This is a genomic window from Rhodococcus sp. NJ-530 (assembly GCF_003860625.1).
GTDB lineage: Bacteria > Actinomycetota > Actinomycetes > Mycobacteriales > Mycobacteriaceae > Rhodococcus_F > Rhodococcus_F qingshengii.
Genome location: NZ_CP034152.1, coordinates 5519492 through 5576774 on the forward strand (window position 1 = coordinate 5519492; position 57283 = coordinate 5576774).

Annotated in this window: 53 protein-coding genes and 3 pseudogenes; 25 read left to right on the top strand and 31 right to left on the bottom strand. The window is 61.7% G+C overall.

From position 1 onward, the window contains the following. Window positions 1-53 precede the first annotated feature (53 nt). Both EHW12_RS25690 and EHW12_RS35930 read left to right on the top strand, forming a co-directional pair. Window positions 54-1034, top strand: a pseudogene (locus tag EHW12_RS25690) (aldehyde dehydrogenase family protein); the annotation flags it as partial. A gap of 94 nt (window positions 1035-1128) precedes the next feature. Further along, on the top strand, window positions 1129-1485 hold the full coding sequence (locus EHW12_RS35930) for an aldehyde dehydrogenase family protein (RefSeq protein WP_277426204.1): 357 nt from the start codon (window positions 1129-1131) through the stop codon (window positions 1483-1485). A gap of 36 nt (window positions 1486-1521) precedes the next feature. On the opposite strand, the gene EHW12_RS25695 is transcribed toward EHW12_RS35930, so the two are convergent. The 9 genes and pseudogenes from EHW12_RS25695 to EHW12_RS25735 form a co-directional block, all read right to left on the bottom strand. Continuing rightward, a complete protein-coding gene (locus tag EHW12_RS25695) occupies window positions 1522-3444 on the bottom strand; it encodes an SEC-C domain-containing protein (protein ID WP_241199045.1) in 1923 nt (640 codons plus the stop codon). A 35-nt stretch (window positions 3445-3479) separates the two neighbouring features. Beyond that, a complete protein-coding gene (locus EHW12_RS25700) occupies window positions 3480-5372 on the bottom strand; it encodes an SEC-C domain-containing protein (protein WP_125052050.1) in 1893 nt (630 codons plus the stop codon). 18 nt (window positions 5373-5390) lie between these two features. After that, window positions 5391-6068: a GAP family protein gene (locus EHW12_RS25705; RefSeq protein ID WP_047272160.1), complete on the bottom strand. Its 678-nt coding sequence runs from the start codon at window positions 6066-6068 to the stop codon at window positions 5391-5393. Between the two features lie 50 nt (window positions 6069-6118). Continuing rightward, complete coding sequence (locus EHW12_RS25710; RefSeq protein WP_082654831.1) at window positions 6119-7681, bottom strand: acetolactate synthase large subunit; 1563 nt, start codon at window positions 7679-7681, stop codon at window positions 6119-6121. A gap of 141 nt (window positions 7682-7822) precedes the next feature. Next, a complete protein-coding gene (locus tag EHW12_RS25715) occupies window positions 7823-9397 on the bottom strand; it encodes a polyamine aminopropyltransferase (RefSeq protein WP_064074246.1) in 1575 nt (524 codons plus the stop codon). Continuing rightward, window positions 9397-9867: a DUF350 domain-containing protein gene (locus EHW12_RS25720; protein ID WP_003939942.1), complete on the bottom strand. Its 471-nt coding sequence runs from the start codon at window positions 9865-9867 to the stop codon at window positions 9397-9399. The genes EHW12_RS25715 and EHW12_RS25720 overlap by 1 nt, the downstream gene beginning before the upstream one ends. Window positions 9868-9896: 29 nt before the next feature. Next, entirely contained in the window at window positions 9897-10274 is a 378-nt protein-coding gene (locus EHW12_RS25725; protein ID WP_050793959.1) for a DUF4247 domain-containing protein, read from the bottom strand. Window positions 10275-10300: 26 nt separating this feature from the next. Continuing rightward, the gene (locus tag EHW12_RS25730; protein WP_125052052.1) at window positions 10301-10801 is read right to left on the bottom strand and encodes a DUF2617 family protein; all 501 of its coding nucleotides are present in this window, start codon (window positions 10799-10801) and stop codon (window positions 10301-10303) included. A 4-nt stretch (window positions 10802-10805) separates the two neighbouring features. After that, window positions 10806-11429: pseudogene (locus tag EHW12_RS25735) on the bottom strand (DUF4178 domain-containing protein); the annotation flags it as partial. Between the two features lie 171 nt (window positions 11430-11600). On the opposite strand from EHW12_RS25735, the gene EHW12_RS25740 reads away from it, so the two are divergent. Both EHW12_RS25740 and EHW12_RS25745 read left to right on the top strand, forming a co-directional pair. After that, window positions 11601-12914 (top strand): DUF3533 domain-containing protein, encoded by a 1314-nt coding sequence (locus tag EHW12_RS25740; RefSeq protein WP_007729572.1) that lies wholly within the window; start codon window positions 11601-11603, stop codon window positions 12912-12914. A gap of 99 nt (window positions 12915-13013) precedes the next feature. Further along, window positions 13014-14390: an NAD-dependent succinate-semialdehyde dehydrogenase gene (locus EHW12_RS25745; protein ID WP_125052054.1), complete on the top strand. Its 1377-nt coding sequence runs from the start codon at window positions 13014-13016 to the stop codon at window positions 14388-14390. Between the two features lie 99 nt (window positions 14391-14489). Here the strand turns inward: EHW12_RS25745 and EHW12_RS25750 are convergent, their stop codons facing one another. Then, a complete protein-coding gene (locus tag EHW12_RS25750; RefSeq protein ID WP_030537212.1) occupies window positions 14490-14768 on the bottom strand; it encodes a hypothetical protein in 279 nt (92 codons plus the stop codon). A gap of 49 nt (window positions 14769-14817) precedes the next feature. Between EHW12_RS25750 and EHW12_RS25755 the strand changes: the two genes are divergently transcribed. Next, window positions 14818-15261: a hypothetical protein gene (locus tag EHW12_RS25755; RefSeq protein WP_125052056.1), complete on the top strand. Its 444-nt coding sequence runs from the start codon at window positions 14818-14820 to the stop codon at window positions 15259-15261. Window positions 15262-15265: 4 nt separating this feature from the next. Here the strand turns inward: EHW12_RS25755 and EHW12_RS25760 are convergent, their stop codons facing one another. Next, a complete protein-coding gene (locus tag EHW12_RS25760) occupies window positions 15266-16099 on the bottom strand; it encodes an alpha/beta hydrolase (RefSeq protein ID WP_042923958.1) in 834 nt (277 codons plus the stop codon). A 74-nt stretch (window positions 16100-16173) separates the two neighbouring features. On the opposite strand from EHW12_RS25760, the gene EHW12_RS25765 reads away from it, so the two are divergent. The 5 genes and pseudogenes from EHW12_RS25765 (at window position 16174) to EHW12_RS25785 (ending at window position 22067) form a co-directional block, all read left to right on the top strand. Continuing rightward, window positions 16174-16653, top strand: coding sequence for a MarR family transcriptional regulator (locus EHW12_RS25765; RefSeq protein ID WP_125052058.1), 480 nt, complete (start codon window positions 16174-16176; stop codon window positions 16651-16653). Further along, a complete protein-coding gene (locus EHW12_RS25770; protein ID WP_042448601.1) occupies window positions 16650-17282 on the top strand; it encodes an allophanate hydrolase subunit 1 in 633 nt (210 codons plus the stop codon). The genes EHW12_RS25765 and EHW12_RS25770 overlap by 4 nt, the downstream gene beginning before the upstream one ends. Further along, window positions 17279-18142 (top strand): annotated as a pseudogene (locus tag EHW12_RS25775) (biotin-dependent carboxyltransferase family protein). Before EHW12_RS25770 ends, EHW12_RS25775 begins: the two are co-directional and overlap by 4 nt. 46 nt (window positions 18143-18188) lie before the next feature. After that, window positions 18189-19739: a bifunctional 3'-5' exonuclease/DNA polymerase gene (locus EHW12_RS25780; RefSeq protein WP_125052061.1), complete on the top strand. Its 1551-nt coding sequence runs from the start codon at window positions 18189-18191 to the stop codon at window positions 19737-19739. Window positions 19740-19841: 102 nt separating this feature from the next. Then, a complete protein-coding gene (locus tag EHW12_RS25785; RefSeq protein ID WP_050654594.1) occupies window positions 19842-22067 on the top strand; it encodes an MMPL family transporter in 2226 nt (741 codons plus the stop codon). A gap of 4 nt (window positions 22068-22071) precedes the next feature. Here the strand turns inward: EHW12_RS25785 and EHW12_RS25790 are convergent, their stop codons facing one another. From EHW12_RS25790 to EHW12_RS25805, 4 genes are read right to left on the bottom strand one after another with little or no spacing between them, the layout of a single operon-like run. Continuing rightward, window positions 22072-22917 (bottom strand): AlkA N-terminal domain-containing protein, encoded by an 846-nt coding sequence (locus tag EHW12_RS25790; protein ID WP_099698108.1) that lies wholly within the window; start codon window positions 22915-22917, stop codon window positions 22072-22074. Continuing rightward, window positions 22914-23513, bottom strand: coding sequence for a methylated-DNA--[protein]-cysteine S-methyltransferase (locus EHW12_RS25795; protein WP_007729599.1), 600 nt, complete (start codon window positions 23511-23513; stop codon window positions 22914-22916). The genes EHW12_RS25790 and EHW12_RS25795 overlap by 4 nt, the downstream gene beginning before the upstream one ends. Further along, window positions 23510-24064 (bottom strand): sigma-70 family RNA polymerase sigma factor, encoded by a 555-nt coding sequence (locus tag EHW12_RS25800; protein WP_080961251.1) that lies wholly within the window; start codon window positions 24062-24064, stop codon window positions 23510-23512. The genes EHW12_RS25795 and EHW12_RS25800 overlap by 4 nt, the downstream gene beginning before the upstream one ends. Further along, a complete protein-coding gene (locus EHW12_RS25805; RefSeq protein ID WP_003940613.1) occupies window positions 24051-24551 on the bottom strand; it encodes a methylated-DNA--[protein]-cysteine S-methyltransferase in 501 nt (166 codons plus the stop codon). The genes EHW12_RS25800 and EHW12_RS25805 overlap by 14 nt, the downstream gene beginning before the upstream one ends. A 144-nt stretch (window positions 24552-24695) precedes the next feature. Between EHW12_RS25805 and EHW12_RS25810 the strand changes: the two genes are divergently transcribed. After that, on the top strand, window positions 24696-25241 hold the full coding sequence (locus tag EHW12_RS25810; protein ID WP_007729604.1) for a hypothetical protein: 546 nt from the start codon (window positions 24696-24698) through the stop codon (window positions 25239-25241). Window positions 25242-25245: 4 nt separating this feature from the next. Here EHW12_RS25810 and EHW12_RS25815 read toward each other — a convergent pair whose 3' ends face one another. From EHW12_RS25815 to EHW12_RS25830, 4 genes are all read right to left on the bottom strand, one after another. Next, window positions 25246-25983, bottom strand: coding sequence for an SDR family oxidoreductase (locus EHW12_RS25815; protein WP_030537223.1), 738 nt, complete (start codon window positions 25981-25983; stop codon window positions 25246-25248). Beyond that, window positions 25980-27005, bottom strand: coding sequence for a phosphotransferase family protein (locus tag EHW12_RS25820; RefSeq protein WP_007729609.1), 1026 nt, complete (start codon window positions 27003-27005; stop codon window positions 25980-25982). Before EHW12_RS25820 ends, EHW12_RS25815 begins: the two co-directional genes overlap by 4 nt. Then, window positions 27002-28213 carry an acyl-CoA dehydrogenase family protein gene (locus EHW12_RS25825; RefSeq protein ID WP_003940162.1) on the bottom strand — a complete coding sequence of 404 codons (1212 nt, stop codon included), beginning with the start codon at window positions 28211-28213 and terminating at the stop codon, window positions 27002-27004. Before EHW12_RS25825 ends, EHW12_RS25820 begins: the two co-directional genes overlap by 4 nt. 75 nt (window positions 28214-28288) lie before the next feature. Next, on the bottom strand, window positions 28289-30067 hold the full coding sequence (locus EHW12_RS25830; protein ID WP_007729612.1) for an ABC transporter ATP-binding protein: 1779 nt from the start codon (window positions 30065-30067) through the stop codon (window positions 28289-28291). Between the two features lie 95 nt (window positions 30068-30162). Here EHW12_RS25830 and EHW12_RS25835 point away from each other — a divergent pair, with 95 nt between their 5' ends. Further along, window positions 30163-30750 carry a TetR/AcrR family transcriptional regulator gene (locus EHW12_RS25835; protein WP_030537226.1) on the top strand — a complete coding sequence of 196 codons (588 nt, stop codon included), beginning with the start codon at window positions 30163-30165 and terminating at the stop codon, window positions 30748-30750. On the opposite strand, the gene EHW12_RS25840 is transcribed toward EHW12_RS25835, so the two are convergent. Then, entirely contained in the window at window positions 30685-32220 is a 1536-nt protein-coding gene (locus EHW12_RS25840; RefSeq protein ID WP_064443687.1) for a LuxR family transcriptional regulator, read from the bottom strand. The two genes, EHW12_RS25835 and EHW12_RS25840, sit on opposite strands and share 66 nt — an antisense overlap. A gap of 171 nt (window positions 32221-32391) precedes the next feature. Here EHW12_RS25840 and EHW12_RS25845 point away from each other — a divergent pair, with 171 nt between their 5' ends. From EHW12_RS25845 to EHW12_RS25870, 6 genes are all read left to right on the top strand, one after another. Further along, window positions 32392-32766, top strand: coding sequence for a PLDc N-terminal domain-containing protein (locus EHW12_RS25845; protein ID WP_007729621.1), 375 nt, complete (start codon window positions 32392-32394; stop codon window positions 32764-32766). Next, window positions 32763-33200 (top strand): DUF6325 family protein, encoded by a 438-nt coding sequence (locus EHW12_RS25850; RefSeq protein WP_007729624.1) that lies wholly within the window; start codon window positions 32763-32765, stop codon window positions 33198-33200. The genes EHW12_RS25845 and EHW12_RS25850 overlap by 4 nt, the downstream gene beginning before the upstream one ends. Before the next feature lies 1 nt (window position 33201). After that, window positions 33202-33510, top strand: a complete 309-nt coding sequence (locus EHW12_RS25855) for an SHOCT domain-containing protein (protein ID WP_007729626.1) — start codon at window positions 33202-33204, stop codon at window positions 33508-33510. Window positions 33511-33575: 65 nt separating this feature from the next. After that, window positions 33576-34553, top strand: coding sequence for a DUF1214 domain-containing protein (locus EHW12_RS25860; protein ID WP_030537231.1), 978 nt, complete (start codon window positions 33576-33578; stop codon window positions 34551-34553). Window positions 34554-34580: 27 nt separating this feature from the next. Continuing rightward, on the top strand, window positions 34581-34892 hold the full coding sequence (locus EHW12_RS25865) for a hypothetical protein (protein WP_241199046.1): 312 nt from the start codon (window positions 34581-34583) through the stop codon (window positions 34890-34892). A 139-nt stretch (window positions 34893-35031) separates the two neighbouring features. After that, window positions 35032-35853, top strand: coding sequence for a tyrosine-protein phosphatase (locus EHW12_RS25870; RefSeq protein ID WP_003939715.1), 822 nt, complete (start codon window positions 35032-35034; stop codon window positions 35851-35853). Here the strand turns inward: EHW12_RS25870 and EHW12_RS25875 are convergent. Beyond that, window positions 35840-36817, bottom strand: a complete 978-nt coding sequence (locus EHW12_RS25875; RefSeq protein WP_238592627.1) for a DMT family transporter — start codon at window positions 36815-36817, stop codon at window positions 35840-35842. The genes EHW12_RS25870 and EHW12_RS25875 overlap by 14 nt on opposite strands. 34 nt (window positions 36818-36851) lie before the next feature. Between EHW12_RS25875 and EHW12_RS25880 the strand changes: the two genes are divergently transcribed. Beyond that, complete coding sequence (locus tag EHW12_RS25880; protein ID WP_042923936.1) at window positions 36852-37430, top strand: TetR/AcrR family transcriptional regulator; 579 nt, start codon at window positions 36852-36854, stop codon at window positions 37428-37430. Window positions 37431-37557: 127 nt separating this feature from the next. Here the strand turns inward: EHW12_RS25880 and EHW12_RS25885 are convergent, their stop codons facing one another. Then, complete coding sequence (locus EHW12_RS25885; protein ID WP_042924016.1) at window positions 37558-38451, bottom strand: LysR family transcriptional regulator; 894 nt, start codon at window positions 38449-38451, stop codon at window positions 37558-37560. 114 nt (window positions 38452-38565) lie between these two features. On the opposite strand from EHW12_RS25885, the gene EHW12_RS25890 reads away from it, so the two are divergent. Beyond that, window positions 38566-40056, top strand: coding sequence for a CoA-acylating methylmalonate-semialdehyde dehydrogenase (locus EHW12_RS25890; protein WP_054188408.1), 1491 nt, complete (start codon window positions 38566-38568; stop codon window positions 40054-40056). A 63-nt stretch (window positions 40057-40119) separates the two neighbouring features. Further along, window positions 40120-41283 carry an iron-containing alcohol dehydrogenase gene (locus EHW12_RS25895; RefSeq protein ID WP_042923934.1) on the top strand — a complete coding sequence of 388 codons (1164 nt, stop codon included), beginning with the start codon at window positions 40120-40122 and terminating at the stop codon, window positions 41281-41283. Between the two features lie 29 nt (window positions 41284-41312). Here the strand turns inward: EHW12_RS25895 and EHW12_RS25900 are convergent, their stop codons facing one another. Together EHW12_RS25900 and EHW12_RS25905 are read right to left on the bottom strand one after the other, a co-directional pair. Further along, the gene (locus tag EHW12_RS25900; protein WP_081377525.1) at window positions 41313-42359 is read right to left on the bottom strand and encodes a LacI family DNA-binding transcriptional regulator; all 1047 of its coding nucleotides are present in this window, start codon (window positions 42357-42359) and stop codon (window positions 41313-41315) included. 924 nt (window positions 42360-43283) lie between these two features. Further along, window positions 43284-44825 carry a PucR family transcriptional regulator gene (locus EHW12_RS25905; protein WP_042923930.1) on the bottom strand — a complete coding sequence of 514 codons (1542 nt, stop codon included), beginning with the start codon at window positions 44823-44825 and terminating at the stop codon, window positions 43284-43286. Window positions 44826-45171: 346 nt separating this feature from the next. On the opposite strand from EHW12_RS25905, the gene EHW12_RS25910 reads away from it, so the two are divergent. The 3 genes from EHW12_RS25910 to EHW12_RS25920 are packed head-to-tail and all read left to right on the top strand — an operon-like array spanning window position 45172 to window position 48081. Further along, entirely contained in the window at window positions 45172-46251 is a 1080-nt protein-coding gene (locus tag EHW12_RS25910) for an ABC transporter permease (RefSeq protein WP_021331893.1), read from the top strand. A gap of 48 nt (window positions 46252-46299) precedes the next feature. Then, window positions 46300-47268 carry a sugar ABC transporter substrate-binding protein gene (locus tag EHW12_RS25915; protein ID WP_054188412.1) on the top strand — a complete coding sequence of 323 codons (969 nt, stop codon included), beginning with the start codon at window positions 46300-46302 and terminating at the stop codon, window positions 47266-47268. Between the two features lie 33 nt (window positions 47269-47301). Further along, window positions 47302-48081, top strand: coding sequence for an ATP-binding cassette domain-containing protein (locus EHW12_RS25920; RefSeq protein ID WP_019745466.1), 780 nt, complete (start codon window positions 47302-47304; stop codon window positions 48079-48081). On the opposite strand, the gene EHW12_RS34745 is transcribed toward EHW12_RS25920, so the two are convergent. The 7 genes from EHW12_RS34745 to hisD all read right to left on the bottom strand — a co-directional run bounded on the left by EHW12_RS34745 (window position 48074) and on the right by hisD (window position 55744). Then, complete coding sequence (locus tag EHW12_RS34745) at window positions 48074-48226, bottom strand: hypothetical protein (RefSeq protein WP_164490599.1); 153 nt, start codon at window positions 48224-48226, stop codon at window positions 48074-48076. The genes EHW12_RS25920 and EHW12_RS34745 overlap by 8 nt on opposite strands. A 125-nt stretch (window positions 48227-48351) precedes the next feature. Further along, on the bottom strand, window positions 48352-48492 hold the full coding sequence (locus EHW12_RS34750; protein ID WP_156778931.1) for a hypothetical protein: 141 nt from the start codon (window positions 48490-48492) through the stop codon (window positions 48352-48354). A gap of 50 nt (window positions 48493-48542) precedes the next feature. Then, window positions 48543-49379, bottom strand: a complete 837-nt coding sequence (locus EHW12_RS25925) for a sugar phosphate isomerase/epimerase family protein (protein WP_054188413.1) — start codon at window positions 49377-49379, stop codon at window positions 48543-48545. A gap of 31 nt (window positions 49380-49410) precedes the next feature. After that, window positions 49411-51210, bottom strand: coding sequence for a thiamine pyrophosphate-binding protein (locus EHW12_RS25930; protein ID WP_054188483.1), 1800 nt, complete (start codon window positions 51208-51210; stop codon window positions 49411-49413). A gap of 41 nt (window positions 51211-51251) precedes the next feature. Continuing rightward, complete coding sequence (locus tag EHW12_RS25935; protein WP_241199047.1) at window positions 51252-52838, bottom strand: GMC family oxidoreductase; 1587 nt, start codon at window positions 52836-52838, stop codon at window positions 51252-51254. A gap of 153 nt (window positions 52839-52991) precedes the next feature. Then, the gene (locus EHW12_RS25940; protein WP_042923920.1) at window positions 52992-54425 is read right to left on the bottom strand and encodes an aspartate ammonia-lyase; all 1434 of its coding nucleotides are present in this window, start codon (window positions 54423-54425) and stop codon (window positions 52992-52994) included. Then, complete coding sequence (gene hisD / locus EHW12_RS25945; RefSeq protein ID WP_042923916.1) at window positions 54422-55744, bottom strand: histidinol dehydrogenase; 1323 nt, start codon at window positions 55742-55744, stop codon at window positions 54422-54424. The genes EHW12_RS25940 and hisD overlap by 4 nt, the downstream gene beginning before the upstream one ends. Window positions 55745-56105: 361 nt before the next feature. On the opposite strand from hisD, the gene EHW12_RS25950 reads away from it, so the two are divergent. Continuing rightward, entirely contained in the window at window positions 56106-57125 is a 1020-nt protein-coding gene (locus tag EHW12_RS25950) for a Gfo/Idh/MocA family oxidoreductase (RefSeq protein WP_125052063.1), read from the top strand. Window positions 57126-57283 lie beyond the last annotated feature (158 nt).

Here is a 57283-nt window from a genome sequence, read left to right on the forward strand (position 1 = left end):
TCGCACCGCGTCGATACGGTCCGGTCAATACTTCGCCACTACGAGGAGTGCCCATGAGCACCGATGCCGCCGTCACCACTGATCTCGAAGAGATTCTGCGCGCTCAGCAGGAAGCAACTCGAGCCGCTGGTCTTCCGTCCGCGCAGACACGACGCGAGCGCATTCAACGCGTCGTCGATCTCCTGGTGGCAAACCACAAGGATCTGACCGAGGCGATCAACGAAGACTTCGGCGGCCGAATCCCGGCCTACTCGGTGATGAATGACGTTCTCGGGTCGATGGTTTCACTCAAGCACGTTCGTGATTCGCTCGAAGAGTGGATGATTCGCTCACCGAGAGCTACCGGAGCGATGCAGGACCAGTTGGGTGCCACGGCGTACGTGTCGTACCAGCCGAAGGGTTCGATCGGCATCATCGGAACCTGGAATGCTCCCCTGTTCACTCTCCTGAGCCCGCTCGCCTGCGCCCTCGGAGCAGGAAATCGCGCCGTTCTCAAACCGTCGGAGATCGTGCCCAATACTGCGGCCGTCCTGGCCGAGGCGGCGCGTCGAACTCTCGACCCCGTGGAGGTCGCGGTGGTGACCGGCGGCCCGGAAGTCGCTGATCGGCTGACGTCCCTGCCTTTCGACCACCTCGTCTTCACCGGCAGCACGACCGTCGGAAAGCTGGTCATGGCCAATGCTGCGAAGAACCTGGTGCCGGTCACCCTCGAACTCGGCGGCAAGTCACCGAGCGTCTTGAGCCGCAGTGCCGATATCAGCTCTGCTGCTTCGCGTTTGGCTATCGCGAAGTCCACCAACGCCGGTCAACTCTGTGTCTCTCCCGATCTGATCTACGTTCCGCGCGAGAACACGGAAGCATTCATCGACGCGTTCACCGACCAGTTCACGGGACTGTTTCCCACGATTGCCGACAACAAAGACATGGTCTCGATAGTCAGCGATCGTCACCTCGCACGCATCGAGGGGTACATCGCGGACGCCGAAGAACGTGGGGCACGAATCATCACCGTTCCCGACGAAGAACTCTCCGCAGACACTCGTCGTCGCCCACTGCGAATCGTGGTCGACCCTCCGACCGACGCGCAGATCATGAAGGAGGGAGATCTTCGGGCCGGCCGTCGTCGTCTTGCCGTACGACCAACTCGACAACGTCGTCGCCGACATCAATTCACGACCGAAACCGTTGGCGCTGTACTACTTCGGAACCGATCTGGACGAGAAGGAATCCGTACTCGAACGGACCGTCTCGGGCGGCGTCACCATCAACGACGCGATGTCTCACCCCGGGCTGAGCGACGCACCCTTCGGCGGCGTCGGAGCTTCGGGCATCGGGCACTACCACGGCCGTGAGGGTTTCCTCGAGTTCAGTCACGCGCGAACGGTATTCGAAGCAGCGCAGCATGACCCACGCGGTGAATGGGGAATGCTCCCGCCGTACGGTGAGGGTTTCGAGCAGATGATGTTGGCTCAGGTAACGCCCTAGGGCCTCCGGCCCCGTGCGCCTTTTTGGTAGTTCGCGCTACCGGAAAGGCGCACCGGCAAGGCCGCGACTGAGGAACTCCACCAGCTGACCCGGCTCGGTGTCCTCAGACTCGATCAGTTGGATCAACTCCTTCTTGTCTTCTACCGCAAGCGGTTCGATGCCACCGAACGTGCGCATCGTGGACCCGGCCGGAAGAACACGAGCACACACGAGTGTGCCTGGCTCGAGGTTCAGCGAGCCCCACTCGTCCGTGACCTTCACCAGATGCCCGTTGCGGACGTCGCTGAGGGTCACCAACTGTCCCGGCTCCGTCGAGGCGACCTTGTACACCGAGCGCGGAATCGACAACCACTGATCGGCCAGTTCGCGTTCGTCGGCAGGCAGCAGTTCTCCGCGGCGCTCGACAAAAGCTGCGAAAATACCCGCATCGAACAAGGCAGCGTCGACGGCCAAACCACCTTCGACGGCCAGCGTCAGTGCTTCTTCGCTGTTGAACTGCTCTGCACGGATGAGCGCAAGATCGAACACGGCGTCGAAGTACTCCGGCGTGCGCGAGAACAACTGAGCCTTGACGTAGAGCCAGCTGGCCCGGTCGTCGAACGTCACCTCGGACTTACCGAGATGGCAAACCTTGAACTTTCGACCGGAACCGCACCAGCACTTGTCATTTCGTCCGAGTTCGGGGTGCTCGGCCGGGGCGTAGCGCTGAAGAACCTCGTGCAGAACCTCGGACTCGCCACCCTCGATTCGGCCCAGCAAAGCCAGCGCGCGCGTCACATCGCTTCGATCGGCGGCCAGTAGCGCCAGATCGAAGATCGCGGGAGTCCAGTCGGGATCGAGATCGTGCGCTGATTCGTACGACGCCTCAGCGGCCAGGATCTTGCCGAGACGATCCGAAGCCTTGCCCGCCAGCCAGTGCGCTGCCGGCTTGACACGACGCGACCCTTTCTCGGCGAGAGCAGTTGCAACAGAATGCAATACGGAATCATGATCGTCGAGTTCGGACAACAGCTCCAACGCTGCCGCAGCCGCGGGCGGCTCGGCGAGGCCGGCGAAGGCCTGCGGATCCTCCTTGATCTGCTTGCGCGCCCAGTCCGAGACATCCTCGACGCCTTCGGCTTTCGCGGCCATGACCACATCGACGAAGGCGATCACCGACGCGGCTTCTTCGGGGTGCAGATTCTCGCGGACCTCGAGCATGCGGGCCCGGTTCGCCAGGTGGTATGCCTCGAAATCGAATCCGTCGACCGCAACGTAGTCACCGTCGCGGACGTAACCTGACGCCTCGAGCATCTCGCCCAGCGGGGCGGTCGGCTGACGGAACAGCGACGGCTCGTCGAGCATCAACTGCCAGACAATGGCATCGAGGGTGTCAGCACCGATGTCGGCAAGGACCGTCGCCAGGTGCTCGCCGAATCCGGGTGCGGGATCCAGTACCTCGGGGATGGTGCAGAGCGTCAGCTCACGGTCAGCGACGAACAGTCCGATCAAATCGCCCGCAGAACATTCGGCGAGAGTATCGGTGTCGAGGAGAAAACCCTCGTCGTGTGGGAACTCCGGATCTTCGATCCCACGATCAGCCAACAGGTCGTCGTCTATCCCGCGGTGCACGACGCTGATGCCATGAATCTCGTCGTCGTCACGATCGAGGAACACCCGCAGCATCATCAGATCGGGGTTCGCGTCGAGAACGCCGGACTTTATTTCGGCTTCGGTGAGCCGATGGGTCAGCACTCGATGCTCGAACAACGTGTCGAGTGCGGCGTACCGCTCCTCACTCAAGTAGCCGAGCAGTGGGTCCTCGACGTACTCTACGAATTCGGTCATGTCCTCGGCTGTACCGTGGCCGGCATCGGCCAACAGGGTGCCCCAGTCCGCCGCTGTCTGCGGGCCGTGCTCACGCAACAACTCCATCGCGGCTTCGGCGATCAAGTCATTGGCATCCATCGGTTCGTTCACCTATCCAACTTTAACGGGGTCGACTCGATACATCGTCACCGGTCATCGGTCGAGTGATCGGCGCCTCCACGCAACTCGCGCACCAGTTCTTCGGCCTCGAGATCTTCGGAAGCGAGAACTTCGAGTACCCTCGCAGCCTGCGATTCCGTTGCCATGACCACAACACCCACCGCAAACGCGCCAGTGGGGGCCGTCAGGACCCGAGCACTGATCACATCACCTGGCTTGCCTTCGACCGAGTGAGCAACCGTGACGGTCTCCTTGGACCCACGATCGAGCAGCACGACGCCGGTGTCGGACGTTTCGATCACCTCGTACACCGACCTCCGGATTCCGAGCCACTGTGCGGCTGTCACAACTTCCGCCTCCGGAAGTAGTTCGCTGCGTCTGGCCAAGAATTCGGCAAAGATTCCACCCTCGAACAGAGCGACGTCCAGTGCCGATCCGTCGAAGATCGTGGCCGCGATCAGTTCGTCCTCGGAGAGATTTTCGTTTTCGAGATCGTCGAGCCCGGTCACGATGTCGACGAATTCGGAGGCAAACGCAAACAGGCATGCCTTCTTGTACAGCCATCGACCGTCCGCCTTGACAGATTCATCGGCCTTTCCGAGGTGGCAGACCTTGTACTTGCGGCCGGAACCGCACCAACACTTGTCGTTTCGACCGAGTTCCGGGTGATCGGATGGCACGAAGTCCTGCAGTACGGCGTAGAGATTCTCTTCGGTTCCGCCGTCGATCCGCCCGAGCAGTGACAGCGCCCGGGTCGCGTCGCCCCGGTCCGACGCGAACTGAGCCAGCTCGAACAAGGCCGGACCCCAACCGGATTCGGCAAGGAGCGCTTTCTCGTAGTGCGCCTCCGCTTCGAGGACGCGCCCCAGCCGATCGACGGCCTTACCGGCGAGCCAATGAGCCGCCGCCCTGACCGACCGTGGCCCTCGCTCGGCCAGTTCGGAGGCAAGCGCTTCGAGGATTGCGTCGGTCACCGGGTCCTGATTCCGAAATCCGAGATCGAACACGGCCACTGCAGCACCCGGATCTGCCAGTGAGACAAAAGAGTCCGGAGCAGCGCTCACATGACGGTGGGCCCAGTCCGCGATATCGAAGTCGGCGATGACCGCGTCGGTGTATCCGCGGTCCGCCAGATCGACAAACGCAACGGCAGAGACTGCCTCGTCGTGGGTCAGGTCGTAGGTACTGGCCACCAAGGCTGTCCGAATCTGCAGGTCGTAGGCGTCGAAGTCGAATCCCCGCCGAGCCAGTAGCTCACGCTCGTGCTCGTAACCTGCCACCTCGAAGATCTCACCCAGCGGCGCAACAGGAACCGTGAAGAGTGACGGATCCTCGATCAGGAGTTGCCAGCACACAGAATCCAGGGCCTCGACTCCGTCCTCCTCGAAGAGTTCGCCGAGCGCCGGAGCAAGATCGGGTTCGTCCTCGATCTCGACCAGACGAAACGCAAGTGTTCCGTCTTCGACAGCCAAGCCGACGAGATCACCGTCGGCGCACTCGCCGAGGGTTCCGGCCGGAAGTACCACAACTCGTCGACTCCGGAAGGGAGCAGCTCCGCGTTCGGAGGCTGCTTCTTCCGCCAGGGCCACCCGGATCGCCCCGTCGTCGTCGCCGAATGCCAAGATCGGTTCCAGGTCGGGGCTCGCGTCAAGGATGTCCGACGCAATTTCGACTTCGCTGAGCCGGTGAGTGAACACGAGCCCTTCGAGGACCGTGTCGAGAGCGACGTACTTTCCGTTGGGCAGGTACCCGAGCATCGGTTCGGACAGGTACTCGAGTACATCGGCCAACTCGGTCGCAGTTCCGTACTCCTCGAGATGGGTCGCCCACTCTTCGAGACTCAGCGGGCCTTGCTCGCGCAGAACAGCCAAAGCAGCGGAGGCAATGGAACCGGCAGCGTCGTCGTCGAAATCAGTCACCCGCCAATGGTAGGCGACCTATTGCAGCCCACTGAGCCCCTCGCCCAGCACGGTCGCACCGAGGATCGTCAGGATGACCGTCATCATCACCGCGTTGTTGGCGGTCATCCATGCCTTCGCGGACGCGAGGATCTCGTCGGCACGCTTGCCGGAGAACACCTTCACCAGGATCGGCAACGCGATGCCGACGCTCGCGATGACCGTGAAGATCACCGCGGCAACAATCTGTTGGGCAACGACATTCGTGGCGACCGCGATAGTGGCCGCACCGGATACCGCCAGCGCTGCATTCTTGGGATTGACCGCCGCGGACAAGAACGCCAACCCGAACGCCTTCCGCGGAGTCAACCCGTCGACGCTCTTCATCCACTTCGGAACTGTCGGCTCACTCCCGTTTCGCGGACGCGCGCGCCACTGCTTGTATGCCAAGCCGAACAGGACAAGACCCAACACGATTCGTACGACGCTCGACCACACGGAAGTCTGCGACGACTCCGACTCCGCAAACGAATAGTCCGCGATCACGATGGTCACCGCGACGACTGCCGAGATTCCGAGGACCCACCCGAGTAGAAAAGATGCCGCCCCTCGATGTGCTCCAGCGGTGATCATGACGAGCACGATCACCGCCATGGGCATCGAGACGAAAAGCAGGCCGAGGGCAATCGGAAGAGACAAACCGATCGCAGCTAGCACCGAAAACCTCCAGTTGAATGCATGATCGACGATCGATTCGAGCGTCGAAATCACGACGTCGGAGGCAGCATGACCTCGATGAGATGCGGGCCGGGTTCCGCCAGCGCTGCGGCAAACTGTTCGGCCAACTCCTCCGCTGTGTTCGCCCGCGACGCGGGCACTCCCAACCCCTCGGAGATCTTGACGTAGTCCATGTTCGGAGATGACAGATCCAACATCGACTGTGCGACGACGCCGCCACCTTCTGCGCCGACTCGTTGCAGTTCGCCACGCAGGATGGCGTATGCGCGATTGTTGAGCAGAATCGTCGTGACGTTCAACTGCTCTCGCGCCTGCGTCCACAACGCCGTGATGGTGTACATCGCGCTTCCGTCGGCTTCGAGATTGATCACCGGTCGCTCCGGCGCTGCCACAGCGGCGCCCGTCGCCACCGGGATGCCCTGGCCGATGGCACCTCCGGTGAGCGTGAGCACGTCGTGGCGCGGCGCTCCGGCAAGGGCAATCGGGATCGCCCAACCGGAAGTCGCCGCCTCGTCGGAGATGATGGCGTCGTCTGGCAGCAGGGCGCCGATCACGTCGGCCCAATTTCGAACGTCCAGAGGCCCGCTCGGCAGCGCCGGCCGATTCGCTTCCTGCACAACAGGTTCGACTCCCGGTGCCACGAGTTCGGCCACTGCCTCCAGTGCACCGGCAACATCGTCGCCGACGCTTGCCAGCGTTGTCACCGCAGCACCCTCCGGTGCCAGATCGCTCGGTTTTCCGGGATACGCAAAGAACGAGACCGGCGAAACCGCTCCGGCCAGAACCAGCTGAGTTGTTCCGCGAAGTTGTTCGGTGGCGTGCTCGGCGAAGTATCCCAAGCGCTCGAATGACGGTAGCCCCGCACCTCGTTGAAGCCTGGCTGGAAAAGTCTCGATCAGAATCTGGGCACCGGTCGCGACCGCAATTCGGGAAGCGGCGCGCAGCCCAGCTTCGGAACAGGCTGCGCCGCCCAGCAGTAGCGTGGCGCGACCCTCGGCATTGAGCGCGCCCACCACCGAGTCGATCTGTGTTGCAGAAACTTCCGCCCGCGGCGGTATGTCCCGAGGACCCGCAAGAACTCCACCTTCGCCCCACGAGACGTCGGCAGGGAGGACAAGTGTGGCAATGTGCCCGGGCGGATTCATCGAGGCGGCAACGGCGTCGGCCGCGTCGCTACCGACGGTCGCGGTGGATTCGGAACGTCGACTCCACCCCTCCAACCATTCGGTCAGCGCATCGATGTTCGATTCGAGAGGAGCGTCGAAACCGTGGTGGTAGGTCGCGTGGTCCCCGACGATGTTCACGATCGGTGTGTGGGCGCGGCGCGCGTTGTGAAGGTTCGCCAGTCCGTTCGCCATACCGGGGCCCAGATGGAGCAGCGTCGCGGCAGGCTTTCCGGCGATCCGTGCGTAGCCGTCCGCGGCACCGGTCACGGCGCCCTCGAACAAGCCGAGTACCGCACGCATCTGCGGAACGGAATCGAGTGCGGCGACAAAATGCATCTCGGACGTTCCTGGATTGCCGAAGCACACCTCGACGCCCGAGTCGACCAGGCTTTGGATGAGCGACTGTGCACCGTTCATTTCGATCACCTCTTCTTCATGAAAAGCTGCGAATGCTTCCTGCGCTTCATCGTGAGCAACCGAACTCCCGGTGCGTGCTCCTCGATCCGAACAGTCATCCGTACCTCCGTCGTGGCCGAGAGTCTCGATTCAAGCTACTCGGTCGGGAGTTCAGCGTTCGTAGCCCTTGCGCATATCGTCGACGATGCGTGGCCGGTCGAGCGTCGAGGGTTCCAACTCCCGCCTCGGGCGATCGCGAGGAAACACCGAGGCCGACGCCAGCGTCGGCTCGTCGAGGAACCGTAGTTCCGGCACATCAGCGGGCAGACGAAGCTCGGGCGGCGTGGAACCTCTTTGCGCGAGCACATATCCCCAGTCACCGAAGCTCGGCACGAAAACGTGATAGGGCGAGACGCTCAGTCCGACAGCCGATACCGTCGACACCGTTCTCCAGTACGCATCCGGTGTCGAGTACGGGCTGCCGGACTGGACGACCATCAGCCCGCCCGGATTCATCGCGGCAGCGGCAAGTCCGTAGAACTCCATCGAATACAAGCGGCCAAGTGCGGGGGTGTCAGGATCCGGGAGGTCGACGATCACCGCATCGAAACCCGGTTCCGGACGCTCTCGCAGCCACCGAAACGCGTCGTCGAGTACGACGTCAACCCGTGGATCCTCGAGCGCTCCCTCGTTCAGATCACGAAGACGCGTGTTGGCCAACTCGATGACTGCCGGATCGAGTTCCACTTGAACGATCTGCTCGACGCTGTTCATTCGCAGCACTTCCCGTGCAGCGAGGCCGTCACCGCCGCCCAGAATCAGCACGCGCCGGGGGTCGTTCACCAGGGCCGGATACACCAGCGACTCCGTGTACCGATGCTCGTCGACACTGGAGAACTGCAGGTCTCCGTCGAGGAACAGGCGCACGTCGTTCCCCCGCTCGGTGACGACGATTTCCTGGTACACCGATCGCTCGGCGGCCACCACGGGATCGGTGTAGAGCCGCTGCCTCGACGTGGTCTCGATGTCCGACGCTGCGATCAGCAACCATCCGATCAAACTTGCTGCCAACAGCATTGCGACGACGGCGATCGATCGTGCGCGCAGGCTGAGCTGCCACCGAAGGAGTATCAGCGCGACCACTGCCGCAGCCACGAGATTGATCATGCCGGTGAGTGCGGCACCGCGAATCATTCCCGCCCACGGCAACAGTACGAACGGCCACAGCAGACCACCGATCAATGCGCCGAGGTAGTCGGCGGCATTGAGGTTGGCCAGTACCTTTCCGGTGCTCTGTGCGTCGTTGTCGCTGCGACCGGACTGCAAGAGCGTCATCAGCAGAGGCACTTCGGCACCGACGAGGATGCCGATCAGCGCGGTCGCCGCCACCAGAACTGCTGCGCTGGAACCGAAGAACGTGAAGGTCACGTACAGCGTGACGGCACTGAATCCGCCGATCAGCCCGAGCAGTATCTCGACCGTCACGAACGAAACGGCAGCGTGTCCCAGCAGAGGTTTGGCGGCCAGCGCTCCGATACCCAGAGCCGCAACAAATCCCGCGACGATCAACGACGTCTGGGTGATGCCGCCGCCGGTCAGACTCACGCTGAGTGTCAACAGGGCCAGCTCGTAGATCAGGCCACACGCAGCGCACGCCGCAACAGCCGCAAGGAGAAGGACGCGTGCGCGCGGGCCGAGCATCGTCGAACGCTCGTCAACTGTCACATCGGGATCAGCGGCAACCATCAGGTGAGCGCTGCGGCGTTCACCAAACCGATGGACAGCAAGCTCACACCCACAGCCCACGCGGCGCCACACATCTTCGGATCCTGCACCAGCGCAACCAACTTGCCGGGAAGGAATGCGTTCATCAATCGCAGCGCGATCGCTTGCAACACGATCGCGAACAGTCCGTACACCGCGGAGTCGGCGAGTCCCTGAGCAAAGCCGTCCGAACTGGTCAGGATTGCCGTCACCACGATGATCGCCAGCGCAAGATGATTGGAGGCCAACAGAATCGCAGCGTTCGGGTTCTTGTCGACGTAAACCTGGTGGCGGAGATTTCCGGGTGTCATGAGGTCGAGGACCAGGAATCCCGTCGCCAGAACCGCTGCACCGACGACGAAGTAGGCGAGGGTGCCGAGAACGCCCCCGACGAGCAATGCCGGATCCACCGTCCCGATCTCGACGGAAGTGGATGCAAAGATGTTCGTCACGCCGTTCTCCTTCTCATTGAGCATTACCGTCATTTGGCACTACCCGAGCCGCCGCTGCCACTGCTTCCACCCGCCGGGGATCCCGGGTTGAAGCCCGGTCCCAGGTACGCGTATCCGCCGCTGCGATACGTGCCGTCGATGTCCTCCACCTTGATGGTGCTGCCACCGCCCGAAGCCGAACTGACAGTGACGATGTCGTCGTCGTAGCGCAGGTATTCGTTGCCGCCGTCAGCACTTCGCGCCGCTGGTTCGTCCGCGTCGACAATCCGTGAGACGGTCGTGCCCACTGGATCTTTCGACGAGTACAACACGACGTCGCCATCCTGGGACGTCTTGGAATAGTTGTCCGCGATGAAGTCTTTGGCTCCACCACCGCACGCCGACAAGACAATTGCGGCCGCCAGCATCACCGGAGCCAACCACGTCCGCCCCCTCACGGGCGCCACCTGCTGCGTGTCTTCACGATCACTCCTGTCCCCTCCCCCGGGTACAAATGCCAACTCTGCCAACTCCACCCCTGGCGGTCTCGCACGCCATACAACGCGGTCAACGCTGTGTCGTCACCGGGAAAGGATCCGCAGATCCAACCGTCGTGGCCGGCGGACTCTTTCAACGACGCAGCTTCCGAGTCGAATTCGACCCGGTCCATCACCAGTGAGGAAGACTCGAACCGGTAGTTTTGCGTGGACTCCACTGCGGGCAGTGGTTCACCGCCGACTGCAAGAGCATCGCACGAAACCTGTTCGGTCAGTTTCTTTCCCGACGCCCAGGCCGTCACCACGTGCGAAGCCCCCAGCACTCCGAGGGTCAGCGTCGCGTCGGAAGTTCCGATCACCAACTCGGCGAGGGTCGGTGGCGCAGGAGCTCCCAGTACCAACCCCAGTGCCGAGGCATCCACGTCGGTCGGCTCCACGTCGAGTAGATACAGGCTCATTCCGGGGGCCCGAGTGGATGACAGTGAGTTCGCTGCGAGTGACCGCCCGTCCCGTGGAAACCTCCCACGACTGTCCGCGCGCCCACTTCTCGAATGCAATCAGGCCGGTCTTGTCTGCGGTCGCATAGTCCGCGTATTCCATCGAGCCGGAAGGGGCCGTACCCGTCGTACCCTCGGCCGTGAACTTCGCCGTTCCACTTTCGATCTTGCGGTGAACCTTGTCGTCGAGAATGACGTCGCCGTTCGGGACCAGGTTGGTTCCTTCTCGACGCATCCAGAGAGTCATCTCCAATTCGCCCTCGTCGTCCTCGACCGTCAGCCAACGACGACCGGTCGAACCGTCGAGAAGGTGCTCACGCCAGATGTACCCCTCTTCGTCGAGCGTGATGGTCCCTCGAACAACATGGTCGATACCCGCGTACGTGATGATGTCGCCGACCCCGATCTTGTGGGGGTCGTACACCTCGGGATAGTCGGCGAGCGGGTCGACGCGAGCATTCGGCTTGCCCTGGCGTCCACGCAGGATCACAAACACGACGGCAGCGATCACTACGAGTATCAGGACAACTATCAGCACGTTGGTCAACGGTTTCTCCGAAATCGTCTCGGCAGGGTTGCCGCGGGCCATACCCTACCGATCCGTTCTCAGCCTTTTCGGATGAGACTGCCGGCAATCCGGCCTGTCGCCGACCGGACAGGTCTCCAGCGCCGCGGGCAGATCGAAAGACTGCCCCGGCGCACCTTTGCGTTTACGCTCAGCCCGAGGAACTCCGCGCGAACGAAAGCCGGTCGACTGACGATGAGCAAGAACACGGAGCCGTCTGCCCGCACCGTCATGCACACACCACGATTCTGGTTGACACCATTGATAGTGGTCACCCTCTTGATGTCTGCGCTGGCAGCGTTGTACATGGGCGGGATACTCGACCCCAAGAAACACCTGGACCAGTTCCCGATCGCCCTGGTCAACCAGGACGAGGGCGACACCCTCCCCGGTGGCGACCCCGCCGACCGCAAGAACTTCGGAAACGACATCGTCGCCGGCCTCGAAAGCGGAATCGACCACCAGAAGATCGACCTGCAGCAGATCGGTATCGCCGAAGCCCAATCGCGGTTGAACTCCGGCACGCTGTACGGCGCGATCGTGATTCCCAGTGATTTCACGAAGAGGACGATCATCCTGGCGGAGGCCAGCGTCGTCGCCGGTGACGTAGAGCAACCGATCATCACGATCTACACCAATCCTCGCGCCGGTTCCGTCTCGGCATCGCTGGTCCAGTCGATCGGAACCACAGCCCTCGCCTCGGTCAACAAGAACATGGGCGAGCAACTCACCGCCCTTGTCACCGCGCAGTTGGAAGCGGGAGGCACCGGAACCCAGATCTCCGGAGCGAGCCGCCTGCTGCTCGAAAACCCGGTGAACGTACTCACGGTTGCCCACGATCCGCTTCCCGACGGAACCGGATTCGGTTTGGTGGCATTCTATTTCGCGCTGCTGTTGGTCCTTGCGGGATTCACCGGAGCAACCGTGGTCAATTCCTTGGTGGACGGCATGCTCGGATACGCGCCTACCGAATTCGGTCCACTCTTCGTTCAGAACGACGTTGTGGGTATCAACAGGTTTCGAACGCTGCTCGTCAAATGGGCATTCATGATCGTGTTGTCCGGCATAGTCTCCGCGTTGTTCCAGTGGATCAGTCGCGCCCTCGGAATGCCGGTCACTCACGGGCTTGCATTGTGGGAGTACGGCGCGCTGGTCATCACAGCGGTGGGCATCACGGCGATGTCGGTGATGGCCGCGTTCGGCTCGTTGGGCATGTTGATCAACCTGTTCGTGTTCGTCATTCTCGCGCTGCCCTCGTCCGGTGGCACCATCCCCCTCGAAGCCAGCCCCAGGTTGTATGCCTGGCTGGCGCAATTCGAGCCGATGCACCAGATCTACATGGGCACGCGATCGATCCTGTTCTTCGGCGCACGCGGTGAGGCAGGCCTGCTGCATGCCGTCTGGATGACGTTGGTGGGGCTACTGATCGGCGTCGTACTCGGCATCGTGACCACCCGTTTCTACGACCGCAAGGGCTACGAGCGCACCCATCGTCCCAAGGTGGCGTGACATGGTACCCAGCCGGGATTTGATCGAAACCTGTTGAGCCGATTCAATGTGATTGCGCGTTTCGGGAATCTTCGAGCCCCTTCCGCACGTTGTACAACTATGGCTAATTACAAAACAGTCAATCCCGCGACAGGTGAAACCGTCAGGGAATTCGATACTTTGGATGACGCCGGAGTTGAAGCCGCACTTGCGAACACGCATCGCGGCTACTTGACCTGGCGCAACAGTGCGCCACAGCAGCGTGCGGCAGTCCTGAGCACGACCGCCGAACTGTACACAGAGCGCGCAGACGAACTGGCCCGAATGATCTCCTTGGAGATGGGTAAGCCGGTCCGCGAGGCCAAGGGCGAAGTACAACTCTCGGCCGCGATCTATCAGTGGTATGCAGACCACGGTCCGGCACTGCTCGAGGAAGAACGACTCGACGTTCCCGGGGCCGAGGAGTCGGTTGTGTACCGGCGACCGATCGGCGCTCTCATCGGCGTCATGCCGTGGAACTTCCCGTACTACCAAGTCGCCCGCTTCGCGGCACCGAATCTGATGCTCGGTAACACGATCATTCTCAAGCACGCATCGAACTGTCCGCAGTCGGCGCTGCTGATGGAAGAGATTCTGCGACAAGCCGGATTGCCGGACGACGCCTACGTCAACGTCTTCGCGACCAACGAGCAGATCGCGGACATGATCGCCGATCCCCGAGTTCAAGGTGTGTCACTGACCGGCAGCGAACGCGCCGGAACCAGCGTCGCCGAAACTGCCGGACGCAATCTCAAGAAGGTCGTCCTCGAACTCGGCGGATCAGACGTGTTCATCGTCCTCGATTCCGACGACATGGATGCCACCGTCAAGTCCGCAACCAAGGCACGTCTGTCCAATGCCGGCCAGGCCTGCAACGCGGCCAAGCGTTTCATCGTCACCGAAGATTTCTACGACGACTTCACCAACAAGTTGGCGACGTCCTTCGAATCCGTCACTGCCGGTGACCCGTTGGACGAATCCACAGTCTTGGGTCCGCTCTCTTCGCAGAGCGCGGCAGACACTCTGATCGAGCAGATCGACGACGCTGTGTCCAAGGGTGCCACGCTGCTGACCGGTGGAAAGAAGATCGACGGCCCGGGCGCCTACGTTCAACCGACATTGCTCGCAGACGTGACACCGGACATGCGGGCCTACAGCGAAGAACTGTTCGGACCTGCCGGAGTCGTCTACAAGGTCAAGTCGGCCAGCGAGGCTGTGGAACTTGCCAATTCGTCGGTCTACGGCCTGAGCGGATCCGTCTGGAGCAGCGATCTCGATTCCGCCCGGTCGGTCGCCGCAGATCTCGACGTGGGAATGGCGTTCGTCAACGAGCACGGAACGACGTTGCCCGGTCTGCCCTTCGGCGGAGTCAAGCGCTCCGGAGTCGGCCGCGAGCTGGGTCCGTGGGGAATGGACGAGTTCGTCAACAAGAAGCTGCTCCGCGTCTCGAAGAAGTAGTTCGGAGCAAAAGTAGCGCAATACAAAGGAAGGCCCTGATCTCTGTTGAGGTCGGGGCCTTTCCTCATATCCCACGAACCAGCAAGAGCAATGCCCTGGTCACTCGCTTGCCGGAGTGACACTCCCACGAGTGAGGCTCCACCCGAACCTCGTCGCGATGACAGCTGACAGCCAGCCCAACAGCGCACCCACCAGTGGAGCAGCGATCGCGGTGTAGATCGCCTCGTTGGAAACACCAACCGACACGGCGGAGTCACCGACGAAGGCGAAATCGGTTCGGGAGGCGAAGGACGCCCACTCGATCAGGCCGGAGACAACAATAATCAGGAACCCCAGCAGGAAGCCGAAGCCGGCCAGCAGAACGTGAAGTGCGCGCATCCGGTCAGTCTGCCTGTAACACCCACCCAGATAAAACCGACCTGCTGGTATGACACTTTCACGAATCGCTCGAACTACCGTAGTCGCCGCTGCCCTCTGCGCGAGTGCAGCCATCTGTTTCGCGACGTCAGCTTCCGCGGACGTAGTCGACGTCACGATCCTTCCGGGTCTCAGCAGCGGGCCGACGACGTCGTACGGAGCGGGCTGCACGTATCTGGTGGTTGCCAGGACAGCAGCGTTGAACGAGCCGAACGTCTCGATTGTCGACATGAACCGAGCGTCGACCATGTTCCCGCAGGAACTGATCTGGGACACCGTCAATCCCTACTTCACCTTGCCGGTCGTACTCGGCCACGCCGTCACGCTGTGGACTCCGACTGCACCGGGCGAACACTCTCTGATGGCCTACCAGACGTCCGCGGGCGGGCCGGTCACAACGGTCGATGTCAATCCGGCGACACCGATCGGTCCGGGGTGCGTCGTCGCACCCTGATCCGCTAGCCCTCCAAGAAGTCGACGAGCACCCGGTTGATTTCATCGGCGGGAACCATCGGAATGCTGTGATGCGAAGAATCTTTCAGCACCTCGACACGCGCTGCGGGAACCCTCTCCCGCACTGACTTCGACACGATTTCCGCATCATGCACCCGTCCGTCTTGTGCGAGGACCACCAGCAACTCGACATCCAGTGCGCTCAAGGCCTCCTTCGACGGACGTCGAGGCACTACGAGATCGGGTCGCGGTAGATCCGAAGTGCCCACTTCCACAAGAGACAGCCAGTCGGAGTCGATACTCAACTCGCCTGTCTCCCATTCCAACAGTCGCCGTCGGCGCGCTCGCGACGGGGAGAGCAACAGCGGAAGCGCACGCAGAAGGTAGCCCGCCTTCATGCCGGAGAAACTCGAATTAGGGTCGAGCAGAACAAGTTTGCCGAGACGATCAGGTCGATGCAGCGCAAAGGCCAACGCAATCATCGCGCCGTAGGAATGTCCGATCACATCGACGGTGTCGACCCCGGTGCAATCGACTATCGAGTCCATCCACTCGATCAGATCGTCGACGGACTTCATCCGATCACCATTCGGAATGCTGAGTCCGGCATCACCCAGCGTGTCGACGGCAAAAACACGCCGGGATTTCGACAGCGCCCCAACATTGTCGAACCACACCGTCGAAGTGGCACCTCCCCCGGGCAGAAGGATCAACGGCCGCGAGTCTGCAGGTCCACAGACGTTCACGTGAGTGCTACCGAACCGCCCCGCGAGATCCACACCCAGCGGTTTCTGCGGCCATTTGGTCAGTACTGCGTCGTATGCGCGATTGAAGTCCATCCCCCACCCCCATTTCTCTCGATTATCGAGATAGTAGACAATCAAGAGACAACACACCAGGGCTGGAGGCATCCTTGAGCGTCGGAGATGCAGAAGACGAAGCGATGGCGATCGTCCACTCGCTTCGCGCACTGACCGTCGACTTGAACGTGGCGGTTTCCGGCTTTGCGAACAAGTACAAAATTCACTCCACCGACGTGCGCGCGTTGATCTGCCTTCTCGATGCCGAGCGCTCGAACACATCGGCGACGCCAGGTTGGTTGGGCTCACAGCTCGGGATCAACTCGGCGTCGATGACTGCACTGGTCGACCGGATGGTCAAAGCGGGGCACGTAGCTCGGGAGCGAGATTCAGCGGACCGCAGGCGGGTGCTCTTGCAGGTCACACCAACCGCAGTCGCACTCGGCGAGAGTTACTTCGGCCCACTCATTTCACGGGCGGTGAGCACCCTCGGCAATTACACCGCGGCCGAGCGAGCCACCATCGCGAGTTTCATCGTGGCGATGCGAGCGGACGTGGAGCGGACTCGAGTCGATAGGGAGCCCTCCCGGTGACTCGCATACTTCCCGCGGGAGAACGCGCATTGCTCGTGGACTTCGATTCCGATGCCGAGGTTCTCGCGTTCACCGAAGCACTGACGCGTAACACCCCGGTCGGGGTCGAAGACTTCCTCCCCGCAGCTCGCACGGTCCTGGTCACGTGCACCCCGGCGGCAGATCTCACGTACGTCCGGAAGTGCTTGAACGATCTCGAGCAGACCGATTCTGCGGCGACCACAGACGAGCATTCCGAGACGGATGCACTCACCATCGCCGTCAGGTACGACGGGCCCGACCTCGACGACGTCGCACAGTCACTTGGTATGAGCCGATCCGAGGTGGTTGCGGCCCACACCGGGGCAATGTGGCGTTGCGCCTTCATCGGATTCGCGCCCGGCTTCGCCTACCTGACTTCAGGCGACGCTCGGCTCGACGTTCCGCGTCGAACGCAATCACGAACCGCTGTGCCTGCCGGTTCCGTCGCCCTGGCCGCTGGATACAGCGCGGTCTACCCGCGTGCATCACCGGGTGGCTGGCAGATCATCGGGAGCACCGATGCCGTGATGTGGGATCTGAACGCCACACCACCGGCCACCGTTCAGCCCGGCAGACGCGTGCGCTTCGTGAACGAGGAACAACGATGAACGGCCTCGAGATACTCGACACCGGGCCGCTGAGCCTGATCCAGGACCTCGGACGGATAGGTCATCTTCGCTCGGGTGTCGGGGTTTCCGGTGCGGCAGACAGGCGATCTCTGAGGCTTGGCAATCGGCTCGTCGGCAACAACGAGGGCGCAGCCGGTGTCGAGGTCCTCCTGGGTGGGCTGAGTCTTCGGGCGCAGCAACCGACAACGATCGCGTTCACCGGTGCGCCTGCATAGGCCTACCGCGACGGCATTCCGGTCGGGCATTCGAGCGTGATCGATCTGCGGGCTGGGCAGACCGTCCGCCTGGACTACGCACCGAGTGGACTGCGGACGTATCTGACCGTCCGAGGCGGCATTGTGGTTCCCGAGATCCTGGGATCGCGCAGCACCGACACGATGTCCGGGATCGGTCCGGCGCCTCTCGAGCCTGGTGTTTTTCTCCCGATCGGGCCATCGCCGACCACGTTCTCAGCCGTCGACCTCGCACCGGTGCCGCCGATGGCAAACGAGACTCTCGCCATTCGAGTGGTGTTCGGTCCTCGCGCAGATCGATTCACCAACCCCGAAACACTCCTCCATGGCCGATGGGCGATCTCGACCGACTCGGACCGAATCGGCGCACGCGTCGATCGCGTCGGCGCCGACGAACTACTTCGAAGAACAGACGACACCGAACTGCCCACCGAAGGCGTGGCACTCGGATCGATCCAGGTCCCACCCAGCGGCCAACCTGTCGTGTTCCTCGCCGATCACCCCATCACCGGCGGCTATCCGGTGGTGGGAGTGGTCGCGGACGCAGATATCGACCGACTCGGCCAAGCCCGCCCGGGTCAACACATCCGGTTCGTCAGGGCCTGAGCACGCCGAGCGATGGCGTGTCGGACCCAGCCGTCACACTGATGTCGTGCGAGTTGTCCTGGTCCCCGGTAGTACGACGTCCACGGGAGCTGTGACGGCAACTGTCCTACGGACCGATCCCGCTGGAACGCCGCTCGCCGATCCCGTCGAATACCCCGACCTGATCGCAGCGGTACGCACCATCGAGGAAGCCGAGCACCCGCGGTGGGTGTGGCCGAGTACGGCGACCGTGTACCCACCGCTACTGCGGGCAGGCGTACGGGTTCAACGGTGCCACGACATCTCCCTGACCCGCGCGATACTCGGAATGCGCGCCGGCAAACCGTCACCGCCCGCCGAGGAGTTCGACGACGATCGACTCGGACTCTTCGACACTGCACCCGTTCTCGATCCCCTCGCCGTCGTCACCGAATTCGCCGAGCAGCGCGCAACCATCGGCACGGACGCTCGACTGGACTTGTTGATCGCAGCAGAATCGGCCGGCGCTCTCAGCGCCGCCGAGATGACGCACACGGGCCTTCCGTTCTCGACGCAGAAGCATCGCGAACTCCTCGAAGAACGGCTGGGGCCGCGGCCGACGGGATACGACCTCCCCGCTCGTATGCAGGAACTTGCCGCACAGATCAGTGAGGTCTTCGGGCGCACCGTCAATCCTTCGTCTTCGGTGGAGATCACCGAGGCGTTCGGGCGTCAGGGCATCGAACTTCCGTCGACGCGCAAGTGGTTTCTGCAGGAGATCGATCATCCGGCTGTGCCGCTACTCCTTCGTCATCGCGAACTCGCCAAGCTGTACAGCACCAACGGTTGGCAGTGGATGGACAGTTGGGTGCGGGGAGATCGATTCCGTCCGATCTACGTTCCTGGTGGTGTCGTGTCCGGCAGGTGGGCGAGTCGAGGCGGCGGGGCCCTCCAGATTCCGAAGACAATGCGCTCGAGCGTCGTCGCCGATCCGGGCCACGTGTTCGTCGTCGCCGACGCCGGTCAGCTCGAGCCCCGAATTCTGGCCGCCATGTCCGGCGACCGCCGCATGATGGCCGCCGCCGGGGACGACGACCTGTACGCACTTGTCGGTGCCGAAGCCTTCGGCGGTGATCGCGCAAAAGCCAAGGTCGCAATCCTCGGAGTCCTGTACGGGGCGACGGCGGGTGAAGCCAAAGCACTGCTCGTCTTGTTGCGGAAGCGATTCCCGGTCGCCGTCGAGTACGTCGAGCAAGCTGCCAAGGCAGGTGAGCGCGGCGAGGTGGTGAAGTCACTGCTCGGCCGGGCCTGTCCCCCACCGTCTCCCGACTTCTACTCCCACGGCGACGCTCACGCCCGCGGTCGTTTCACGCGCAACTTCGTCGTGCAGGCGACTGCGTCCGAGTGGGCGCTGTGCCTCCTGGCCGACCTCAGGCGCCGCCTCGCCGAAGATCCGGACGGCGAGTTGGTCTTCTTCCAGCACGACGAGGTAGTCGTGCATACCCGCAACCCCGAAACCGGTACCGCGCACGTGCTGGCCGCAGCTGCTTCGGCAACTCGATTGTTGTTCGGCGACACAGTCGTCCGTTTTCCCATGGACGTCGCAGCCCGCGAGACATACGGCAAAGGCACTTCGTAGCGTCGTCAATTCCACGCCAAGTGGTTCCACCGCGCCCGTATTGCGTGTTCTACTGGAAAACGTTGCTTTGTTGGTGCTGGTCGACTGCGTTCGAGGAGAACCATGACCAAGCTGGACACAACTGACGCAGAACGGAACGAGCGCGGAGCCGTGAAGCGCCTTCGCGTGCCGATCTTCACCGTGATCGCCCTTGCGATCTTCGCCTTCGTCGCAGGCGGATTCGGCGGTTCTTTCCAGGGCAAACTCGCCGAGGTTCAAAAGAACGACAACGCCTCGTACCTCCCGAGTTCCGCCGAATCGACAATCGTCAGCAACCAATCCGCGAACTTCCTCGCAGTCGAGACGATCCCTGGATTTGTTCTGTTCCATAGAGATTCGGCCCTCACCGAGGCGGACAAATCTGCAATCAACTCGGCCTACGGCGCCATTGCCGGCATCTCCGGGGTAGACGCCGACGGTATGCAGCCCACTCAGTATTCCGCCGACGGCACAACTGCGTCGATCTTCGTGCCACTCGTCGCCAAGGACGGAGACACATCCGTGGCAGGCGATGTCCTGGCGACCACCGAGCAGAACGTCATCGACGCAGCAAAACAAGCAGCTGGTGATGTCGAGGTACTCCCAGCCGGGCCAGGTGGGCTACTCGTTGCGTTCATCGACGCCTTTGCCGGTCTGGACGGAGCGCTCCTTGGCGCGGCACTCCTGGTCGTGATCCTCATCCTGCTTGTCGTGTACCGATCGCCGGTGTTGTGGTTCTTCCCGCTGTTCTCCGCGCTCCTCGCCATCGGTTTGTCGTCGATGGTGATCTATTTTCTCGCGAAAGCCGAATTACTCACTCTGACCGGACAGTCTCAAGGCATCCTTTTCGTGTTGGTGATCGGTGCCGGTACCGACTACGCCCTACTCTTGATCTCTCGCTATCGCGAAGAATTGCACACGTATCCCAACCGCTTCGACGCGATGATCAAGGCCTGGCGCGAGTCTGCGCCGGCCATCACCGCTTCGGCTGTCACCGTGATTCTCGGTCTGCTTTGCCTGACGTTCTCTCAACTCAACTCCAACAAGAGCCTCGGACCCGTCGCCGCCATCGGGATCGCCTGCACCTATCTGGTGATGATGACGTTCATGCCGGTCGCTCTGGCCGCCACCGGACGGTGGGTCTTCTGGCCGCGCAAGCCCAAGGTCGATCACGCCGCAGACCTTACGACGCACGGGATGTGGGGCAAGATCGCCGAGGCCGTCGGTAGCAAGGACCGCCCACTGTGGATCGGCGCCACAGTGTTGTTGATCATCCTGTTCGCGGCCGGGATCGGCAGTCTCAAAACCGATGGCCTGACATCCACCGAAAGCTTCACCAATCGTCCCGACGCCGTTGTCGGACAAGAACTCTACGACTCGAAGTTCGATCCCGGAGCCGGCGCACCGGCCGTGATCACCGCAAACGCCGACCAGGCCGACGCCGTCATCAAAGCAGCCAGCGGCGTCGAAGGTATCTCGCAGGATCCCGGCGCCGTCTGCACCCAGGTGGACGTCGCGAAGGTCAGCGATTTGATCAAGACCAACCCCGCTGCCGTCGCACAAGCCGCCGCTGCGGGTTGCGCCCCTGCGGCTTTCACCGTTGCACCGATCGACGGCCGAACCATGATCAATGCAACCCTCGCCGACTCCTACGATTCGCCGCAGGCACTCGAAACTGTCAAGCGACTGCGGACTGCCGTCCACGACGTGCCCGGCGCCGACGCGCTCGTCGGCGGCAGCACGGCCACCACCCTTGATGTCCAGGCGGCCTCGGTCCGCGACAGAAACCTGATCATCCCGATCGTGCTGGTGGTGATCTTCCTGGTTCTGGCCGCTTTGCTCCGCGCTCTGCTGATCCCGGTGATTCTCATTGTCACCGTGGTGCTTTCATTCGCGGCGACCCTCGGTGTGAGCGGATTCTTCTTCACACACGTATTCGGGTTCGCCGGGGCGGATCAATCGTTCCCGCTGTTCGCCTTCGTCTTCCTCGTCGCGCTGGGTATCGACTACAACATCTTCCTGATGACCAGAGTCCGGGAGGAGACCGGAGAATTCGGCACCCGTGCAGGTGTACTGCGCGGTCTTGCGGTGACGGGCGGTGTGATCACGTCAGCCGGAATCGTCTTGGCCGCAACATTTGCCGTACTGGGCATCCTGCCACTGGTCTTCCTCGCCGAGATCGGATTTGCCGTGGCCTTCGGCGTGCTGCTCGATACGATCATCGTGCGCAGCGTCCTGGTGCCGGCACTCTCTCACGACATCGGGAAACGTATTTGGTGGCCGTCCGAACTGGCGCGCGCGAAAGACTGACCGACTACAGAAACGCTTCCTTGGTCCACAGATGAAAGAGCGCGTAGGCTCGCCAGGGTCGCCAGCGCTCGGACAACGCTGCGGCTTCTTTGGCCGTCGAGACCCCCAGCGCACGTTTCAACACCAGATCATCGGGCACGAATGCGTCGCGATCACCGAGAATCCGGACGGTGAGATAGTCAGCGGTCCACGGTCCGATCCCCTTTAGCGCCAACAGCTCTCGCCGAAATTGGACAGGATCCGCATTCCAGGAGAGGTCGAGGCCGTTCGCTGCCGCAGTTGCCAGCGTGTGCACTGTTCTTGCGCGCGCTGTGGTCAATCCGACGGCTTTCTGTATGCCCTCGGTTGATTGCGCTGCAACCACGTCCGGATCAGGGAAGGCAAGAAAATCCCCTTGCACCGGCGCTCCGAATGCGCTGACAAAACGACCACCGAACGTCCTCGCCGCGCCGAGCGAAACCTGTTGTCCCAGAACAGTGAGCACTGCGGTCTCGAACCCGTCCACCGAACCGAGCACACGCAATCCTGGACGGGCGGCAACAAGTGGGGCCAACAACTCATCACTACCGAACGCCGCTTCGACAGCAGTGTGATCGGCGTCGAGGTCGAGCCAACGGCGCACGATCACCTCCAGCACTGCGGAATCCGCTACCGGCACATCGGAATCCACGACGACACCGTCGTCGGTCCACGACACCGACACGACAACGGGTCCGGAAGGCAACGGTACGACTCTGGTGTGAACACCGTCGTCGTGACGCTCGAGGCCTGCGACGCAGTGAGCCCGCAGGGCACCGGTGAGCGGTTCGACTGCATAGGGCGCCTGAAAGCGCAGCGTCACTGCGCTCACCGGCCGGCTTCCAGATCCAGCAGAATCGCTTTCAGTTCGGGGCCACCCGCGTACTGCCCGAGGCTGCCGTCGCTGCGCACCACCCGGTGACACGGGACCACCAACGGCAGCGGGTTCTTTGCACATGCGGTCCCTACGGCACGCACCGCACGTGGGCTTCCCGATGCTGCCGCGACCACCGAATAGCTTGCAGTGTGGCCGTATTCGATCTCGGGAAGATGACGCAACACTTCGCGTCGGAACCCCTTCGCGAGTTGGAAGTCCAAGCGCAGATCGAATTCTCGACGCGCACCGGCAAAGTACTCGTCCAACTCGCGAGCGACAGTGTCCAGCCTGCGCGGGTAATGAAGCACACGGGGGCTGACGGTGTCCGCCAAACGTTCCAGAACGAGGTCGTGCCCTTCGACGGCAAAGGCAACCCGCACCAGGCCGACATCGGTCGCCGCCAGGAGCAGCTTTCCGACCGGCGAATCGACGGTTCGATATGCCACGTCGATCAATTCAGCTTCGGACGCCTGAGCAGCCAGGCGCGCCCGTAGGCGGATCATGGCGTCAGCGTCAACGGCTGGAAGCGCCTCGAACACATCGTTACTCATGAGTGACTCCCTTCCGCAGCGGTAGCGGACAAGTAGGTTCTTCGTAGTGTGGCGATACCGTCGGCACCCGCGCGTCTGGCGGCCGCCGGGGTGTTGCCGAGGATGTCCGCGATCTCTGCGTACGGCAGCCCACCCAGAAAGTGATAGGCGACTGCCGCACGTTGTTTGAGCGGTAGCTGTTCGAGTGCGTCCCAGAGTTCGTGATCCCACGTTCCGGGTACGCCGATTCGCGTCGGCAACTCCGGAACGTCGTCTGTCGGCACGGCCACCCGGGCGCGCACTCGGGTGATGTCGATTGCCTTGCGGTGCGCGATGGTCACCAGCCAGGCTTCGATGTTCGCGTCCGGATTCAGATCCGGATATGCCCGCATCGCTGCGATGAACGTCTCGGACCACGCGTCCTCGGCGTCGACGGGCCCGACCACCGCGCGGCAGACACGGAGGACCACTGCACCGTATTCGGTCACGACGTCTTCGAACGGTTTGAGTGTCACGACCGGTAGACGTTCCCGATCACCGAATTGTGAGCCGAGCGCATCAGAAGAGGACATCCGATTCGCCGCCGTGCTCGCGGTCGAGTAGGAACCGCTTACGTTCGAGGCCGCCGGCGAAACCGGTCAGACTTCCGTCGCTACCGACCACGCGATGACAGGGAACGATGATGCTGATCGGATTCTTGCCGTTTGCCGCGGCGGCAGCACGGATCGCAAGCGGGTTACCCAAAGTTTGCGCGAGCTCCATGTAGGTCCAGGTTTCGCCGTACGGGATCGTTCGCAAGGTGTCCCACACCCGCTTCTGGAACTCGGTGCCCACGGGCGCCAGCGGCACGGAGAACTCCGTGCGATCACCCTCGAAGTACTCGGTGAGCTGCGATTCGACTTCACCGAAGACCGCCGAGGAACGATCACCGAACGTGGACTCGTCCGGCTTGTGGCGATGCTCCGCCATGTACAGACCGCAGAGGTCGTCACCTGCTGCTACCAGCGTCAACGCTCCGATCGGCGAGTCGATCACAGTGTGCGTACGGATAGCCGTCATGTCTCGATCCTTCCAGGTTGCGCGGTGCGGCAGGCAGCGGGTGAAGTGATTGTCCGCGCCGGCACCGACACCTCGAAGACGCCGCGGGCCTCGTGAATGTGAGATTTACCTGTACTTTGACGTCACATCAGGCAGTATCGAGGGATGGCTCTAGTTTTGCCCGGCAGCTCCACCGTCGTCCGCTCCGTCGGCGACGTGGTGCACTGGTCCCTGTCCACGGTCGCATTTGCGGTCACCCTGCCCACTCGACTCGAGGCGCTCCTCTTCTCGGTCGAGAGGTTGGTGGCGCGCATCAACCAGATCGCCGACAACGCCGACCGCGTCGTCATCGGAGCCGCCGCCGTGACCGTTCGCGCTGAGACACTGGTCGAGGCCGTCGAGCAGACGTCGGACATCGCGGGACAACTCCTCGAGATCTACGAGCCCATCGCCCTACAGCTCGCGCCGCTGGCCGCCAGGTTCGCCGACGACCTTTCCGAGGCAGAGGTCAGCGCCGCGATCAAGCTGATCGACCAACTACCGGAGCTCACCGACCGGGTGGCCGCGGTGTTGCCCATCCTCGGAACCTTGGACTCCGTCTCGCCCGAGATCCACGAACTCCTCGGAGTGGTCAAGGACCTGCGGCAGGCGATCGTCGGGGTGCCTGGCTTTCACTTCTTTCGCAAGCGGGGCGAAGCCAAGCTGGATTGAAATTTCAGGCGGAGTAGCCGTTGGTCCCGGCCCGCGCCATGACGACCTTCGGAACGACCGCTCGAGACGAGAGCTTGAGCAGACCGTCCACCAACTCCACGATGTCGTCGACCTTGATCATGGTGTCCGGTGTGATCCGATCGTGTGTCCATGCCGACATGTCGGTGTCGACGTAACCGGGAGCGATGGCCGTCGCACTGACGCCGTTTCCGGATTCCTCGGCGTTGAGTGCCTCGACCATCGAAATCAGCGCAGCTTTGGTGGCTCCGTAGACGGCCAGGCCGCTCTCGGCATACACACCGGCCATCGAGGCGAGAGCGATCACCTTCGCTCCGCCGGCAAGGTCCGCGTCCGCCGCTGTACGCAGGAGCGGCAGCGACGCTTGCAATAGTGCAAACGGTGTTCGGAGATTGACGGCAACGGTCTTGTCGAAACGTCGCATCGGGTAATCCGCTACTCGCCCACTGGTTCCCACTCCGGCGTTGAGGACGAGAGCCCTCATGGAGCCGAATCGCTCATTGTGTGTGGCGACGAGTGCTGCGGCGAAGTTCTCGTCCGCCATGTCGCCGGCCGAGACGACGACGTCCGGCGATCCGGCGCGGGTAAGTTCTTCGGCGACAACGGCGAGCCGCTCGGTATCACGCGCTGTGATGGTCAGCCCGTACCCTTGCGAAGCCAAGCGTGTTGCGATGCCGAGCCCGATTCCCTTGGAGGCGCCGGTGACCAGTGCTGATCGAGTCATTCGAATTTCCCTTGCAGTGCGTTGAGTCCGGCCGAGATCAGTTCCGGCACAGAAGATCCAGCCTTGTCGAATCCCCCGCCGACGGTGGCTCCTGCTCGGAATCGGTGATCGATGCCCTGCGCCACGACGGCGAGTTTGAAGAACCCGAGCGCCATGTAGAAGTTCCAATGCGCCAGTTCACGACCCGACACGGACGAATACCGTTGCGCCAGATCGACAACGGACGGTAGCGACGGGCTCGTCCACGCAGCAGGCTCACCCAGAACCAGATCCAGCGCGGGATGCCGATAGACGCACATCATCGCGATGTCCGCCAGCGGATCGCCCAGCGTCGACAGTTCCCAGTCCACCACTGCGGCAACCTTGGTGACGTCGTTCGCCGCGAGAATCGTGTTGTCGATCCGGTAGTCGCCGTGCACGATCGACGAGGCTGATTCCGCCGGAATCAATTCCGCGAGGCTCGACGCCAACCTGTCCACGTCGGCCGAGTCCTCGGTCTTGACGCGTGACCATTGACCGGCCCACAACTTCACCTGGCGGGCTACGTAACCGTCGGGTCTGCCGAGTTCGCCGAGACCCACTGCGGTGTAGTCGACGTCGTGCAGTGCAGCGAGAACACGCACCAACTCGTCGGTGCACTGCGTGACCTGCGCTGCCGGAACAGCTTCCAACTCGGTTTTGGTTCGGATCACTTGACCGGTGACGAACTCGACCACCGTGAACGACGCACCCATCACCGAGGCGTCCTCGCACAGCACGACGGTCGGCGCGACCGGCACGGCGGTGTTCTGCAACGCCGAGGTGATTCGGAACTCACGCGCAACGTCGTGCGCCGACGGCGTGAGGCCGGCCGTGGGTGGACGACGGAGAATCCACTTCGAGTTGTCGTCGAAGATTCCGTAGGTGAGATTGGATTTGCCGCCTGAAATCAGTTCGGCTCGCAACTCACCGCTCACCTCGACGCCTGCGGCTTGCAGATACTTGTGAAGCGCCGCGAGATCGAGTCCTGGAAAGTCCGTCACTTCGACTCCTCCCGAGCAGCGCGCTTCGCAGCTCCGACAACACGTTTCGCAATTGCCCAGCGATGAACCTCGGACGGGCCGTCGTAGACGCGGAAGGGACGCACTTCGCGGGACAAGCGTGCCAGCGGCAGATCGCCGGACACGCCCATTCCGCCACACATCTGAATGGAGCGGTCCACGATCCGGAAGATCGCCTCGGCAGCGTAGGTCTTGGCGATGGACGTCGCGTTGCTCGCGTGCCCGCCCTGATCGAGTTCGAAGCAGGCCTGCACCAGAAGTGCGCGGCTGGCTGCGATGTCGATCTCGTTGTCGGCGACCATCTTCTGGATCATTCCGAGATCACCGAGTTTCGAGCCGAAGCCTTCTCGTTCGGCAACCCTGGCCACGGCGACGTCGTGGCCGCGGCGCGCTGCACCGAGCCAGCGCATCACGTGCGTCATGCGGGCGGGACCGAGGCGAACCTGCGCGTAGGCGAAACCTTGATCGACCTCACCGAGAACGGCCTCGTCGGGTACGAAGAGATCCTCGAACGTGACCTCGCAGTGCCCGCCGATCATGGCCTTGTCGAGGGTGTCGATGTGTCGACCCACTACCAGGCCGGGAGTGTCCGTCGGCGCCAGGAACATGGTCGCTCCGCCGCGCTGCCCGGGCTCACCGGACGTGCGCGCCATGATGATGAAGAACCCGGCGCCGTCGGCGCCGGTGATGAACCATTTCTTACCGTTGATCTTCCAGCCACCGGGGACTTTCTCGGCGCGGGTGTTCAAAGCCGAAGGATCGGATCCCGCTCCCGGCGCGGGTTCGGTCATGGCGAATGCCGACCGCATGTCCCCGCTTGCGAGCGGCGCGAGGAACTGCTGCTTCTGTGCTTCGTTCGCCACGTGGGCCAGCATGTGAACGTTGCCCTCGTCCGGCGCCGCGATGTTGAGCGCCGTCGGCCCGAATAGCGAGTAGCCGGCTTCCTCGAAGACCGGCGCGCGATCACTCATGTTGAGTCCGTGTCCGCCGTACTCGATCGGCGCATGCGGGGCGAAGACACCGGCTTCTTTTGCTGCCGACTGCATCTCGATGCGGATTGCATCGCCACCCGCTACAGCGATGTCACCGGCGTGTTCGTCTTCGATGGGGAGCACTACGTTGCGCGTGAAGTCGCGCGTCTTCTCGATCAGCGCCACCACCTCGGGCGCGTACGTCAGATCGATTGCCACCAGCCACCTCCGAAAGAACATCCCGACCGAGCGATCGCTCGGTATCAGCACTCTCGCACACGCCGACGCGTCGGGTCAACAATCCTCGAGCATTGCCTCGCCCTGATCGAGCCGGCCGGCAACCACCATGTCGCGGTACAGATCGTCCTTGTCCATGAGCTCGTCATGGTTGCCGATGTTGCGGATCCGACCGTCTTCCATGACCACGATCCAGTCGGCGTCACGCACCGTCGAGAGCCGGTGAGCGATAGTCACCACGGCCCCGGTGCGCGCACGTTCGTTGATCGCGTCGACAATCGCGGCTTCGGTGAGCGTGTCGACCTGGGCAGTGGCTTCGTCGAGCAGAAGCAAAGCACTCGGCCGCAGAACTGCGCGCGCCATCGCGATCCGCTGACGTTGGCCGCCCGACAGCGAAGTGGCCGTCAGAGCGGTGTCGAGTCCGTTGGGCAGGGCCTCGATCGCGTCGTCGAGCCGGAGCAAGCGCAGAACGGCCTGGACTTCTTCGTCCGTCGCATCGGGATGGCTGAAGACGACGTTCTCCCGAATCGTTCCGGGCACCACCGGTGTCTCCTGCTCCACGTATGCGAGACTCTCGCGCACAGCGCGGTGATCGAGCGCGTCGTAACCGACTCCATGCAGGAGAACCTCACCCGATCGCGGTTCGACAAATCGCAGCACGGTCGAGAGCAAGGTCGTCTTTCCTGCACCCGACGGGCCGACGATGGCCATGTGCCCACGCGTCGGAATGACCAGCGAGACATCGCGCAACGCCGGCTGGTTCGATCCGTGGTAGCTCACGGTGACGTCGCGCAACTCGATCAGCGGCGCGGCAGCGTTGGTTTTCGCGACCACGTCCACGACCTCGTCGTACTGCTCGGTGGGCAACGACTGCATCTCGCGAATCCGGATAGCTGCCGCGATTCCCGACTGAACGGAGGTCACGTTCTGCGCAAGCTCCGACACCGGCCCCATCAGGGTGAAGGCGTAGAGCAGAAACGCGATTAGCGTCGAGACTGCCATTTCGCCGTCGGCGACTCGCCAGGCACCAAAGCCGAGGATGGCAATGATCGATCCTTGAATGGCGGTCCACGCGACAGTCCACGCGGTTGCCGACACTCGAACTGCCGTGATCGCATGCTTTTTCGCATCGGACGCATTGTTCGTCACCAGAGCGCCGACGCGATCCTCGGCGAGGGAAACTTTGACCGTCCGGATCGCACGCAAGCCACCCTCGAGTACGCCGCCGAGCTGACCGAGCGATTCCTGGGTTCGCGCTTCGGCTGCGGAAATCCGAGGCATCAGAACGGCAAAGAGTATGGAGGCGAACACGATTGCCACCATGGTGACGCCCAACAACGGCAGATCCAGTACGCCCATCAGAACAATCGTTCCGATGGTCAACGCGGCTGCGTTCAGAATATTCACCGCGGCCGACGACGCAGCCTCCCGCAGCAGCAAGGTGTCAGACGTGACCCGGGTGACCAATTCACCCACGGATCGCGATTGCAGCGAAGGTACGGTCGCCGCCAGGAATCGCTTCACCAGCGACGACCTGGCGTCGAAGACAACCTTCTCGGCGGCGGTTCCGAGAACGATCCACTGAGCACAACCGAGCACGGCACCGACGATCAGAAGGACGACGAGCGTGAGGATAGGTCCTTTCAGCGACGCACCGGTATCGAGGGTGTCGAGAACCCACTTGGTGACCATGGGCGTTGCCAGCGTCGCCGCGGAGCCGCACAGCGCCAGTACCAATCCGAGAAGGAGCGACGGCAGATGCGGTCGAGCGAACTCCGAGAGGACGCGGAGATTGCTCCATTTCGGTGCGGGCTGAGAAGCGTCGGATTCAAGCATGAATTTATGGAACACGAATGTTCCATAAAGGGCAAGAGAAATTCCGATTCGGAAACACTGGATACCGAAACCGGACACGGCTACGCTTCGGATTCGTGACAACGATCCACAGCGCACCAGAACAAAGCGCGACCCGCGAGCGCACACGGAAGGCCATCCTCGATGCTGCCGTTTCGGTGTTCGCATCCAAGCCTGCTGCGACCCTCAGCGAGATCGCTTCGGCCGCAAAGGTCGGCCGGACCACTTTGCACCGCTACTTTCCCGAACGGTCAGACCTGGTCGACGCAGTCGCGGCCGAGGCCACCCGCGCCGTCGGAGAGGCAGCAGCAGCAGCTCGACTCGGCGAGGGTACGGGAGCCGAAGCGCTGGTTCGCCTGTGCCATGAATACTTCGAACTGGCCGACCTCTTGACGGTCCTGTTCTTCACTCCCGGTGTGTATCAGGAAGATTCGTTTGCCGAGTCCGCGTCGAACGACGACTCAGTCACCGATGCCATCGAGCGCGGACACTCCGACGGTTCCATCGACCCCGACATGGGTTCGGACTGGGTGCAGAACCTGCTGTGGTCACTGCTCTACACGTCGATGGACTACGTGAACCGTGGTTCCGGGACGCGCCTACAAGCCTTGGACCTGACGGTTCGCAGCCTCCGCCGCGGAATCGCCCCCGATCCCGCGGTCTAGGTTGTCGGCTGCTTGAACAGCGGCACGCCGTTTGGTCACGCCTAGTTTGCGGTAGATCGAGCGAATGTGAGTCTTCACAGTGGGATAGGCGATGCCGAGGTGCGCAGCGATCTCGTCTGCAGTCATCGTAGTTCGCAGAAAAGTGAGGATCTCTTTCTCACGTTCCGTCAGGACTCCGGCGAGTTTGGCAGAGAGCTGGCCCCGTTTTTCCAGAATCGTGCACAGGAGCTCCTGGTGTCTCGACCCCTGTGTTGCGTGCGCGTTCAACAGATCGACGATTACCGGATCGCCGCTCAGAAATGGGGCGAGAATCCGCTCGGGGATTGCTTCCGCCAGCGCACGATCCAACTGCTCGTGCGCCTGCGGTCCACGCCCGGCGACGGAGCTCAGGGCGGCAGACGTGACAAGGGTGCTCACCAGCGCATATCGCGGCAGCGCGGCCGAGGTTGCCAAGCGAAGCGCTTGAGCCGACGGTTCCGGATCCCCCATGACTCGGTAGAGCTCCGCGAGAAGCGCGTGAGCGACCGCAGCACCTGTTCTGGTCAGCGTGGGCATTGCGATGCGGCGAGCTTGCTCGTCCTGTCCTTGAGCGTGGGCGAGCCAGGCCGTGGTGACGCGCCGCAGCGTATCCCAAGGAATGCCGTGCTTGTCCGCAGTGCTCACGCCTCGCAGCAGACGAGCGGCGTTGTGGTACCGGTCTTCCCGGTTCAGAGCGATCAGGCTCATCACCAGGTACAGACGGGCGAGCGCCTCGAAATTGGTTCCAGGGCTGCCCTCCTCGATGATCGAGTCGAACTGAGCGATCGCCTCCTCGAAGTCGCCACGCCAGTAAGCGATGCACCCCCGATTCGACTGTGGGAGACCACCTTCGAAGCGTTCCCAATCGGACGCCACATCTCGCGCAGGAAGGCCGTCGAGGATCTGTTCGGCTTCGGTGAATGCTCCCGCGTGGGTCAGCGCAAAGGCCAAGTTGGACTGTGCAAGACGCAATGTCTCCGTGCGCGACTGCAACTGCGCCTCGTCGCTGGCGGAGCGAAGTAGCGCGATGGCACGAGGAAGGTCACGACGAAGCCTGACCTCGGTCCATCCGAGGAGGAAAAGCGCGGACGGGTAATCGTCCTCGGGCTCGCACTGGGCGAGCGCGTGACGCGCGCGATCGGCGATGACGGCCTTGGTCGAGGTGTCCGGAGCGAGCAGCAGGTCGGTGAAGCAGACGACAAAATCGTCGGACGCCACCCGCAGACCCTGCCCGCGGAGAAACTCAGCGCCGTACGGATCACCGCTGAGATCGCGGCAGCACGCCCGTATCAGCAGGATGTGCGGATCGTGGGGATCGGGATGAGCAAGGCAGAGCTGCTCGAGTTCCCTGGTGTGAGATTCGAGAATCAAACGAAGCCAGTTTTTCCGCAGGACTCGTCGAGCCTGCTCCGCCTCACCAGAGGCGAGTGCGTCACGCACGGCTTCGATCATGTGTCGAAGATACTCGAGACGTTCGATGTCCGTGGAAATCCGGTCTCATCCGCTTCGGATGAGACCGCGATCGAAGCCTGCGGAAACCAGTGAGAATTGCCGGAATCAACCGAAATGCGTGAGTCAGCGGAATACCGTGTGCGCAGGCCTTACACGAAACGGATAAGACACATGAGCTTCTGGGAAAGCCTCGGCTGGATGCTGTGGGCGACCGTCTTCATCGGATATCTCTTCGCACTGTTCGCGATCATCGCCGACCTGTTCCGCGACCACAAGCTGAACGGCTGGTTGAAGGCCGTTTGGGTGTTCTTCCTGCTCTTCCTACCGATCCTGACCGCCCTCGTCTATCTCGTCGCCCGCGGCGAAGGGATGACGGAACGCAGCAACAAGGCCGCACGCGACGCCGAGAAGGCCGCCGAATCGTATATCCGCGAGGTCGCGGGGAAGAGCCCCAGCGAGGAGATCGCCGCAGCCGCAGCACTGCTCGAAGCCGGAGCGATCAGCGAGGACGAGTTCGCCGCACTCAAGCTGAAGGTCCTCTCGTGAGTGCCGCGCGTTTCGGCCCCGTCGACTTCTACCTTCTCGGCCTGCCTGGGCAGAGCCTCGACCCGGCCGCGCTCTCCGCACTGACCGACCTTACGGATACCGGCCTGGTGCGGCTGCTCGATCTGATCGTCATCTCCAAGTCCGAGGACGATGAACTCACCCTCATCGAAGTCGAGGAGTTGCCGAACGGCTTCGAGATCAACGTCGAGATGCTCGGCGCGTCCGGTCTGCTCGGGCATGAGGACATCACCGAACTCGCGGCAGCCATTCCCACCGGCGCTGCAGCGCTGCTGGTCGCGCTCGAGCTGGTCTATCAGCGCGAACTCGCCGCCCGCACCGCTGCGTCAGGCGCGGTGCTACTGGGTTACGAGCGGATACCCGCACCCGTCGTCAATGCCCTCATGGACACGATCATCCCGAAATTGGAGGTCTGACATGCCGTACATCCCGAGACGAGGCCGCCCCGGACTGCTGGGCCTCGCCGCCCGCACCGCGGTCGTCACCGGTACCGCGACCGCCGTCAGCGACGGTATGGCCACCCGCCGGCAAAGGAGAGCTCAGGCCGACTACGAGCAGGCGCAGTACGAATTCGCCCAGCAGCATGCCGCACTCCCGATGCCCACACCCGCACCCGCGGCCCCGGTCGATCTCGTCGCCGAGTTGCAGAAACTCGGCGACCTCAAATCACAAGGCCTGCTGAGTGACGCCGAGTTCCAAGCCGCGAAAGCACGACTGCTGGGCTGATTCACCCCGACGGGCCATGGATTACCGCGCCCGCTTCCGTACCCCGACACCGATTGGAACCCACTATGTCCACGATCGCCGTCAACGTCCTGAACTTCAATCGGGCAGAGTCCGATCTCATGTTCGCTCGCCTGGCCGCGGGCGTCGGCCTGGGCACGTGGAACCACACTCGTGATCTCGGGTCACTCGACAACCAGCCGATCATCCGCCAGAACCGCGACACTCTGTACAGCAGCGCGATCATCGACGTGCGCGAGAACGTCACGATCACGGTGCCCGATACCGGCAAGCGCTACATCTCCGTGTGGGTGGTCAGTCAAGATCATTACGGTCCCGTCATCCTGCGCGACCCGGGAGAGCACCTGCTCACGCGTGAATTGGTCGGGACCGACTACGCCGCACTGATCGTGCGCATCCTCGTCGATCCGAACAGCCCCGAAGACGTCGCCGAGGTGAACCGGTTGCAAGACGCCCTCAACATCGACGGCGGCGGAACGGGAGAGTTCCCGTTGCCCGACTACGACGAGCAATCGCAGACCGAGACCCGCGACGCACTCCTCGCACTCGCGCGTGGCATCACCACGTACGACCATTCATTCGGTACCGCTGCGGAAGTCGATCCGATCAGGCACCTGCTCGGTACCGCATCCGGCTGGGGTGGCCTTCCCGAGTACGAGGCCACCTACGTCAACTTCGACGAACGTCTCCCGGTCGGGGAATACCGTCTCCGCCTGAACGATGTTCCCGTGGATGCGTTCTGGTCGGTCTCGCTGTACAACGCGGCCGGATACTTCGAAGAGAACGCTCTGGGCGTCAACAGCATCAACAGCCTCACGGCCACCCCAGACTCCGACGGCAGCACCACCATTCGCTTCGGGGTCCATCTCGACGGCGTCGCGAACGCACTGCCCATCATGCCCGGGTGGAACTACGTACTGCGCCTGTACCGCCCCCGTCCCTCCGTGCTCGACGGCACCTGGACGGCGCCTCGTCCCGAAGCCCTGCAGCAAAGCGTTCCCCACGCACACACCACTCTCGGGTGACTCGACCTGATCACGGAGGTACAAGCCATGCGTCTGTTATTTCAGCTCGTTTCGCAATGTGTTCTCGGCGCGATCGCGCTGATCGTCGTGCATTTTGCTCTTCCCGGGGTCAGCCTGAGCGTGAACGGCTTCTTGGCCGCTATCGGTGTATTCACCCTCGCACACATGATCCTCGGCCCATTCGTGCTCAGCGTGGCACTGCACTACGCGGCTCCGCTCGCGGGTGGTGTCGGCTTGGTCGCCACACTGCTCGCGCTCTGGGTTGCGACCCTGGTCCCGACGGTATCGAGATCAGCGGCGTCGGGTCCTGGATCCTCGCCCCGATCATCGTGTGGGTGATCACGGCATTGGGCGGGTGGATCTTCATGGCTCTCGTCATCGACAAGTGGATCAAGAGACGCAATGCCGAAAAGCTCGTGCGCAGTGTGCAGAAGGCATGAATGATCAGTTCGGAAACGGAACCCACAAGGAGTCAGCCATGCCAACTCACCCGCTCGATCGCCGCGTTCTCCTGAAGACCGCTCCGAACTTCCGGGACCTCGGTGGCATTCCTGTTGCGGACGGCACCGTCCGCGCGGGCGCGCTCTATCGTTCGGCGACTCTGGCGAAACTCGACGGCGACGACCTTGCCGCGGTCGCCGACTTGGACGTCCGGACGGTATACGACCTGAGGACCGCCGCCGAGCGCGACGGCGCACTCGACAATCTCCCTGACTCGACGCGCACAGTCTGGCTCGACGTACTTGCCGACAATGCCCAAAACGCCGCGGCCACTGGACTACTCATGACGGACCCGGTCGCATACGCCGAGACCATCAGCGATGGACGTGGGATCGCACAGATGGAGGAAGCCAACCGCAACTTCGTCAGCCTGCCGTCCGCTCTCGACGCCTATCGCACGTTCTACCTCGACCTCATCGACGAAAAACGCACCGGGGCAGCACTTTTCCACTGCACCACCGGCAAGGATCGAACCGGGTGGGCCGCGACCTCTTTCCTACTCCTCCTCGGGGCCGACGAAGCCGATGTACGCGCCGACTACCTGGAGACGAACACCGATCTGGCTCCCATGACAGAACCGATCCTCGACTTCGCCGCGAGCAAAGGCGTTGACGCAGAAGTGCTACGACCCCTCCTCGGAGTCCGTGACAGCTATTTCGACGCAGCTCTCGACGAAATGCGCACGCACTTCGGCACCGTCGAGGACTACGCAATCAACGGACTGAAGCTCACCGCAGAGCAACTCACCGCGCTCCGCGAGCGGTTCACATCCCGATCGGCCTTCATCAGCGCGACGTGATCGAAGCTCTCGGCGGGCAGGAATCCGTGCCCTCGTCCTGCTTCTTCGGGCGATTACCCACCCGGGTGACCACGACGACGGCGACGATGCCCACCGCCAAGCCGAGCGCGGTGAACGGAGTGAAGGATTCTCCGAACATCAGTGCGCCCCAGACCGCGGTGACGGGGGCGATCAAGAACATCAGGGTGTTGACGGACGTAATGCCGATGCGGCGGAGCAACAACCAGTACAGCCCGTAACCACCGAAGGTGGACAACACGATCAACCAGAGCAACGCGATCCAGAATGTGCTGATACTCGGCGGTACGGCAGCATCCGAGACGATCGCCAGAGTTGTGAAAACTATTGCGCTGGTTGAGCAGTGGATGGCCAAAGCCTGCAGTGGCGGTGTAGACGTGGGAGCGCGTTGCTGGACGAAGGTGGATGCAACCAGGCTGAGCATCCCCAGGAACGGAATCGCGTACGCCCACCACGGCGCCGATGTACCGGCCCCGGCATCGGCTGCCGTGACCATCACGACGCCGCCCATTCCGATCGCCAACCCGACCCACTGCATACGCGGGACTGCGACACCGAGGACCGGACCGAGCAGCGCGGCAGCCACCAGCGGCTGAATACCGTCGATCAGCGCAGTTGTTCCGGTGTTCACGCCGAGATCGACTGCCCAGTACACCGACAACAGGTAGCCACTCTGGGAGAGCATCCCGATCACCACCTGCCTGCCGAGAGCCCGTGGTGTCGGCATCGTGTTCTGGCGCCGGGCGGAGAACCAGACAATCGGGAGCAGTACCACCGCGAGCGGGAGAAAACGCCACATCAGCAGCGTGGGGACCCCGGCACTGCCGGCGCCTAGTTTGGCTCCGATGAATCCCGAACTCCAGCACGCGACGAACAGGACCGACAAGGTAGCCGTCACGGCAGATCTCGAGGTCACGATCCGAGGTATACCGATCTGTTTACTCATGAGCCCGACTATACAGATCGGTATACTTTTGTCCATGGCAGAGGAATCCACACCCGAATTGACTCCGAAAGCGCGTCGCATTCTGGAGTCTGCGTCGAAGCTGTTCTACGAAAAGGGGATTCATGCCGTAGGCGTGGATACCGTCGCACTGGACGCCGGGGTCACGAAGAAGACTTTGTACGAACGGTTCGGCTCGAAAGACGGTCTCGTCGTTGAATACCTGAGGGCTCGAGATCGGCGGTGGCGAATCTTTCGCGACGAGAAGCTCGCATCAGCCGGAGCTAGCCGCGCCGAACAGTTGAGTGCGGTATTCGACGCTTCCGCCTCCTGGTCCAAGGCGAGCGGAGGCAAAGGGTGCAGCATGATCAACGCGCACGCCGAGTTCAGCGATCACTCACATCCGGTGTTCGCTGTCATCGCCGAACAAAAGCGGGAGATGTCAGACCTTTTCCGGCGCATTCTGGCGACGGACGGACTAGCCGACGAACGTCTCGTCGAGGCAATCATGCTGCTTCACGAAGGTGCCCTCGTCGCAGACGGGATCGGTATCGGCACCAACCCCTTCGGTGCCGGCCGGAACGCAGCCCTCGAATTGTTGAAGACCTCGGGGTAACCCACCCCTCTTCGCACATTCCACAAGACCCTTCGACAGCGTCCACACCTGACATCGCGATCATTCCTCAGGCGCTACAAACTGACCGTCAACCATCGCCCAACCCGGGGAATACAGGAAACGCACATCACCGCGCATGGAGGTCGGGATTCCTGTCGACAATCTCATGCAAGGCATCGCTTATCGCCCGTACGCGGGCCAATCTGATCAGCTCGCGCGGGACAACGAGCCAATACGACCTCCGAATTACGAACTCGTCACGCAGCACCGGCACGAGGTCATCGTCGGTCGCGCCGATGTATGTCGGCAAGGGCGCGATTCCCACACCGTGCCTGACCGCCTCGTAGTGACCAGCGATGTTATTGGTCTGGATCTGCGCCCGCCCGGTGGGCAGTATCCGGTCGAGGATACGCAGAGGTTCGACATCCAAGAACGCGTCCACATACCAGACGAGCGTGTGATGACGTAGGTCGTCCACCGACGAGATCGACTCGTGCGTCTCCAGATACCGACGCGAGGCGTAAAGCCGCAAGTTGTAGTCCGCAAGTTTGCTGACGACCACAGATCGGGGAGAGGGACGCTCCAACGTGACGGCGACGTCGAAGTCACGCCCGGTCAACACATCGTGGGTAGTCGAAGTCAGCACTTCGGTGTACAAATCCGGGTGCCGGACACGGACAGAGCGCAGGCCCGGAACCAAGACGAAGGCACCGAAGCCGTCTGGGGTCAGGATCCGGACCGTCCCGTTGAGGCTCGGCGACGCCGAGGCGGTCGTCTCACCGAGCGCAGAAAGTAGCGTCGACTCGATACTCTCCGCGTAGGGAACCAATCGCCTGCCCGCCTCGGTCAGCTGCCAGCCCGAGACGCCGCGATCGAAAAGCCTTGCTCCCATGTCTTTTTCAAGCCTAGAGATTCTCCTGGAGACAGTGGTCTGATCGACCCCCAGCCGCTTCGACGTATCCGAAATGCGCCCCGTGCGTGACAGTTCCAGCAGAAAGCGCAGGTTGTCAGAAGTAAACATCGCCATTCCCGTTCTTGGCTGCAATTTTGCATTGAGTACTGCGATCTTACTTGTTGACGACGGCAATTCTGCGGCACAGACTCGAATCAACCCCAGCCTCAGGAGTGAATAGTCATGACTGTCATCGCACATTGGATCGACAACACGATCGCCCCCGGTTCGAGCGGAAACTCCGCGCCGGTCACGAACCCTGCGACCGGCGCCGTCACTGGCAGTGTCGCGCTCGCCAGCGTGCAAGACGCACGCGCCGTTATCGACGCAGCTGCTGCTGCGTTTCCCGATTGGCGCGACAGTTCGCTCGCCAAGCGAACCGCAATCCTCTTCGCGTTCCGCGAACTGCTCAATGCCCGCAAGCACGAACTCGCCGAGATAATCACCGCCGAGCACGGCAAAGTCCTCTCCGACGCACTCGGCGAGGTGTCAAGAGGCCAGGAAGTCGTCGAATTCGCTTGTGGCATCGCGCACCTGCTCAAGGGCGGTATGACCGAGAATGCCTCGACGAACGTCGACGTCACCTCGATCCGTCAACCACTCGGCCCGGTCGCGATAATCTCGCCGTTCAATTTCCCCGCGATGGTCCCGATGTGGTTCTTCCCCATCGCGATCGCCACCGGAAACACGGTAGTACTCAAGCCGTCCGAAAAAGTTCCATCTGCTTCGCTGTGGATCGCGGCACTCTGGGCCGAGGCAGGACTTCCAGCAGGCGTGTTCAACGTCCTGCAAGGCGACAAGACAGCTGTCGACGAACTTCTGACCAACCCTGCGATCAAGGCCGTTTCGTTTGTCGGTTCAACCCCCATCGCCCAGTACGTGTACAGCACCGGCACCAGCCATGGAAAGCGCGTTCAGGCTCTCGGAGGAGCGAAGAACCACGCGATCGTCTTGCCTGACGCAGACCTCGATCTGGCCGCCGACGCAATGGTCAACGCCGGATTCGGCTCGGCCGGCGAGCGCTGCATGGCGATCTCGGCACTGGTCGTCGTCGGCGACATCGCCGACGAACTCGTCGGCAAGATCGCCGAGCGGACCCGCACCCTGAAAACCGGTGACGGCACGAAGAACTCAGACATGGGCCCTCTGGTGACCAAGGCCCACCGCGACAAGGTCGCCTCCTACGTCGACGCCGGTGAGGCCGCCGGCGCGACACTCGTCGTCGATGGCAGGCAAGTGCAGGCGAACGGTGGTGAGGGCGGATTCTGGCTCGGCCCGACCCTGATCGACCACGTCACCACCGACATGAGCATCTACACAGACGAAATCTTCGGCCCTGTGCTCTCGGTCGTGCGGGTGAACTCCTACGACGAAGCACTCGACCTGGTGAATTCGAGTGCATTCGGGAATGGCACCGCGATCTTCACCAATGACGGTGGCGCAGCACGTCGCTTCCAGAACGAGATCGAGGTTGGTATGGTCGGGATCAACGTCCCTATTCCAGTCCCCATGGCCTACTACAGCTTCGGTGGTTGGAAGAACAGCCTGTTCGGCGACACGCACGCTCACGGTACCGAGGGTGTCCACTTCTTCACCCGCGGGAAGGTCGTCACTACCCGCTGGCTCGATCCCAGCCACGGCGGCATCAACCTCGGCTTCCCCGAAAACAACTGAGTCCCTATCCCGTCCGAATACCACGGGCTGGGAAATACATTCACAACATTCGAAGGGATCGGCATGGTTGCCAACATTTCATTTCCCCGGTTCTTGAAACTTGGTCCTGGGTCCGTCGAGAGTCTCGGCGAAGTGCTGACGGATCTGAACATCGAGCGTCCGCTTCTCGTCACCGACGCATTCATGGTCAGCAATGGTTCAGCCGATCGATTGCTGAAGATCGTTGCAGCAGCAGGAAAGAAGGCCGCACTCTTCTCCGAGACGGTTCCCGACCCCACTACCGATTCTCTACAGGCTGGTCTCGACGCTCTGACCGCCCACGATGCCGACTCGATCATCGGCTTCGGCGGTGGCAGCCCGATGGACACGGCAAAAGCACTTGCCGTCTTGTTCAAGCAGGGCGGCGTCATGCGCGATTTCAAAGCCCCTCGGGTGTACGCGGGGCCGGCGCTTCCGATCATCGCCATCCCGACGACGGCAGGAAGTGGCTCGGAAGCAACACAATTCACGATCATCACGGATGTCACCACCGACGAGAAGATGCTGTGCCCTGGACTTTCATTTCTTCCGATCGCCTCAATCGTCGATTCCGACCTCACGATGTCGATGCCGCCGAGACTGACGGCCGACACAGGTGTCGACGCACTTACACACGCGATCGAGGCCTACGTCAGTAAGAAGGCAAACCCCATCTCGGACGGGCTCGCACTGTCTGCGATGAAGACAATCGGGGAGTACCTCTTGCGCGCGTACCGTGACGGCTCAGATCGGGAGGCGCGCGAACAGATGATGCATGCTTCCACTCAGGCGGGTATGGCGTTCTCCAATGCGAGCGTGTGCCTGGTACATGGGATGAGTCGTCCGATCGGCGCACATTTCCATGTGGCGCATGGACTTTCCAATGCAATGCTGCTTCCGGCGATCACCGCGTTCTCCATACCCGGGGCGCGTGATCGATACGCCGATTGCGCCAGGCAGCTGGGCGCGGCAGATCGCGGCGACTCAGACGAGGCGGCCTCGCACAAGCTGGTCGACTTCATCGATACTTTGTGCGTCGACGTAGAGGTACCCAGTCCGCGCACATTCGGCATCGACGAGACTCGCTGGGAGGAGCTCATTCCACTGATGGCGGACCAGGCGTTGGCGTCGGGTTCTCCGTCGAACAACCCGGTGGTGCCCAGCGCACAGGAAATCGCCGAACTGTACCGGAAAGTCTATCGATCCTGACCACTCCGGCCCGGTCAGCATGGTCTCGTTCAGACTGTGCTGACCGGGCCTGTCGAGTTTCGGACGATCAGCTTGGTTTTGAAGATCTTCTGCCTTCGCTTCGCGCCGTCGATATTGTCGAGCAGCATGGAGGCTGCGGCGCGGCCCTTCTCCACCAGCGGTTGACGCACAGTGGTCAGATCCATGAGTTCGGCGATGGGGGCATCGTCGAATCCGACAACCGAAACAACCTCAGGTACTGGGATATTCATGCTACGAAGCACGCTCAAGGCAGCGACGGCAAAGACATCTGACGTCGTGGCTATTGCGGTCGGATTCAGTTTCTCGACCATCGAGCGGACAGCACGGACGCCGCTGTCACGATCGATACCTGAAGCCTCGTAAACCTCGATCGAGACACCGGCATCTCCCCGCGCAGTTGCAGCATCGAAGTACCCGAGGATCCGATCTCGCTGGACCCGCTCGGAAGAATGTTCGACAACTGTCTTGGAGATCGACCCGTCGGTGCCACCGATGTTCAAACGTTCGCAGACCACACCGATTCTTCGGTGCCCGAGATCCAAGAGATGGGCCATCTGCTTGAATCCTGCAGCGCGATCATCGATTCCGATGAACGGCAAGCCGCAGTCCGCGGGTGAATCGATCGCAACTGCCGGCGTTCCGGAGTGAATCAGGGCCGCAATGATCGGGTGGGTAGGAGTCACATTGTGCAGGACGACTCCGTCGACCAAACCTCTGACCGCGGGAGAATTGAATCCTTCTTCCCTACTGGAGACCAACGGCAACAAAGTCAGGGCAACGTCGGCGAGTTCGTTGACTTCGACTACCCCCTTCATCAACAGCATGGTCGACGGGTCTTCCAGTGCGTGCCCCAACGACTCCATCACCATGATGCCAACCGCTCCGACTCGGCCGGAGCGCAGGCTACTGCCGACGATGTTCGGCCCGGCGTAGGACAAAGACTGAGCGACTGCGTAGATGTGATCACGCTGCGATGCAGAAACTTTCGGAGAGTTACTGAACGCGTATGAGACAGCGGCTTGGGAGACGCCTGCTGCCCGCGCCACGTCCTTCATCGTAACCACTGAAGCGACTCCCCTTGCTCCGGACGAATCATCCGCCGTAACCCTTGACGATCTCACGAATTCTATCGTGGTCTCGTTTCAACCGAGTGTTGGCTTCGGTTGACCTGTCGTCACAGTAGATGGTGTTCACACATTCGCCCACACCGGACTGCATGCGTCCAAGCTCTACGAAAGCCCCCGAAGAGCTCGACACGGTATGGCACATCGTCTTTCCGCCCCGACATCGCCGTGTCGATCTCGCCACAGAGGTTGCATCGAGCTCGCACGGCCAGCGGCACAGACGGCTTGGGCATAGGCAACGACGAACCGATATGGCGACACGTGACACAGACGTACCCCACTTCTTCCTCCATACGGTGACCAGCCATGTTCGTCGCCCCACTCCTGCCGTAGCTCGGTAGCCTGAAAGATGTTTCTGCACTGAAGGTCCCGCATATGTACACACGACGACGTCCGTGAGACGTACTGTCGACAGCGGCGATTGCCCCGACTGGACACTTCGGGAGAAGGTAGGCGCGACACCGCGGTTTGCGATACTTTCGCCTGTCGCGCCACATCTCAACCTTCACCTTGTTTTACCACCACCGACATGAGTGAATCGTATCACCTAGTGATACGATTCACTCATCTCTTCTATGAAGGGAATCAACGAAATGCTCTAGCCGAAGTCGCCGTTCGTGCTCGACCGCACGAAATGGGCATTGCTTGTCATCTTTCGCACTTCACGGAGCTTGCCAAGCCTCTTGGGCGACAGGGACACCCGACGTCAAGAATGCACTCGAGCTCACCACCAGCGGATTCGGTTTCGTCATCTTGGGACTGCCCGGTGGTTCCCTGTGCGGATTGCCGGCAACAGGCCGTCTCACTGCCGCGCGCGCAGCCCGCACCGCCGTCCCCCTCATCGAAGTCGGAATGCTAGTTCCTTCCGGAACGTCGCGACGAACTGATCGCCGACCCCTCCAGCAGCTCGAGACCTTTGACTGCCAACAGCAAGCGCTGCCGCGTTTCCGGGGCATCAAGGGATTTCCCGAGAATCGTCGAGATCCGCTCCAACCTGTTGTACAGAGTTCTGCGCTGCACGTAGAGCTTGTCCGCCGCTTCAGTCTTGCGACCGTCGACGCTGAGAAATGCGCGCAGTGTCGGCAGTAGCGGACTGGCCGAGTGCGCATCCTTCGTCAACAACGGACCCAATTCGTCTTCGACGAAGCTCGCCAGTTCCGGGCCCTGCGCCAGGGTCACCAAAATCCGCTCGACCCCCAGTTCGTCGAAGTGAAGGACACCACCAGAAGCTCGGGCGACCGCGGCAGCACTGCGCGCTTGAGTGAGCGCGACAGCAACCATGTCACGTGAAATAGCGCGGCTCACACCGACACCCGCACCGACGAAACCGACAAGATCCTCGATCTCCGGCGGACGGCCACCCACTTCCGGCGCCACCGTGACGATGTAATCACCCATGTCGGCACTGATCGCATTGGGACTGCTCCTGCGCTTGGGCCGGATTCCAGCAGAATCGTCACGAGTATTCTTGTTGGCCACGAACACTCGCATCAGGCCAGATCCGAGCCGATACCCCAGACGACTGGCCTGCTTCACGAACTCATCGCCGGAAATTTCTCCCAGCAGCAAGTGTGTCATCAAAGCGGTACTGCGCTGATCGTCACGCGCCTCGCGGCTACGATCGGTGAGAAGCGAGATCGCGATCGCTGCTGCTGCCCGCTCCGCCGCGAATTCAGCCGAGAACGGCGCGGTCGGCGATTGTCCTTGGAGCACGTGGATCCACCCCCACGGTTGACCACGCATGACGACGGGCCTCCGGACACAATCAGTTTCATTGTCGTGTGATACTCTGGCGTGACGATTCCACTCGTCGTCGTCGAATTCGACACCGTCCACTGAGAAATAGACCGTCACCCGGTGAGCGATGTTTTCCAGAACCACCGTGCTGTCGGTGAGCGCCGCCAGAGTCTCCACTATTCCGAGATGGTCTGCGCCGTCGAGCAGCAATCCCGAGAATGTTGCTTCGACCTCACGTTCACGAGTCAGGCTCCGAAGTCGCATTTCGGTCAGAATTTCGTGCACCTGGGCGGAGACTCCGGCGAACGACACTTCGTGGGTCAGCGCGATCACCGGAAGCAGCATTTGTTGGGCTTCCTGCACAACAGCTTGAGGAACTCGATCGAACATGCGACCGGATTCTTCGATCACCAGAGCTGCCGCACCGGCTCGAGAAACCGCCTTCACGTAAGCACGCTGCTCGGCTTCTGTTTCCCCTATACCGAGGCCCGCCGTCAGCAACAATTCGCCGCCGCTGAGAAATCGTGCGATATCGGGGATCTCGGACGAGTGAACCCATCGGACTTCGCGTTGATCCAGATCCGTTCCGCTGGTGAGTACGTGAGGACCGGCCGCGCGGATCAGTGAGAGTTCCAGAGCGTCCGCAACCGTGAAAGACATGTCAAAGACACTACACAAAACGTGTCGTCCAGCCGAGACATCTTTCCCGGCTTGCGTCTAGCTGTGAATGCAGTCACAGGACAGTATTTCTACAACCCCAGGGCTTCGCCGGGGGTCGCCAAACAGAGTTGAGACACATGGCGAACCCGCTTCCTACCTGTCCGAAGATTTGTTTCAGCGCCCCTGTACTGCCGGCCCACCGTCCGAGTAATCGCTACCGATTCTCGAACCGAACGCGAACTGCAGGGCACCGATCCGAATCTCGACACGCACAACGCCGTGCGACCGGGTGACCTGATTTCGCTCTTTCGACCGAACACCGAAACACCCTTTCGAGGAGTCCTCAATGCCCCTGACCGAAGACCAGCAGAAACGGCCGCCAAGCGCGGGAATCTCTGTCGATGACGTCGGCCGTTCCACTCGTTCCGCGGCACCTCAGCCGCCCCACGCATCCTCGCAGGAATGGCTACCGGCTCTGCTCAAACGCATTCTGCCGAGCACACCTTCGCAGGTCGTTCAGCGGGTGATGCTGACTGTACTGGTCGCATCGGTGGTGATTCTGTGCATCGCCAACCCGATCTTCCGGCAGTCGGACAACCTGCTCAACGTGCTGCAACAGGCGGCGATGGTCGGAATCATTGCCGGCGGTATGCAGCTGATGATTATCTCGGGTGGCTTCGATCTCTCGGTCGGAATCGTGGCAGCGGCAGCCGGATGCGCTGCAGCGTACGTCAGTCTCCAGCACGGTATAGCCATCGGAATTCTCGTCGGATTGGTCGCCGGTCTACTCGCCGGCTTCGTGAACGGCATCCTCGTAGCCAAGATCGGCATCAACCCATTCGTGGCCACGTTCGGTACACAAGCCGTCGTCACCGGACTGCTGTACGCCGCAACCGGCGCCACCCCGATCGCTCCTCTTCCTTCCGGATGGACCGATCTGGGCTTGAAGAACATCGCCGGAATCTCCTTTGCCAGTCTTACATTCGTCGTAGTCATCCTGATTCTGCTGTTCGTCTTACGATGCACGCTCTTCGGCCAGCACATCTACGCCGTCGGGAGCAACAAGGAAGGGTCGCGCCGCGCCGGAATCCATGTCGATCGGGTTCTGATTGCCGTCTATGCCATCGGCGGGCTGTGCGCCGCCATCGCAGGAATTCTTCTTGTCTCGATCTCCGGAATCGGGAGTCCGGCAACAGGTACACAGTGGGCACTTCTCGCCATCGCCGCCGTCATCATCGGCGGCACACCACTCACCGGCGGAGTCGGCGGCATCAGCTCCGCGGTGATCGGCATCCTGTCGCTCACCGTCCTGACAAACGCGTTGAACCTGTACAGCGTGTCCGCTTACTGGCAGCCGGCGCTGACGGGTACGGCCGTTCTGCTCGCAGTCGGCTTCGAAGCGTTCCGCAGCGCCCGCAAACGCTGATACATCCGATTCCCCTCGCAGCCAACCACATTCCAGGAGTGAAAACACATGACCGTAAGAAGAACTTCTCGAACGATCCAAACCGCATTTGCCCTTTGCCTGGCTGCGTTCGTCGCCGTCGCACTCACGGCCTGCGGAACCGCACCTTCCTCGGGTGCGAACAAGACATTGGGCTTCGTGGTGTACGACGTCGGCGTCGACCCATGGATGAACGTAGCCATCTCGACTGTGCAAGAAGAAGCTGAAGCTGCGGGATACAAGCTCAGTGTTGTCAACGGGCACAACGACATCGCTCAGATGAGTAGCGGAATGGACCAGCTGGTCACGCAGAAGGTCGACGCCATTCTCCTCGCCCCCAGCGACCAGGACAGCATGACTCCGTCTATCAAACGAGCCGAAGCAGCAGGAATCCCGGTCATCGCATTCTCCCTGGCGCTGTCCGAAGACGCCCCGGTCTCCTCGTTCGTAGGGACCGACGACGTTCAGGTCGGACGCGAGCAGGCGAAGATGGTCGCAGGAGCAATAGGCAATCGGGGCAACGTCGCCTTGATGACCGGCATCCTCGGCAGTGGGCCGCAGATCGGTCGGTCGGAAGGATTCCGTGCCGAACTGCAGGAGAACTTCCCCGACGTCAAGCTCGTAGAAGAGCAGCCGAACAACTGGGCGAACGACAAGACCATCAGCCTGACCCAGGACTGGCTCGCGAAGTATCCGGCGGGGCAGATCAACGCCGTTGTCGCGCAAGGACCTGAATTGGCTGCGGGCGCCCGCCTGGCCAAGTCTATGGGCCGAAGCGAAATCGTCTTCGTCGGCAACGACTATCCGGAAGAGATGCGCGAGAGCATCCTCGCGGGAGACACGTACGGAACCATCAACGGTGATCCCAAGGAGATGGCGCGAGAAGCTGTCGCCGCCATGCTGACCCTGCTGGACGGTGGCACGGTGCAACCCAAGATCTTCGTCCCGATCCCGCCCGTAACATCCGCCAATGTCGCCGACTCTCCCGCAGCGTACTGATTCGAGACGACCCCCCAGATCGGAACCACCTCAATGAGTACTATCACCAACACCACCGAGCCTCTTCTCCAGACTACGAACCTCTCCAAGTTCTACGGCGGCGTCAAAGCTTTGCAAGGCGCCTCCATCAGCGTCGGACACGGTGAGCACATCGCCATCATGGGCGACAACGGCGCAGGCAAGTCCACCTTCGTCAAGATCCTTTCCGGCGCGCAACCGTCGAGTGATGGCACCATCCGATTCGACGGTGCGGACTGTGAGTTCCAAAGCCCGATCGATGCACGCGAAGCCGGGATCGAAACCGTCTATCAGGATCTTTCACTCGCAGACGACCTCGACGTCCTGACCAACCTGTTCCTCGGGCGTGAAGAGAAGCTGATCAACTTGGGCGGCTTGAGCGTGCTCAACAGACGCAAGATGGCCAAGCGTGCAACCGAATTGCTCACGGAGATCGGAGTGAACGTGCCCGAGGTACACCGGACCGTTCGGGGTCTTTCCGGTGGCCAGCGCCAGGGTATCGCCATCGCCCGCGCATCCGGTTGGGGATCGAAGCTCATCATCATGGACGAACCCACAGCGGCACTGGGCCTGCAGGAGACCGCCCACGTCCACGACATCATCAAACGCCTCAAACAACGCGGAGTCGCGGTCATCATCGTCAGCCACAACATGCAACAGGTGCTGGAACTGACCGACCGGGTGTACGTTTTCCGGCGAGGCCAGGTCGTCGGGTGCCGAAACACCAAGGAAACCACCGCCGACGAGATCGTCTCGATGATCACCGGCGCTCGACCTGCAGAGGCCGTCACGTAAGCAGCTGTAGCTGCAGGCAGATCGACGTACAGGCCCGTCTGAAGTCACCACGACTTTCGACGGGCCTGTTCGTGTCGCGGATCCGATACTCACCGTCACCGTCACCGTCACCGTCACCGTCGGCGTCGGCGTCGGCGTCGGACATCCGAGACCCTTTCCGTCACCCCTCTGGCCCCCACCGCCCCAGACGAGGCAGAACTACAGCCGCCGAGACGAAAAGTGCTCGGGCCCAACCTGATGAGGTTGGGCCCGAGCACTTTCGGTGTTCGGTTAGTTGATCTGTACTCGGCCATCGACGGCTTCGATCCGCGGGATCGGCAGTGCGCGTAAGGCAGGCGGGGCTGTCACGAACTCCTCGACGGTCGGTACTTCACCGTTCGGAATCCTCTGCTTCATCACGGACGGGTTCATGATCACGACTGTATTCATGTTTCCCGGATGCGTCTCCAAACCGAACACGGCTACTGACCGACTGCTTCAATCAATGCGCTGAGGTGGGTGTAGCTCTTCTTCGCGGCGTCGAGCGTGCCGCACTCCACCGACAAGACGACGTCGTGGTCGGCCGCGGCGAGCGTGTCGACGATGCGCTTCCAGTCGATGACACCTTCACCGCAGGCGCATCCCAGCATGCCTCTCACTTTTCCGCGTAGACGTTTCGCGTCGTCCACCGCAATGTCCTTGGCGTGCAAGTGCGTGACCTGACCGATGATGGCTTCGAGCCACTCGTGCGGATCGTTCTCACTCAGGTAGCTGTTTCCGGTATCGAGGTTGATCGTCAGGGCAGGACTGTCGACCAAATTCATGATCTTGTCGAGGCGCTCCGGAGTCGCGGTGTACGGCCCGTGGGTCTCGATTGCGATCTTGATACCCCGGGGCTCCGCGACCAGCGCTGCCTCCTTCAGGGTGTACCGCATGAGCGTGTAGTTCTCTTCCTCCGTGGTCCAGGACGGGGTGGGTCCATCGTCGACCATGATCATCGGAGAACCCACCTCCGCGGCGTAGCGGATGGCCTGGCGGAAGTACTCCACTGCCACCTCCGGCTTGGCGAGTGGCGCGTGGCTCGACAGCGACGAGATGCTGAGACCGCGATCTTCGGCCGCATTCCGCAGGATCAACGGATCGTCGAGCATGGAACGGCTGTGGAAATATCCTGCTGCACTGAGCAGTTCACGACCCCAGTGCACCATCGGCTCGACGTACTTGTAGCCGATCTCGGCAGCTTGGTCCATGGCCCAATCGAAAGAGCCGTTCTCGTATCGCGCGAACTCCAGATTAAGTCCGAGTTTGATGTTGCCCATGACTTACAACTACTTTCCGGTGAGGGGTGGGTCAGAAGCCGCGCTGGTTCACGTAGTCGTCTCGAACTTCGCCGTGGTAGGCCGGTACGGTGATATCCCACCAACCCATTGCATGCATCTCGGTCCAGGGCAGCTCGCGAGCACTGATCGCCTCGATGACTACGGGGCCCTCGGTCTCGAATGCGCGCTGAACAGCGGCGCCGAGCTTTGCGGGATCCTCGACTCGCTCGGACTTGCATCCGAGGGACTGCGCGAACGCAGTGATATCGGCGAAGTACGGGGATCCATCCGGCAACTTCCAGCCTGAGATGATTTCCCGTTCCGCGCCGAAGAGATTGATCTGGAGGTCCTTGATTGCTTCCCAGCCACCGTTGTTCAGAACGACGAAGACGACATTGACGCCGCTCATGGCGGCAGCTGCGATCTCCGTGCCGGTCTGTAGGAACGCGCCATCGCCGACGAGCGCGAGAACCGGCTTGTCCGGTGCGCCGATCGCGGCGCCGATCGCGGCAGGTACACCGAATCCGATTCCGGAGAATCCGCCGGCAACGATGTTGCTCTTCGGCTCGTAGATCGGGAATTCGTTGAACGCCTGGTTTGCCGGGTTGCTGGAATCGGTGACCAGAATTCCGTTACGCGGAAGGACCTTTCGGATCTCGACCATTGCCCGCGAGTTGGTCATCGGCAAGTAGTCGGTCTCACGCATAGGGCGCAGGTGCTCGTCCCACCGTGCCTTCAAGTCCTGAAGTTCGGCGTAGTAGTCGGTTGCCCGGAAGTCGTAATCCGCTGCCGGTGCGCCGAGTTCGTCGATCAGAGACGAGAGCGAGGTCTTGGCGTCGCCGACGATCCCGACCTCGACCGGGTAGTTGCGGCCGATCTCGAATCCGTCGATGTCTATGTGAACGAGTTTCGTGTTAGGGATGTCGAATGTGACTCCTGGGCGATACGAGGACGTGATGCGATCGCTGAACCGGCAACCCACTGCAAGAATGACGTCGGCGGTCTTGGTGACTCCGTTACCCGGAATCGATCCCATGTCGCCGCACGGCCACGCGTACAGATCGTGGTCTGCAGGGAATGCGCCTTTGCCCTGGAAGGAGTGCGTCACGGGAGCGCCGAGACGTTCCGCCAGTGTGAGGAGTTCCGCACCGGCCTCGGCTGCGATGACGCCTCCGCCAGCGAGGATCACGGGACGCTTAGCACCCGCCAGTAGCTTGGCTGCCTCGGCAATGGCGACGGGATCACCAGTCGCCCGGGTCTGAGCTCGGCGCGAGTACAACTCTGGAACATAGTCGCCGTACTCAGCTTGCAGGTCCTGCGGGATATCCACCAGGACAGGCCCTCTGCGACCTTCGAGCATCGTGTTGAACGCCTGAGCCATCGCGGAAGGTAGCTGCTCGAGTCGACCGGGCTGCCACCAGCGCTTGACGACCGGCTCGACCATCCGTGGGAAATTGTTCCCGTGCGGCCGATCGATCTCCTGGAGGACGCCGCGGTTCTCCATATACGTGTGAACGGCGCCGGTGATCAGAATCATCGGCTGCGAGTCCGCGAACGCAGTCGCGATTCCGGTTACGGTGTTTGTCGCTCCCGGTCCGATGGAAGTACAGACGGCCGCGATCTTGCCCGATGCGCGGTAGTAGCCGTCGGCCATGTGTGCGGCGCCCTGCTCGTGGATGGCGGGAACCAACTCGATTTCGTCGGCCCGGTCGACGAACGCATCAAGTAACGCCGTATTGCCGTGTCCCGGAATAGCGAATACCTTTTCAACTCCTTCACGGATCAGTATGTCGACCACCATCTGGCCACCGGTGAGCTTTTGCACAGTCATGTTCTTCACTTTCGAATCGAAAAGAATTGGGGGTGAGCAATTTATGCAGAGATCGACGAGCCGTGCGATGCACCCGCCGTGGAGTCGCCGCTTCGAGCGATGATCGAATCTGCAACACGCAACGCGTTCGCCGCGATCGACAGCGCCGGATTCATCACCGGGAGCGACGGAAAGAAGGAGGAGTCGACGACATACAGGTTGTCGACATCGTGTGCCTGGCAACTCGGATCGAGGACCGATGTAGCCGGGTCGGTACCGAGCCGAACGGTTCCGGCCTGATGCGAGTTGACCTCTATCCCTGTTCCTTCACTGATGACCACCGGAAATCCGATCTTGCGAAGCATTTTTCGCGTCTCGCGAACCAGAACCTCGTGTGCCCGGACGTTATTCGGTTTCCATGCGATCTGGATACGCCCTCCGGGAGTCAGCGTGACACGATTTTCAGGGTTGGGCAGATCCTCCGTGAACAGCCACCAATCGGTACTACGGTTCGTGGCAAGGCTCAACGCCCATTTGGGGATGTGGGGCCGTTGCCCCTTGATCATCTCCGCTTGGAGCTTCCCGATCAGTTGCACGTGGCCTAGCGGATACGGATGATCGTCAGTGCCACGCAGGTAGAAGTCGTTGAAGTACAACGTCTTTTGAAATTCGGACTTGTTCTTCTTGAGTGGGTCGATGGCCACCATGATCGAGTTCATGTGCACCATGTAGTTACGACCGACCATTCCGGAGGAATTTGCGAGCCCGTCAGGATGGACAGATGTGGCCGAACGTAGCAGCAGCGCTGCAGAATTGACCGCACCACAGGAGATTACGACCGTATCCGCACGTACTGTGGAGGTGACGCCGCGATGGGTCACTTCGACGCCTGATGCTCGACGTCCGGAATCGTCGGTCAACACCTTCTCCACGTACCCGTTCGTGACGATTTCGACGTTGCCCGAATCGAGTGCGGGTCGCACGCAACAGACGTCGGCATCCGATTTCGCCAAGGTACGGCAGGGGAACCCGTCGCATGTCTTGCATCGAATACATGACCCACCCTGCCGAAGGTCGACCCCGAGAGGGAGATTGGAAGGGGTGAAACCCGCCTTACGCATGTCGTCGGCGACCTGCTGTATCGCTGGCTCGTGCCCTACGGAAGGGTACGGAAATGGTTGGTCGCGTGGCAACGTCGGGTCGTCGGTGTGGTCGCCGTGAACCTTGTACACCTGCTCGGCACGTGCGTAGTAGGGTTCGAGATCGTCATACGAGAACGGCCATGCCGGCGATTCACCGTCCTGATGCCGTGAGGACTGAAAATCCTCTCTCCTGAACCTGACCAACGAGCCACCGTAGAATTTGGTGTTTCCGCCGACGTAATAGTAGGTGCCGGGGGCGAACTCCCGCCCTTCGGTGTCGACCCATTTTTCGGCGTTCTTGTACCGATCTTTCTCGAACACCGCTCGGGGGTCCCAATTCTGACGTTCCTGTGGAAGGAAGTCTCCCCTCTCGATCAAGAGCACATCGAGGCCGGAATCCTTGAGAGCGTATGCCATCGTTCCACCCCCCATTCCGCTTCCCACGACGATGACGTCGTAGTTGCTCTTACAGGGGGGATGACTGTCCATTCGTGTCTTTTCGAACATGGTTTCCGTCTCCTGGCTGGCTTGGCGCGGTACGTCCTTGAACCGTGCCGACTCAGCTTCTGTCAATCCTGACACAACAGGACTGCAAGTAGTTATACGTATCACTAAACGATACCGCCCACATGTGCGGTGTCAACCGCCCTGAAGACCTGGTCAGGTCGACGGGACGAGTGGATCGAAATCGGGAGCCGACACGATCGCAGTTCGTGCCAAATTCGCAGGCTCCATGATCGCGTCCAAATCCTCCTTGCCCAACAACCCGCGTTCGAGCACCAACTCCACGACGGTACGACCGGAAGCAAGCGCGTCCGCCGCCAATTCCGTCGCGGCTGTGTAGCCGATGTAGGGATTGAGCGCGGTCACGACACCGATCGAAGCCGCGACCGTTCGTTCGAGATGCTCGACGTTGGCGGTAATGCCGATCACGCATCGCTCGCGCAACACAGTGCAGCCCCGCGTGAGGAGTTCTGCAGTCTCGAACAAGCTGTGTGCAATGACCGGTTCGAATGCGTTGAGCTGCAGTTGACCCGCCTCGGCAGCCATGGTGATGGTCAGATCGTTTCCCACCACCCGGTAGGCAATCTGATTGACCACTTCCGGAATGACCGGATTGACCTTTCCGGGCATGATCGACGAACCTGCCTGCACCGCAGGTAAATTGATCTCACCCAGACCTGCTCGTGGGCCTGAGGACAGCAATCTCAGATCGTTGCAGATCTTGGACAGTTTGACCGCGGTACGCTTGAGCACTCCCGACAGCTGAACGAAGGCCCCGACGTCCTGGGTTGCTTCGATGAGATCCGATGCCGTCGAGATGTCGAGACCGGTGATCGACACCAGATGCTCACGCACACGTCTGGCGTACTCCGGGTGCGCATTGAGACCGGTACCTATCGCCGTCCCTCCCAGGTTGATCTCCGAGATCAACCGAGCGGCCTCTTCCAGTCTCTGAGAGTCCTCCTTGATCATCACGGCGAACGTGACAATCTCTTGACCGAGAGTCATCGGGACCGCGTCTTGCAACTGAGTCCGCCCGACCTTGAGCACGTGGGAGAACTCGGCTGCTTTCTCCGCGAATGCGCCTGCAAGTTCGTCCATCGCACCTCGAAGCCTGGTGACGGCACCTTGCAAGCCGATTTTGATCGCGGTGGGGTAGACGTCGTTGGTGCTCTGACTCATGTTGACGTGTTCGAGCGGATGGAGGAATTGGTACTGCCCCCGTTCGCCGCCGAGAATTTCGAGCGCGCGGTTCGCGACCACTTCGTTGGCGTTCATGTTCGATGACGTGCCGGCACCACCCTGAATGACGTCGACGACGAACTGGTCGGTGAACCTGCCCGCACGAATCTCCTTGCAAGCTTGCTCGATCGCCGCTGCATGCTCGGGCGAGAGGATTCCGAGGTCGGCGTTCGCCCGAGCAGCGGCCTGCTTGACCGCAGCCAACGCCGATACCATGTCCGGGTGGACCGAGAGAGGAATACCGGTGATCGGGAAGTTCTCCAGTGCTCTCAGCGTGTGGATGCCGTAGTAGGCCTCCGCAGGCACTTCGCGATCACCGAGCAGGTCGTGCTCGATGCGCATCGTCATTTGAGGTTTGCCGCCACCGGGATCTCGCCCCACGGTAGTTCGGCTCCACCGAACTTCGCCGCACGCAGGTCACCTGAACGGGCGTGGCCTTCGAAGCGTTCCAGTCGGGACAGTCGCGCAGCGATCTCGCCGATCCTGGCGCTCGCCGCCGGATCGCGCACCTCCTGGAAAGTGAGGGTTTTGAGGAACTTCCCTACCCAGAGCCCTCCGGTGTAGCGCGCAGCGCCAAGAGTAGGAAGTACGTGGTTGGTCCCGATCACTTTGTCGCCGTATGGAACACACGTTCCTTCCCCCAGAAAAAGGGCACCGTAGTTGCTCATGCTGTCGAGCGCTTCACGCGGATTCTGCGTCAGGATCTGTACGTGCTCGGAGGCAAACTTGTCCGCGAGTTCATATGCTTCGGAGAGAGTCTCGACAACGTGGATCTGTCCGTGGTCGCGCCAAGCGGGCCCGGCGATCGCGTTCGTCTCCAGACCGGGTAGCAATGCGTCGATGTGTTTGATCACCTCGTTGCCCACAGCCTCGGACGTCGTGATCAACACACACGGTGAATCCGGACCGTGTTCAGCCTGGCTGAGTAGATCCACTGCGATGGTGAACGGGTCGGCGCACTCGTCGGCAACGATCAGTGTTTCGGTGGGACCTGCAAAGAGATCGATTCCGACCTCACCGAAGAGTTGACGCTTTGCCTCTGCCACGTATGCGTTGCCCGGCCCCGTGAGGATCGAGACAGGATCGATCGTCTCGGTACCGAGAGCCAGCGCTGCAATCGCCTGTACGCCACCGAGCACGAAAATCTCGTCGGCCCCGGCGAGATGCATTGCGGTGATGCTGATCTGGGGCGGAAGCCCGTCATTCGGGGGCGTCGTAGCCGCGACGCGTTCGACGCCTGCGACCTTCGCGGTCAGCACCGTCATGTGCGCCGACGCTGTCAGCGGGTACCTGCCACCCGGAACGTAAGCTGCAGCCGCGTCGATCGGAATGTTCCGGTGCCCCAAGAACACGCCGGGCAGAGTCTCGACCTCGAGGTCTGTGATGGTGTCGCGCTGCGCCTGGGCGAAGTCGCGAATCTGACGCTGCGCGAACTGCAGGTCCTCGAGGACCGTTGTCGGGACGGACTTGACGATCTCGCGGATCTGATCTTCGTCGAGCCGGAACGAATCCGGTGACCACCGGTCGAAACGGTCAGAGTACTTGCGGACCGCGTCGTCACCGTTGGCACGAATGTCTGCGATCACACCCGCGACAGTGTCGACCACCGCCGGATTGCTGGCACGCTGCGCTGGTTCGCCGACTGCGGCTTTGAGAACGAACGACATTGGCGGGTTGCTCCTTCGAGGTGAGGCATGAAATCAAACTGATAGCCCTAGCTTTCCTGCGAAGTGATCCAGCGGACAGACACATAGGGGGAACCACTTCTGCCAAATTCTGCCCAATCCGTGCATGATATGCCGGTCGTTCGAAAGCTCACGGTCAGAGCAGGTGCAGCGCTCGCGCCTGCTCACAGTGGTCGATCAGCGGCTCACGCTTGCACGTTTTGGCGCTGTCGATATCTATCGCCACTTCGTAGGGTTGGCCTACCAGATTTCGTCCGCGCCGAACTCCTGACGTCGAGTCGGCCGATACCCGGAGCCATCGCTGTCTATTCGACATCGTCGATGCCCGAGAAGGAATACTTCGATGAGCGAACAACCGCATCTCGTCTGGGGAATCGTCGGTGCGAGTGATATCGCCGAAACGAGAATGATTCCCGCACTGCGAAGGACCGGCCACCACATCAGTTCCGTGTACAGCGGAAATGCGGACCATGCCGAGCAGTACGCACGTCGGAACGAGATATCGAACCGAACGAACAAGCTGAACGATCTGCTCAGCGATCCCCTCATCGATGCGGTCTACATCTCCAGTGCAAATGATCGCCACCTCGAGCAGGTGTGCGCGGCGGCAGCAGCCGGAAAACACGTTCTCTGTGAGAAGCCGCTGTCGACGAGCATCGACAATGCGCGGAACATGACCGCCGCTTGCGAATCCGCCGGCGTAGTCCTAGGCGTCAACCACCACCTGCCCGCCGCAGGTACGCACCAGGCCATTCGACGCACAGTGGCGCGCGGCGACATAGGCCGGATTCTGTCGGTCAGTGTTCGCCACACGTCGCTCCTACCCGAACGTTTGCGAGGGTGGCGACTCGGTAGCACGCCGGGATCGGGCGCCGTCATGGATCTTTCCTGCCACAACGCCTCCGTCGTGAATCCGCTACTCGGCACAAGAGCACTGACGGCGAGCGCGATCACTGTGGCTCAAGGAGATTGGGTGACCGAAGCCGAAGATGCAGCCTCCTCGTCGATTCTCTACGAGAACAACGTCCTTGTACGATTCCACGACACTTTCACTACGCCATTCGCACCCACGTATGTGGAGGTGCACGGGACAGCCGGCAGCCTTCATGCAGCCGACGTCATGACTCCGGAACCCATCGGGTCGGTCGTTCTGCACGATCGCCGGGGATCGCACGAGATCGATGTCGAAGACCGCCGGCACACGTACGACATCACGCTGGAACACTTCACCCGTGCCACGCGCGGTGACGGCCGACCAGTCGTCGACGGACTCGACGCGACCAACGCACTGGCAGTGAGCATCTCGATACTCGAGTCGGCCAGGACGGGTAACCGGGTCCCAGTCGACTTCTGTGGACAGTAGCCGTTCACAATTCACACTCGGAGCTGGTTCGATCCAAGGTAGAGGTTCATGAGACGTCCCACTGAGCGTGACGAAAATACGGATTGGAATAGATTCGCGATCCCACAATTCGTGGAACTTCTGCGGGCCGGTTCAGTTGGGCGCGGCCCGGCAATCGT

What these genes read in the sequence shown, in the direction of transcription:
- EHW12_RS25830 (WP_007729612.1), bottom strand. Translation starts at nt 30,067, where the DNA reads ATGCTTGAATCCGACGCTTCTCAGCCCGCACCGAAATGGAGCAATCTC.
- EHW12_RS25935 (WP_241199047.1), bottom strand. Translation starts at nt 52,838, where the DNA reads ATGTTCGAAAAGACACGAATGGACAGTCATCCCCCCTGTAAGAGCAAC.
- EHW12_RS25870 (WP_003939715.1), top strand. Translation starts at nt 35,032, where the DNA reads ATGCCAACTCACCCGCTCGATCGCCGCGTTCTCCTGAAGACCGCTCCG.
- EHW12_RS25890 (WP_054188408.1), top strand. Translation starts at nt 38,566, where the DNA reads ATGACTGTCATCGCACATTGGATCGACAACACGATCGCCCCCGGTTCG.
- EHW12_RS25920 (WP_019745466.1), top strand. Translation starts at nt 47,302, where the DNA reads ATGAGTACTATCACCAACACCACCGAGCCTCTTCTCCAGACTACGAAC.
- EHW12_RS25905 (WP_042923930.1), bottom strand. Translation starts at nt 44,825, where the DNA reads ATGTCTTTCACGGTTGCGGACGCTCTGGAACTCTCACTGATCCGCGCG.
- EHW12_RS25855 (WP_007729626.1), top strand. Translation starts at nt 33,202, where the DNA reads ATGCCGTACATCCCGAGACGAGGCCGCCCCGGACTGCTGGGCCTCGCC.
- EHW12_RS25785 (WP_050654594.1), top strand. Translation starts at nt 19,842, where the DNA reads ATGACCAAGCTGGACACAACTGACGCAGAACGGAACGAGCGCGGAGCC.
- EHW12_RS25805 (WP_003940613.1), bottom strand. Translation starts at nt 24,551, where the DNA reads ATGACGGCTATCCGTACGCACACTGTGATCGACTCGCCGATCGGAGCG.
- EHW12_RS25725 (WP_050793959.1), bottom strand. Translation starts at nt 10,274, where the DNA reads ATGCTGGCGGCCGCAATTGTCTTGTCGGCGTGCGGTGGTGGAGCCAAA.
- EHW12_RS25815 (WP_030537223.1), bottom strand. Translation starts at nt 25,983, where the DNA reads ATGACTCGATCAGCACTGGTCACCGGCGCCTCCAAGGGAATCGGGCTC.
- EHW12_RS25740 (WP_007729572.1), top strand. Translation starts at nt 11,601, where the DNA reads ATGAGCAAGAACACGGAGCCGTCTGCCCGCACCGTCATGCACACACCA.
- EHW12_RS25845 (WP_007729621.1), top strand. Translation starts at nt 32,392, where the DNA reads ATGAGCTTCTGGGAAAGCCTCGGCTGGATGCTGTGGGCGACCGTCTTC.
- EHW12_RS25915 (WP_054188412.1), top strand. Translation starts at nt 46,300, where the DNA reads ATGACCGTAAGAAGAACTTCTCGAACGATCCAAACCGCATTTGCCCTT.
- EHW12_RS25940 (WP_042923920.1), bottom strand. Translation starts at nt 54,425, where the DNA reads ATGACGATGCGCATCGAGCACGACCTGCTCGGTGATCGCGAAGTGCCT.
- EHW12_RS25795 (WP_007729599.1), bottom strand. Translation starts at nt 23,513, where the DNA reads ATGAGTAACGATGTGTTCGAGGCGCTTCCAGCCGTTGACGCTGACGCC.
- EHW12_RS25745 (WP_125052054.1), top strand. Translation starts at nt 13,014, where the DNA reads ATGGCTAATTACAAAACAGTCAATCCCGCGACAGGTGAAACCGTCAGG.
- EHW12_RS34750 (WP_156778931.1), bottom strand. Translation starts at nt 48,492, where the DNA reads ATGAACCCGTCCGTGATGAAGCAGAGGATTCCGAACGGTGAAGTACCG.
- EHW12_RS25950 (WP_125052063.1), top strand. Translation starts at nt 56,106, where the DNA reads ATGAGCGAACAACCGCATCTCGTCTGGGGAATCGTCGGTGCGAGTGAT.
- EHW12_RS25750 (WP_030537212.1), bottom strand. Translation starts at nt 14,768, where the DNA reads ATGCGCGCACTTCACGTTCTGCTGGCCGGCTTCGGCTTCCTGCTGGGG.
- EHW12_RS25925 (WP_054188413.1), bottom strand. Translation starts at nt 49,379, where the DNA reads ATGGGCAACATCAAACTCGGACTTAATCTGGAGTTCGCGCGATACGAG.
- EHW12_RS25840 (WP_064443687.1), bottom strand. Translation starts at nt 32,220, where the DNA reads ATGATCGAAGCCGTGCGTGACGCACTCGCCTCTGGTGAGGCGGAGCAG.
- EHW12_RS25760 (WP_042923958.1), bottom strand. Translation starts at nt 16,099, where the DNA reads ATGGACTTCAATCGCGCATACGACGCAGTACTGACCAAATGGCCGCAG.
- EHW12_RS25810 (WP_007729604.1), top strand. Translation starts at nt 24,696, where the DNA reads ATGGCTCTAGTTTTGCCCGGCAGCTCCACCGTCGTCCGCTCCGTCGGC.
- EHW12_RS25900 (WP_081377525.1), bottom strand. Translation starts at nt 42,359, where the DNA reads ATGAAGGACGTGGCGCGGGCAGCAGGCGTCTCCCAAGCCGCTGTCTCA.
- EHW12_RS25860 (WP_030537231.1), top strand. Translation starts at nt 33,576, where the DNA reads ATGTCCACGATCGCCGTCAACGTCCTGAACTTCAATCGGGCAGAGTCC.
- EHW12_RS25715 (WP_064074246.1), bottom strand. Translation starts at nt 9,397, where the DNA reads ATGGTTGCCGCTGATCCCGATGTGACAGTTGACGAGCGTTCGACGATG.
- EHW12_RS25910 (WP_021331893.1), top strand. Translation starts at nt 45,172, where the DNA reads ATGCCCCTGACCGAAGACCAGCAGAAACGGCCGCCAAGCGCGGGAATC.
- EHW12_RS25875 (WP_238592627.1), bottom strand. Translation starts at nt 36,817, where the DNA reads ATGAGTAAACAGATCGGTATACCTCGGATCGTGACCTCGAGATCTGCC.
- EHW12_RS25930 (WP_054188483.1), bottom strand. Translation starts at nt 51,210, where the DNA reads ATGACTGTGCAAAAGCTCACCGGTGGCCAGATGGTGGTCGACATACTG.
- EHW12_RS25895 (WP_042923934.1), top strand. Translation starts at nt 40,120, where the DNA reads ATGGTTGCCAACATTTCATTTCCCCGGTTCTTGAAACTTGGTCCTGGG.
- EHW12_RS25880 (WP_042923936.1), top strand. Translation starts at nt 36,852, where the DNA reads ATGGCAGAGGAATCCACACCCGAATTGACTCCGAAAGCGCGTCGCATT.
- EHW12_RS25755 (WP_125052056.1), top strand. Translation starts at nt 14,818, where the DNA reads ATGACACTTTCACGAATCGCTCGAACTACCGTAGTCGCCGCTGCCCTC.
- hisD (WP_042923916.1), bottom strand. Translation starts at nt 55,744, where the DNA reads ATGTCGTTCGTTCTCAAAGCCGCAGTCGGCGAACCAGCGCAGCGTGCC.
- EHW12_RS25885 (WP_042924016.1), bottom strand. Translation starts at nt 38,451, where the DNA reads ATGTTTACTTCTGACAACCTGCGCTTTCTGCTGGAACTGTCACGCACG.
- EHW12_RS25865 (WP_241199046.1), top strand. Translation starts at nt 34,581, where the DNA reads ATGCGTCTGTTATTTCAGCTCGTTTCGCAATGTGTTCTCGGCGCGATC.
- EHW12_RS25800 (WP_080961251.1), bottom strand. Translation starts at nt 24,064, where the DNA reads ATGTCCTCTTCTGATGCGCTCGGCTCACAATTCGGTGATCGGGAACGT.
- EHW12_RS34745 (WP_164490599.1), bottom strand. Translation starts at nt 48,226, where the DNA reads ATGTCCGACGCCGACGCCGACGCCGACGGTGACGGTGACGGTGACGGT.
- EHW12_RS25730 (WP_125052052.1), bottom strand. Translation starts at nt 10,801, where the DNA reads ATGAGCCTGTATCTACTCGACGTGGAGCCGACCGACGTGGATGCCTCG.